Raw genomic sequence first — 53,505 nt, forward strand, 5'->3', positions numbered from 1 at the left:
GTGATCTCATACTCGCCCCGTGCCGAGGGCTTCAGGGCAGCGGCGATGTCGAGGACGTCGTTGTCATAGAAGTACAGGCCCGGCACGGCGTACTGCGATTTCGGCGCGGCGGGCTTCTCCTCGATCGAGATGGCCCGGTGGTTGTCGTCGAACTCGACGACGCCGTACGCCGTCGGGTCAGCTACCAAATAGGCGAAGACGGCTGCTCCGTCGATGGTGGCCAGACCCCGCAGTTGGCGGCCAAGCCCGTAGCCGTGGAAGAGGTTGTCGCCGAGGATGAGGGCAACGGTCTCGTCCCCCACGAACTCCCGCCCGATGACGAACGCCTGCGCCAGACCATTGGGTTCGGGCTGCGCGGCATACGCGAGTTGGACGCCGAAGTCGGACCCATCCCCCAGCAGGCGTTGGAAGAGCGCCTGCTCGTGCGGGGTGGTGATCACCAAGATCTGGCGAATGCCCGCATGAATCAGCGTGGAGAGTGGGTAATAGATCATCGGCTTGTCATAAACCGGCAGCAGTTGTTTGCTGACGCCTAGGGTCAAAGGGTGCAGCCGCGTTCCCGAGCCGCCTGCCAAGATGATTCCGCGCACGGGGCCGATTCTGCCAAGTCTGCTGGCCTGTGGCCACCGGTCACCGGTGGTGCGGGAACTCAGTGCAGTACCCGTAGAGTCGGTCGCATGAGTAGTGCGCTGACCGTGGCTCAGACCGCAATCCCTGGCCTTTTCCTGATTGATCTGCCCCTGCACGGGGATGAGCGGGGATGGTTCAAGGAGAACTGGCAACGAGCGAAGATGACGAGCCTCGGTCTGCCCGATTTTCACCCGGTGCAGCAAAATGTCGCGTTCAACGCCGAGGTCGGAGTCACGCGCGGCGTGCACGCTGAGCCGTGGGACAAGCTGGTGTCGGTTGTCTCAGGCCGCATCTTCGGGGCGTGGGTCGATCTGCGGGAAGGCGACTCGTTCGGGCACGTGGTGACCCTCGAGTTGGGTCCGGAGAAGGCCGTGTTCGTCCCGCGGGGCGTGGGAAATGCGTACCAGACCCTCGAGCCCGGGACGACCTACAGCTATTTGGTCAACGAGCATTGGAGTGAGTCCGCGCGCGATTCCTACACATTCCTCAACGCGGCCGACCCCGCGGTCGGCATCACGTGGCCCATCCCGCTGGAGCGATCCACGCGGTCAGCCGCGGATCTAGGTCACCCGGCGTTGGCGGACGTGACGCCATTCGCTCCGCGGCGGACGGTGATCCTGGGTGGGGAGGGGCAACTCGGCCGGGCGCTGGCACGAACGATCCCCAGCGCAGAGGTCTTCTCGCGGCGAGAGCTGGACCTGACCGCGCCGCAGGACTTTGACTGGTCGGGCGTCGGCACGATCATCAACGCGGCGGCCTACACGGCCGTGGACGCCGCCGAGGCAGAGCGTGCTGCGGCGTGGGCGGTGAACGTCACCGGCGTACGCAAGCTCGTGGGGATCGCCCGCGAGCACCGGGCGACGCTGGTGCACGTGTCGTCGGACTACGTCTTCGACGGAACACAGGAGGTGCACACCGAAGAGGAGCCGCTCAGCCCGCTCAGCTTCTACGGTGTCACCAAAGCCGCAGGGGACGAGCTCGTCGCCACCTGGGACCGGCACTACATCGTCCGGACGTCCTGGGTGATCGGAGACGGGAAGAACTTCATCACCACGATGGCCAGTCTTGCGGAACGGGGAATCGAGCCCTCTGTCGTCGATGACCAGCACGGACGGCTGACCTTCACCGACACTCTCGCCGAGGGTATTGCCCACCTCCTCGCGAGCGGTGCCACATTCGGAACGTACAACCTGACGAACTCCGGTCCGCAAATGACCTGGGCCGAGGTCGCGAAGGCGGTGTTCCGCGAGTGCGGCCGTGCCGACGGTGCCGTCAAGCCTGTCACCACGGCTGAGTATTTCCTCGGTCGCGACATGGCGCCTCGGCCTGATCATTCCACCCTGGACCTGGGCAAGATCAGCGCGGCCGGCTTCGTTCCGCCCCCACCGCCGGCGGGCCTCCGGATCGCTGAGTCCTGACAACTGAAGCAGTTCGCTGGCCATTTACTGAGGAAGGTCGATAGCTGTGGCGCATCTTCTCGTCACCGGAGGGGCCGGCTTTATCGGCTCCAACTTTGTGCATTCGGTGTTGTCCGACACGGACGACCGGGTGACCGTGCTGGACGCGCTGACGTACGCCGGCGACAGGCGCACCTTGGCCGGCCTGCCGGCTGACCGCCTCGAGTTCGTGCACGGCTCGATCGCGGATGGGGACCTGGTCGATGAGCTCGTGTCCGGGGCGGATGTGGTGGTGCATTTCGCGGCCGAGTCGCACAACGACAACTCGCTGCGCGATCCGCGGCCGTTCGTCGACACGAATCTGGTTGGGACGTTCAACCTGTTGGAGTCGGTGCGTCGGCACGAAACCCGGTTCCATCACATTTCGACCGATGAGGTCTATGGCGACCTCGAACTCGACGATCCGGAGCGGTTCACCGAGACAACGCCGTACAACCCGTCGAGCCCGTACTCGGCCACCAAGGCCGGGTCCGACCTGCTCGTCCGGGCGTGGGTGAGATCGTTCGGCATCCGGGCGACGCTCAGCAACTGTTCGAACAACTACGGGCCGCGGCAGCACATCGAGAAGTTCATTCCCCGCCAGGTCACCAACCTGCTGGATGGGCGGCGGCCCAAGCTCTATGGCGACGGCCTCAACGTGCGCGACTGGATCCATGTCGATGATCACAACGCTGCGGTGCTGCGGATCATCCAGGACGGTCAGATCGGTGAAACGTACCTCATCGGCGCCGATGGCGAGCTCGACAACAGGTCTGTCATCGAACTCATCCTGGAGTTGATGGGGCACCCGAGGGATGCGTTCGACCACGTCACCGACCGTGCGGGCCACGACAGGCGGTATGCGATCGACTGGTCCCGGCTCCGGGATGAGTTGGGGTGGCAACCGCGGTACCGCTCGTTCGAGGAGGGGCTCGCGCGCACGATCGACTGGTACCGGGCCAACGAGGCGTGGTGGCGGCCGGTGAAGGAAGCGATCGAGGCACGGTACGCCGCGGCCGGCCAGTGACCAACGACGACCGCCTTGGATTCGATTGGCCGCATCCGCCCGGGTCCACTAGGATGAACCCTCGTTGAGGAGGCGTCGCCTAGTACGGTCTATGGCGCCCGCCTGCTAAGCGGGTTTGGGGCTTCAACCCCATCGCGGGTTCAAATCCCGCCGCCTCCGCGCACGAAACGGGCGCTGTGCAGCACGCACGGCGCCCGTTGTCGTTGCTGGATCGAAGTTGACCCGGCGGTCCACTCGAGTTGTGGCGGGTCCGGCGAGCATGCGGTGCAGGTCAGGCTTGGTGGCGTTCCGGCTGTTCGTCCGGGGCGGTGCTTGGCTTTCGGGTCAGCAGCGCAGATGCACTGGCGCCGCGCTTGGTGTGACCGGTCGTCAAGAGGCGTCCCAGTCGGAAGGAATTGGCAAGTTCATAGGCGATAAGCGAACCAAGGAGCGCCAGCAGAGTGAGGGCGACACTGCTTGCCACCGCGTGCAGGTCCCACGATGCGACGACAGGTCCAAAGGCGTAGATGAGAACGTTATGGACTAGGTAAACGGTCAGTGAGGCATCCACAACCCAACGGACGGTGATGCTAGCCCTATCGAAGCCGGCTCGGAACAGGAGCAAAAGGATGGCCGCCCATGCCATGCCCGTGACGCCGGCAATGGCGAAGTTGGCTGCGCCTGCCACAACACCCGGAAGAACTATCGACGTCGCATCTGTCAGGAGAATGCAAGATCCGATTATGGCGATGACTGCCACGGGCAATCGGGCCCATGTCGACAGGCGGTCAAGTGTTCCCGGAGCGGCGGCAACCAGCACCCCGATGAGGAACTCCGCAAACTGTGACGGAAGCCCGAGCCCTAGCAAGCCGCCCGACCTCTCGTCGATTCGAAGAACAAACCAAGCCGTTGAGATGACTACGGTGCCCACGGACAGTACGGCGATAGTCACAAGATACTGTCCTGGCCCGCGAGTGGCCCACGCGCCGGCCGTTTTGGCCAACGATCTGACTCGGGCGACCCGCCACGCCAGCGCAAGGATGGCGCAATATATCAGCAGGTACAGCAGGAACCAGGCGTGGTAAGTCTTTATGCTTAACGCCTTCCAGTCCCCGTCCTTCAAGATCAAGGTCTGTATCGGGCTCAGCACGGCGACCGCGAAGATCAGTGGGATACCGAGCCGGCGGACTCTTCCTGACCACCAAGTGGTGACACCGCGCCGCTCCAAGAGCAGGACGGCGAAGACTCCCGCGATGAAGAAGAAGGCAGGCATCCGGAAGTGAGTCGAGAACGAGACGACTGCGTCAAGACCCGACGACTCGCCGCGGAAGAAGAGCCCTGCGTGGTAGGGGACACCAAGCAGCATCAGCGACGCTCGAAGAGCGTCTAAGTAGTGCCAGCGAGCAGGAGCAAGGACCTGAGGCATTGGGGAACTTGCTCCAATCAACGGCTTAGCTTCCAGAGTGTCAGGCTAACCGGAAAGCATAGGGGTCGTGGCACAGAGAGCGGCGTTCGGAACCGCCCGTGGACGCCTACAGCTACGTGGCATCAATAACTGCGTTGGCCGGGACCCAAGTAGCTCGGGTCCCGGCCAACGCAGTCAGGGGTGAGATCAGGCGAGGCTCGCCTTGAGCTTCTCGAGTTCCGCCTTGACCTCGGCAGGAACGTTTCCGAGCTTGTCGAACCACTCCTCGATCAGCGGGATCTCCTTCTTCCACTCCTCGGCGTCGAACCGGGTCGCGGCCTCGAGCTTGGCCGGATCGAGGTTGAGACCCTCGACGTTCAGCGAACCCTCGGCCGGGATCGCGCCGACGGGGGTGTCGATGGCCTCGGCGTCGCCCTCCAGGCGGCGGACGACCCACTCGAGCACGCGGCTGTTCTCGCCGAAGCCCGGCCACAGGAACTTGCCCTCGGCCGACTTGCGGAACCAGTTGACGAAGAAGATCTTCGGCAGCTTGTCGCCGCCCTTCTCGCCGATGTTGATCCAGTGCTGCAGATAGTCGTTGGCGTTGTAGCCGATGAACGGCAGCATCGCCATCGGATCACGCCGAACGACACCGACCGCGCCGGTGGCGGCGGCGGTGGTCTCCGACGAGCAGGTGGCACCCATGAAGGTGCCGTGGTTCCAGTCGCGGGACTGGGCAACCAGCGGAATCGTGCTCGCGCGGCGGCCACCGAACAGGATCGCGTCGACCGGGACGCCCTTCGGGTTGTTGAAATCCTCCGACAGGATCGGGCACTGCGAGATCGGGGTGGTGAACCGGCTGTTCGGATGCGCGGCCTTGACCTCGGACTCGGGGGTCCAGGGGTTGCCGTGCCAGTCGGTGAGCTGTTCCGGCTCGAAGTCGGTCATCTCCTCCCACCAGACGTCGCCATAAGGAGTGAGCGCGACGTTGGTGAAGATCGAGTTGCCGGCCTCGACGGTCCGCATGGCGTTCGGGTTGGTGTGATAGCCCGTGCCCGGTGCGACGCCGAAGAACCCGTTCTCGGGGTTGACCGCATAGAGACGGCCGTCCTCGCCCCAGCGCATCCAGGCGATGTCGTCGCCGAGGGTCTTGACGGTCCAGCCCGGGATGGTGGGCTCGAGCATCGCGAGGTTGGTCTTGCCGCAGGCGGACGGGAAGGCGGCGCAAACGACGTACTTCTTCCCCTCCGGCGACGTCAGCTCCAGGATGAGCATGTGCTCGGCGAGCCAGCCCTCGTCGTGCGCCATGGCCGACGCGATGCGGAGCGCATAGCACTTCTTGCCGAGCAGGGCGTTGCCGCCATAGCCGGAGCCGAACGACCAGATCTCGCGGGTCTCGGGGAAGTGCGAGATGTATTTGGTCGTGTTGCACGGCCACGCGACATCCTCTTCGCCCTCGGCGATCGGCTGGCCGACGGAATGGATGCACTTCACGAACGGCTTGTCGTCGCCCATGGCCTCGAGCGCCTGGGTGCCCATGCGGGTCATGATCTTCATGGAGATCACGACATATTCGGAGTCGGTGAGCTCCACGCCGAACTTCGGGTCGTCCGCGTCGATCGGGCCCATGCAGAACGGCACGACGAACATGGTGCGGCCCTTCATGGAGCCGTCATAGAGCTCCGACATGGTCTGCTTCATCTCCGCGGGAGCCGCCCAGTTGTTGGTCGGGCCGGCGCCCGCCTCGGTCTCGGAGCAGATGAAGGTCTGGTCCTCGACGCGCGCGACGTCGGAGGGGTCCGAGCGGAAATAGAAGGAGTTGGGCTTCGCCTCGTCGTTGAGGCGGATGGCGACGCCACGGTCGACGAGATGGTCGGTGAGTTCCTTCCACTCGGCATCCGATCCGTCACACCAACGGATCGCGTCAGGCTTCGTAAGCGCCGCTACCTCTTCCACCCACGCCACAAGATCGGCATGGGTGGTGGGTGCCTTCTGGCCAACGGTGGCAGTCACGTCCAAATACTCCTGCAAGGTAGGGATGTCCAGTCGAGTGCCATAGACCATACCTGACGAGTCTCGTCCCGACCCGCGGAACGGAAATGGCGGAATTTGTGAGGTTCCTCACTCTGCGCCCTCTCGCGCGGGTGGCTTGGCGGTGCCCCCGTCGCTCTGCCAAGGTCGTGAATGACGCACAGGAACTGACGGTTGATCGCTGGAGGCGGGGCGCGCATGACGGAGCGGGTGGTCGTGATCGGCGCCTCGGGTTTCGGGCGGGAGGCGCTCGATGTGCTGGAGGCGATGCAGGGCGGCGGAGACGACCTGACGATCATCGGGGTGGTCGACGATGGGCCCAGCGACCTCAACTTGGCGCGGCTCGCCGACCGCGGTGTCGCGTACCTCGGCACCCTCGACGCCTGGCTCGCCCGCGCCGACCGGGACACGTGCTATGTCCTCGGGATCGGCAGCCCCGGCGTCCGGCGGCGCCTGGTCGCCCGGCTCGACGCCGTTGGACTCGAATCGTTCACGACAGTCCACCCGAGCGCGACCTTCGGCGCCCGCTGCCAACTGGGGGACGGGGTCGTCGTCTGCGCCGGCGCGACGATTTCGACGAACGTACGCCTCGGCGCTCACGTCCACATCAATCCGAACGCGACCATCGGTCACGATGCGGCGCTGGGCGCGTACGTCTCCGTGAACCCCGGCGCGATCATCTCCGGGGAGGTCGTCATCGGCGACGAGACCCTGGTCGGCGCCGGCGCGATCGTTTTGCAGAATCTGACCGTCGGACAGCGGGTCGTCCTCGGCGCAGGGACGGTGGTGACGAAGGACGTGCCAGATGGAGCAGTCGTGACTGGCCTTCCCGGCCGGTGGGTCTAACGGGTGTTCTGGAGCCTCTCCCACGGGCAGTCCCCAAGCGTCCACGGGCAAATGGTCCAGTCGTACGGAAGTTGCGGAAGCGCGCTCCTGAGGAAGGGCAGGTTGGGTGCCCAATGTGGCGATAGGACGCGAGCGACACTGAGAATCGAGACCTGTTCGACACCAGCCTGCTTCAGCGCCACAGCGACCGATTGCGCACTCGCCCCCGAGACCCAGGAATCGTCGATGACGACGACATGCGGGGGAAGGTACGCGGGGTTGATCGGGAGCGCGCACACCTTGCACGACGCCCAATCGTCGGTCGTGACCGAATGGAGGTAACTGCCTGCGACTCTCGCGAGGTGGTTGCCGACGTTCGAGACGGCGTCTGGAAACCTGCGGCTCACCCAGAGACCAGTTCGTCGAGTGCGGTCCTTAGGCGTCCTGGTGCTTGGCGCACGTCAGCCACGGCTTCGGCCAATTCTTCGATGGATCCGGCCACATACACGTTCGGGCGTCCTGCGAGTGCGGCGCCCCACGAGGTGTTTTCCACCACGCGGTCTGTCAGGATGACTGGTCTGCCGTGCTCGCCTGCAACTCGTGCCTGGATCCTTGTGCCGGAGTGCTCTCCCGCTTCGACGACGACCGTAGCGAGCCCATATCCCGACATCGTCGCATTACGCATCGGGAACGACTTTCGGGTTGGCTGGGCATCTGGATAGAACTGCGACAGCACTAGCCCCTTCTGTGCGATCTCGCGCTGCAAGGAATGGTTGGCTGCGGGGTAGGTGCGGGTAACGCCGGTGCCGAGGAAGGCCACGGTTCTGCCGCCTTCGTCGAGGGCGATCCGATGCGCCGCGGTGTCAATGCCAGCAGCCAGCCCGGCGATGACCGTCACGCCTTGCGCCACCAGCAGGCGTGCCGTCTCCTCGGCCACTCTCAGCCCCCAGTCAGACGGTGACCGGGTCCCCACCACGGAGAAGCCGTCGTCGGGTTCTTGGAGAGTGCCCTCATAGAACAGGAACGGAGGAAGCTCGCGAATGCCGAGGAGGCGCGACGGATAGGCGGCATCTAGGACCGTAATCCATTGAAGGCCAGCTTTGGTCCATCGGCGGACGTCGACAGTGGCGTCTTCCAGTTCTGGCGCAAGGCGGGGCGTCACGAAGAGAGCTTCATCGTTCAGATCGTCAAGAAGTGCCGTAGCGCTGCCTGCCGCGAGGACGTCGGCGGCGATCTCGTTCCAGCTAGCGTCATGGGCCCTCAGTCTGAGCAGAGTCAGCAGGGCGACGAACTCATCGATGCGCGACTCCATGGCAACAGCGTATCCGCCATGGCTGACCAAGTTGGTTCGGCAAGCGGGGGCAACCTGCGCAGGAGCGGAACGCCCAGCCGAGCTGGTGCGGCGACCAGCGGCGATTTGTCGTCCCGGCTCTGGTGCGCTAACGTTTCTCCTCGGTCCGTGAAAGCGGTCCGCCCAGCGCTCGTAGCTTAACGGATAGAGCATCTGACTACGGATCAGAAGGTTGGGGGTTCGAATCCCTCCGAGCGCGCCAGCTTTGCCCCAACCTGAGGGAGGAGCGGACCCCATGGAGGCGCACCTTCTGTTCCAGGACGTGTTTCCATACGAGACGCCGCGTTCGCTGGAATCTCTGCGAGGGCCCGCCACTGGGGTGCTGATCTTACCGCGCACCGTGCACTGGGGTCCGGACCCCACCGCCGATCTGGACACACGGAGTGGACTCCATAAGGCGTACCGAAACTTGGTCCGGGAAGGCACCCGCGTCATTCAAGAGGAAATGCTCAACGCTTCCCGGTTGATCGAGGTGTGGCCCGACTTGGCGCTGCCCCAACGATGTCGCGCCCTATGGGAGTCCCGGTTCCCTGAGCTGCGTCAAGTATCGCTGGCCTGATGCCGACCGGTGTAGAAGGACCGACTCCTGAGCTGGGGGCTAGGTTTCCCGGGCAGAGGGATCCAGTAAGGGCGTTACGGCCGAGCTGGGCAAAGCCAGCTCTCCCGCCTGTGTCACGCGCACGCAGCCCCCACTCTGATCCAGCGATCCGCTTCCACACCACGCAGTGTCTCGACAGTTTCGGTACGCGGCCGCCGGATCTCGACATCCACCGTTGATGCCTCACCCAGGCCGAACCGCGCCACGGGCTCGGCGCCTGCGCCATAGCCCGACTGCGCGCTGATCTCCGTACGCCCCAGCAGGTGCGCAGGATCCCCTGCGTGCCCCGCCTCATAGACGGACACCTCCGCGCCCACCCCGGTCGTTCCGGCAGCGCCCACTTCCACGGTCAGCCAATGCCCCCGAGCCCCCGTCGCAGCCAGCAGCAGGCTCGGCTTGTCGGGAAACCACTCAGCCAGCAGCACATCGAGCGCGCCGTCGCGATCCGCGTCCAAGACGGCGCCGGTGACCCAGTACTGATCGCCACCCGGCGCCGCGGACGCCTCGAACCGCAGGTGCCCGGGAGCGTCGGTCACGTTGCGGAAGACCACCGGACCCGTCCCGGATCCCGCAGCGGTCGTGACGAGGTCCGGCCGTCCGTCCGCGTCCAGGTCCGCGACCTCGATATGCGGCGACTTGGTCGGCAGGCCCACCAACCCCGCGCTCTCGGTGACGTCGACAAATCGGACGCCATCGCCCTCCCCACGATTCGCGTACACCCGGATCGGCACACGACGCCCGTCGTCGAGGGTGCTGTTGAAGTGCTGCCCGACAACCAACTCCGGCCGCCCATCACCGTCGAGGTCGCGGGCCACGACCCCAGCCGGGTCGTCCTCCTTGCCATAGGTCTCCCACGCGAAGTCGCTTCCGGTATCCTCGCGGAAACCACCACCCGCGCCCTGGTGCAGGAACAGCCGGTTCGACCCGGCCACGAACAGGTCCGGGAACCCGTCTCCGTTCAGGTCGGTCGTCGACACGCCCAGCCCGTGGACATCGGCCGGCAGGCCGAACTTCGCCGTCGCGTCGGCGAACCGCAGGTCGCCCTCGTTGCGATACAGCACCGATGACCCGCCGGTCCACTTGTCCTCGACGACGAACAGGTCAAGCAGCCCATCGCCGTCGACGTCCGCCACCCCGATCGACCGGAACCCGCGCGCTTCATCCAGCACAAACGCCTCTGTGAAACGGCCGTCATCGTTCCGCAGCACGACCGAGGGGGCGCTCTGTCGCTCACCACCACGCGGATTCCGTGCGAGCACCAAGTCCAGGTCGCCGTCGCCGTCCAAGTCGGCGAACACCGCGCCCGAGGTCCGTCCCCGCATCTCCGGGAACGACTCATCCACCGTGAAACCCTCCGCGGACCCCAGCAGCAGCCGGTCCGGGCTGGGACCGGACGCGCCACGAACCGCGTACTCAGCCGCCGGCCGATCCGCGAACGTCCCCACGAACAGGTCGGCCCAGCCGTCGTTGTTGACGTCGCCGGCGGCGACGGCGTGCGCCATCATGCCCGCCAACGGTTCATTCAAACCGAGGTCACGGGTCCGGTCCTGAAACCCGATGGCTCCACTGCCGCCAGCTTCAGCCGTCCAGCACACCTCATAACCACCCTGGGCAGCAGCGCCCGCCGCCTGAGTTTCGGAAGGGCGCGCTGGTGAATCGGCGCGACCCTCCGGCTGCGGTGCGCCGCATGCTGACACCACCAGGAGCGAGAGAACGCCCGCTGCGACACCGAGCCGAGGCCACCGGGCCTGCACGGCTCCACCACGACGAGCGCGATCTCGGCGGGCCCTTCGGGCTCCGCCGTGACCAAAGCCACCTCGCCCCGCCCTCATGGCTCCACCGTGACGAGCACGACTTCGCCCCATGGCTCATTGCTGGTCGTGCCAGCATTCAGCCCGACGAAGACCCGCCCCGAAGACCCGTCGACCGCGACGTTGTACGACCCGCCAGGCGTCAACCCCAAACCCTTCTCGACAACCGGCGCGAGTTTGACGACCTCACGCTCCCGGCCCGTGGCGACGTCCACCGCCAGCAGGGGAGTGCCCTGCTTCCAGGCGTCGCCGTGGGCACCGGGCACCACGAACAGCTCCGTCTCGTCGGCGGACAGCGCCACCGACGCGATGTAGCCGCTCGCCGCGCCGAGGTCGTCGATCGACCCGTCGGAGCGGATGGCGACATAGCGCTCGGGCTCGCGGGTGACGGCGTACACCGTCCCGTCCGCCGCCGGCGCCGTGCTCGCGCGCAGCCAGCCGGCCGGAAGGCGGTCCTCGTGCGGGGTCAACCCACTGCCCGGCTCATAGCGGAGGAGTCCGCCGTCCTTCATGGCGAGGTACGCCCGCCCGGTCCCGTCCACCGCCATGCTCCGGAATCCAATGTGCCGCGGGTCATCGGCCGAGAAGGTGACGTTGCGGGTCCGGGTGTCGTACGCGAAGAACGTCCCCGTGTCCGCCTTGTCTCCGCCGGGACGGCCCTCGGGGTCGACGGCCTCGCCATACACGAGGTCACCGTGCCCCCCGAGCGACGTGATGCCCCGGCTTGCGACCGGCACTCCGAGGTCGGTCACCTCCAGGGTCTGGGTGTTGACCGAGAGCAGATGGTCGCCCGTGTACCCACCCTCATACGTCAACCCGCGCCGCGTCCCCCAATAGGTGGCCACGACCACCTCGTCACAGTTCGGCTGGACCATCTGGGCATGGACTTTGCCGTACCCGAACTCGCCCGCTCGATGGCCGATCGGTGACGCGACGTCACTGAACCGGGTCAGCTCCTGGGTGTCGGGGTCGAAGACATACAGGTACGAGTTCCCGTCCACCCCCAAGTGATCCCCGATGGCCGACAGGAAGCGACCGTCCGACAGCACGATGCCCTGACCCCACTGGGACCACGGGTTGCCCTCGTGGTCGGGTCGTGGATAGACCACCCCGGTCACCTGCGGAGCCTGGCCGGTCCGTTCACTCAGCACCTTCCCGGTCGCCTTCGGCCCCTGCGGTGGCGCCGCGACATCGGTCACGGGGCAATCCAGCCCACCCTGCGGTGACCGACCCACCGCTGGTGCCGCCGACGTCGCGGGGGCCTCACCCGGACCAGCCGTTGTCGGTGCCGTCGTGGAACAGGCCGTGGCGACGATGGACGTCAGCACGACGCAGAGTGCGAGTTTCGTTCGTGATCCAGTGCGTGGCGTCAAAGATCCTCCCCCGAGTCCCTCAAGACCCTAGCTTCCTGAGCCGTAGGCCGTCTCGAACGCTCCCTGAGGAGGCCGTGGGCCGTCTCGAACGCTCCCTGAGGAGGCCGTAGGCCGTCTTGAACGCTCCCTGAGGAGGCCGTAGGCCGTCTCGAAGGGACACCCGCCAGCCCGATCGGATTAGGCTGTTGCGCGGTTCTCACGCAAGGAGTCGTCCGTTGAGCGCGGTCTTCAGCTTTCTCGCTGACATGCCTCTCATCTATCTGTTCCTCGTCGTCGGGCTCGGTGCCGCGCTGGGGCAGATCCCGTTCGGGAAGGTACGCCTCGGTGCCGCGATGGTCCTGTTCGCTGCGATCGGCATCACCGCGGCCGGGGTGGCGTTCGGCACCGAGATCGCGGTCCCCGCTGTCGTGGGTGACCTCGGCCTGGCCATCTTCGCGTTCGCGATCGGGATCACCTCCGGCCCGAACTTCTTCCATTCCTTAAGAACTTCTTGGCCGTTGATGCTCGGCGTCGCGGCGATGCTCATCGCGGCAGGAGCTGTGGCGGTCCCCGTGGGCCGAGTGCTGGGCCTGGACGCCGGCACCATCGCGGGGGCCTACGCGGGGGCGCTCACCAACACCCCTGCCCTCGCGGCGGCGGGCGGCACCCCCGAAGCCACCGTGGCCTATTCGGTCACCTACATCTTCGGCGTCCTCGGCGTCCTGGTGGCGGTCTCCGCGGCGCTGAGTTACGGCAAGAAGGACTCCGACGTACCCCAAGAGCTCATCGAACTCGCCGTCCGCGTCGAGCGGACCGATCACCCGGTCGCTGACGCCCTCGTGCGGATCCACGACGGGCGCGTGCGGTTCAACCGAATCCGCCGCACGGAGGAAGGGCCGACCGAGATTCTCGACCCGGACACCGAGCTGAGGCCCGGGGACGTGGTCACCGTCGTCGGCCCCGAGCAGGACGTCGCCCAGGTCGCTCGCGAGCTCGGCCACCGGTCCTCCCACCAGTTGTCTGCCGACCGTCGGGAACTCGACTTCCGCCGGATGACGATCTCGAACCCCAAGCTGGCCGGGCGGGCGATCCGTGAGCTGCACCTCGAGAAGCGGTTCGGCGCCACGATCTCCCGGATCCGCCGCGGCGACGTCGACATGGTCGCGATGCCGGACAGTGTCCTGCAGCTGGGGGACCGGATCCGCGTGATCGCCCACCGCGACCAGATGACCGACGTCACGCACTATGTGGGGGATTCGGCCCGGGGGTTGTCGGACATCAACCCGGTCGCCGGCGGTCTAGGTCTCACCCTCGGGTTGACCCTTGGTCATCTTCCGTTGCCGCTGCCGGGCGGCGGGACGTTCATGATCGGAGCGGCTGCCGGAACCCTGATTCTGGGGCTGATCATGGGCCGGATCGGGCGGATCGGGAAGGTCATCACGACCCTGCCGAACACCGCCGCGATGACGCTGATGGAGTTCGGGTTGCTGGTCTTCCTGGCGTACGCCGGGACTCGCGCAGGGGGCCAGATTGCGGTGGCATTCACGTCCGGCGCGTGGTGGCGGATCCTCATCCTCGGGGTGGTGATCACCCTTGTCATGAGCGGTTTGGCGTACTTGGTCGGGCGCTGGGTGTTCCGCTCGGGCGGCACCCGGTTGGGCGGGATGATCGCCGGGATGCAGACGCAGCCGGCGCTGCTGGCGTATGCGAACGGACGAACGAACTTCGACCCGCGGGTGGGCTTGGGGTACGCGCTGGCGTATCCGACCGCGATGGTGACGAAGATCCTGGTCGCGACGGTGCTGTCGGCGCTGTGACGCGCGGCGAGCGCACGCCCATCGGCTATCGACCGGGTCCGCCCGCCAGCCGTTCGTAGAGTTCGACGGTCGCATCGACCACCTTGTCGAGCTCAAAGCGTTCGCGGAATCGGGCGTTGCCCCGGGTCCCCAGAGCTTCGCGCGCTTCACCGTCGTAGAGAATTGCAACCAGCGCCTCAGTGAGTGCCGCATCATCCTGGACGGCGACCAGACGGCCCGCACGACCGTCGTCGAGGACCTCTCGAATCGCCGGAACGTCAGATGCCACGATGGGCAGTCCGAGCGCCAACGCTTCGACGAGCACTGACCCCAAGCCCTCGAAGAGGGACGGGAACGCGAAGACATCGGCCGCAGCCATCAGATCCGCAACGTCCGTGCGATAGCCCAGGAGCCGGACGGCGTCACACAGGCCGAGGGCATCCACCTGCGCGTTGATTTCCTGGGTGGACGTCCCCTCGCGTCCTGCGATGACCAAGACAGCGTTGGGAGTCTGCTCTCGGACTTCTGCAAAGGAACGAACCAGTCCCACTTGATTCTTCTGGAGGTCCTGGCGGCCGACATTCAGCACGACGAGATCCTCGGGGGAGAGCCCCAGATCTGATCGGACGCGGTCCTGCCGCTCTTTCGAGCGTTCACCCATCGCCGTCGACGAGCGGCCGCGGGGAATCACGGTGATCTTGCCGGGCGGAATCCCGAGTGCCTGTTGAGCTTCCTCCACTACAGCCGCCGTGAGAGTGTGAAAGTGATCAGCGCGGCCGGCTGTGAGCCTGTCGACCAGCCGAACGAGTCGGTACTTCGCGGCTATAGCGCGTCCGCTCGCTTCCATGCGCAACGGCACATACGACGTGTTAACGAGGCTGTTCAACAGCGGCACGTTTCGGGGAGTCGCCAATCGGCTCGCCAGGCACGATTCGAAGAGCGTCGCATGCACAAGATGCGGCTCAGTCGCCTTGATCACGCTCCGCAACTGGCGCGCCCGGTCGAGCCTGCTCTTGGCGTCCAGGACAGTGACTGGCGTGCCTTCATTACTCACCCATTCAGCCAGCGGGCCGCCCCGGGATCGAAGGCACACCACATGAGAATCGATACCCCTTCGGGCGAGTTCTGGCAGTTGCAGGCGTAAGGCGTGCTCGGCGCCCCCTCCGCCACCCAAAGTGTCGATTACGTGAAGGACTCTCACATACTTAGTCTCGCAGGCCCGGTCGGCTAAATGATCTAGTCTCATGGTGACTAGGGACGCGCGGACATAGGCATCAGGTCGAAACCGCTAATGCGGAGGGGGATTCGTGGCCGGACGAGTCGGATGGTTGGCGGGGGTTTGGCGGGGCGCGCCAACAGCGTTCCGGGCCAAGTTGGCCAGCGTGGCGACCACCTGGCCAGTGCGGTCGGCCTGGATGGCGTTGACCCCAGGACGTGTTCGAATTCTGGCCTATCACGGTGTAGAGGACCTCGATAAGTTCGAGCGTGCAGTTGATCGCATCTGTGAGCGATTCACGCCAGTGAGTGGGTCGGATATCGCTCGGGCGCTCAACGGCGGCGGAACGCTTCCCAGGCACGCCGTGTGGTTCACGTTTGATGACGGGTTGGCGACGACTCTCGCAGCGGGTGAGATGCTGGCGAACCACGGCATTTCTGCAACTGTGTTTGTGAACCCTGCAACGATGGAGCGTCCCGGGCGGCTCTGGTTCCAAACAGTTGACGAGGCGTCACGAGCAGGTCTCATAAGTACGGAAGAGTCTGAGCGCTTCTCCCACGGCCGACTGAAGCGGATTCCTGATGCCGAGCGCCGATTAGAGACGGCAGTGCTCGAAGCGCGTCTTACGGGACGAGAGGACGTCCGGGAGTCTCTGACCGGAACGCTCGATGACCTGAACCGATGGGTCTCTCTTGGCCATGAGATCGGCAATCACACGTGGGACCATCCCTGCTTGGACCAGTGCTCGCGCGACGAACAAGAAGACCAGATCCGACGCGCCCATGAGTGGTTTGTTAGCCGCGGCCTCAATCCCCAATACTTCGCCTACCCGAATGGGGACTGGATCGACCACTCGGCTGCCGTCGCGCGTGACCTCGATTACGTCGGGTCAGTGCTCTTTGACCATCGACTAGCCAACCTCAGGGCTGACCAACATCGGCTCTCTCGGTTGCGCATCAACAGCGATGCCAGCATCCCGAGGGTGGACGCCATCCTCTCGGGTGCACACTCAGGAGCCTATGCGCTGATGCGTTCCTGACGGAGCTTTCAGATCACATCACGCCCTCTAGGTCCGCGAAATCAAAATGGAGGGGCTCGGTCAGGCGCGCGTCATGGTGCGTGGGTGGTGCCCAGCTGCTGATCGTCGATGCACCAACTTGCCAGCCGTGGGCTCCGGGGCCCGCAACCGACAGCACAACGGGTGCGCCCAGCCGTGTGCAGGCAGCCCTGATCAAAGCACTTCTGGTCGCAGGCCTTCCCCAGCTATACACGACCAAGAGCGTGGGCACCTTCTTGAGGTGGGTTCGACGCAGTAGCAAGCCGTTCGGCTCGTTCGCATCGTGCAAACGTACGCTTCTGTACTTGTGCCCTGACTCCGCTGCGGTGCGCCACTGCAGGGACTCAGATGTCCAAGCGGTTCCTAATGGCGCGTTCGGCGGCACTTCACCCGCCCTGAGGGCGTCGCCCCACACGAGTCGGGCTGCTCCGAACGGGCTGATCCGAACAGGCCGCGCGGTGTGGGCGACATCCGTGATCGCCCACCCGAGTTTACGGTATGCTTCACGGCTGGCCGGAACCGATGTCGAATAGATCAGCGCAGACGACCGTCGCCCTTCGCTAAGAGCATCCATTTCCGCGGTCACGCATCGACTGAACAGACCCTGGCGTTGCGCTGAGGGTGCGACAGCTCCATCGACTGCACGCATGATGGGGATTGTTTCCGCCTCGTTCGACAACGCCCACGGCAGAAAGAGGCGTGCTGCGACGAGCTGGCCGGTCGCGGCTTCTGCCACCCACCCCGAGGAGGGGCCCCACGGTCCACGACGGTGCTTCCAGTCGTACCACTGTGGGGTGAGGCTGCGTTGGAACGCCCGATTAAGAACGTCCAGGACGGCTTGCTCGTCGCCCTCTCGGAGAGCGCGAATTTGGAACTGCTTTGACTGGCCCGTCTCCACCGTCAGCCCTCCTTGTCTTGGAGCGAGGCATGCTCTAGGAGAACCTACCTAGCCGATTGGTCCATCCTCGTCTGCTTCAGCCAGACCGGGGGCCGGGTCTCACCCTCGGGTTGACCCTTGGTCATCTTCCGTTGCCGCTCCCGGGTGGCGGGACGTTCATGATCGGAGCGGCCGCCGGAACCCTGATTCTGGGGCTGATCATGGGTCGGATCGGGCGGATCGGGAAGGTCATCACGACCCTGCCGAACACTGCGGCGATGACGCTGATGGAGTTCGGGTTGCTGGTCTTCCTGGCGTACGCCGGGACACGGGCGGGGGGTCAGATCGCGGTGGCGTTCACGTCCGGCGCGTGGTGGCGGATTCTGCTCCTCGGGGTGGTGATCACCCTTGTCATGAGTGGTTTGGCGTACGTGGTCGGACGGTGGGTGTTCCGGTCGGGCGGCACACGCTTGGGTGGGATGATCGCGGGGATGCAGACACAGCCGGCGCTGTTGGCGTACGCGAACGGGCGGACGAACTTCGACCCGCGGGTGGGCTTGGGGTACGCGCTCGCGTATCCGACCGCGATGGTCACGAAGATCCTGGTCGCGACGGTTCTGTCAGCGCTGTGACGCTGCCGGGGACCGGCGTGCTCGCTGTCCCCGGTGGCGAGACAACGAGTGTCCTTTTCCGCCGGTTGGTTTAGATTGACGTGCGAGTTGTCACTGACTGCTGATTCGGGGGGAAAGGCATGTCGAAAGTACCGGTCTTCTGGAAACGGGCGATAATGCTCGGTTGGGACCTGCTGGCTTGGGTGTTGGCGTTCGCGGGCTTCGTGCTGGTGCGCTACGACTTCCACCTCAAGGACGACCAATGGGCGGCTGCACTTGCGTTCGTCGGCGCGTTGATGATGGCGCAGGTTGTGCTCGGGTTCGTCACCAAGCACTACTTGGGCCGTTCGCGGGTGGGGAGTTTCGCCGAGGTCACCGCGCTCGGGGTCGGGGTCCTCGGGATTTCCGCGGTGCTGGGGATCGCCTTCATGGTCCTCGTGCCGCGCTTCCCCAACGGCATCGCGCTCGTGATGCCCCCCATCGCTCTGCTGCTGATGGCGGCTGGCCGATGGGTGTTCCGGGGCTACTTCGGCCCGAGCCGCCGCCGCGCGGCCAGCAAGGACGCCGTTCCGGTGCTCGTCTATGGCGCGGGCGAGGCAGGGACCGAGGTCGCACGTTTGGTGAGCACCACGCCGAACGCGCCTTATCAGATCGTGGGTTATCTCGATGACGCTCGGCACAAGAAGCATCTGCGTCTCCACACCTATCGCGTGTTGGGAACCGGCGCGGATCTGACGCGCCTCATCCGCGAGACCGGGGCCGAGCAGGTCATCTTGGCCATGGGCCACCCGGAACCGGACCTGCTGCAACGAGTCTCCGAGTCCGCCGCAGCCGGAGGCGCCAAGCTCGTGGTGATTCCTCCGGTTCGGGAGCGGATCGGCGGCCGGGTCAGCCTCGATCAGTTGCGCGAGTTCGATGTCGTCGACTTGCTCGGACGCCGGCAGATCGAGACAGACCTGACCCAGGTCGCAGATCTGGTCACCAACAAGGTCGTCCTGATCACGGGCGCCGGTGGTTCGATCGGTGCAGAACTGAGCCGCCAGGTCCATGCGTTGGGCCCGACGAAGCTCTTCCTGCTCGATCGCGACGAGTCTGAGCTCCACGCGCTCCAGTTGTCGATCCATGGCAATGGCCTGCTCGACGACGACCAGACGGTGTTGTGTGACATCCGTGACCACGCTGCGCTGCAGCGCGTCTTTTCGGACTGCCAACCCGATGTGGTTCTCCACGCGGCCGCGCTGAAGCATCTGCCGATGCTGGAGCGATTCCCGGTCGAAGGCTGGAAGACCAACGTGCTGGGCACGCTCAACGTCCTGCGGTGTGCGCACCGCGCGGGTGTGCGTCGGTTTGTGAACGTCTCCACCGACAAGGCTGCGGACGCCAGCAGTGTCCTGGGGCAGACGAAGCGCCTGGCCGAGCGGGTGACGGCGTGGTATGCCATGAAGTACGACCTCGAGTATGTCTCCGTCCGGTTCGGCAACGTCCTGGGGTCGCGCGGCTCCGTTGTGCACGCGTTCAAGGCGCAGATCGCGCGCGGCGGCCCGGTCACCGTTACGCACCCCGAGGTGACCCGCTTCTTCATGACCATCCCCGAGGCGTGTGAGTTGGTGCTCCAGGCCGGGGCGATCGGCAAGCCCGGTGACGTGCTGGTCTTGGACATGGGGGAGCCGGTCAAGATCATGGACGTCGCGCGACGCCTGATCGACGTGTCGGGGCGCGATGATGTGGAGATCGTGATCTCCGGTCTGCGTTCGGGCGAGAAGATGCACGAGGTCCTGTTGGGCGAGGCAGAGTCCGGGCAGCCGAGCGAGCATCCGCTGATCACGCAGGTGACCGTCCCGGTCATCAATCCCATCGAGGTCATTTTCGACGAGACCGATGAGGCCCGCGTGGGACAGGTGCTGGCTGACCAAGTGGTCGCCGTGAGCCCCAACGCAGTCCTGCCGGGCCTGGAGTCGGGCGAATCCCTGCAGACCGGCTCACAGCGGGACAGCAGGCAGCGGGCGTGATGGATCGCATCTATCTCTCATCTCCGGATGTCACGGAGGCTGAGGAGGCGGCACTGGTGCGTGCCATTCGGTCCGGGTGGGTGGCGCCGCTGGGCCCGGAAGTCGACGCCTTCGAACGAGAGTTGGCTGGGTACACCGGTCGGGCCCACGCTGTCGCTCTGTCCTCGGGGACAGCTGCCCTGCACCTGGGGCTGATTGTCCTTGGCGTTCAGCCTGGCGACCTCGTCGTCACCTCGACGATGACGTTTGCGGCGACCGCCCATGCGATCACGTACGTCGGGGCCGAGCCCGTCTTCGTCGATTGCGATGAGACCGGCAACCTCGATCCGGACCTGCTTCGGAAAGCGGTGGCCGACCTCGGAGGGGACCGTGTGGGCGCGGTCATTCCCGTCGATCTGTTGGGGAAGGTGGCCGACGCGCAATCGATCAATGTGATCGTTGCCGAGGCGGGCGTGCCAGTCCTCTGGGACGCTGCTGAGTCACTGGGCGCAACCAGGGATGGCCGGCCGGCAGGCTCGTTCGGTGCTGCCGCTGCGGTGTCGTTCAACGGCAACAAGGTGATGACGACCTCCGGTGGGGGAGCTCTGCTGACCGACGACGGCGACCTGGCCGCCCGCGTGCGGTATCTGGCGACGCAGGCGCGCCAGCCCGTTGTGCACTACGAGCACACCGAGATCGGCTACAACTACCGGCTGTCAAACCTACTTGCGGCCTTGGGGCGCGCGCAGTTGGGACGCCTGGACTCGATGATCGAACGCCGCTGTGCCCTCCGTGAGCGGTACCGTGCTCTGTTCGCGGACGTCCCAGGCGTAGCCATCTTCGGTGAACCGCTGGCTGAGGAGCCGCGCAGCGGCGTCTCGAAGCCACTGACTGAAACGCTGGCTGAGGAGCCGCGTAGCGGCGTCTCGAAGCCTAAGCCCGCCACACACGACAACTACTGGCTCTCGTCGATCCTGATCGACCCGAATAAGGCCGGCTTCTCAAGCGAAGGCCTGCGTTTGCATCTTGCGGCGCACGACGTTGAGGCCCGCCCGCTCTGGAAGCCCATGCACCTACAGCCGGTGTTCGCCGATGCGCGCAGCTACCTGAACGGCACGAGCGAGCGCTTGTTCGAGACGGGGCTGTCGCTCCCGAGCGGCTCAGTGCTCGGCGAGTCGCAGATCGAGCGGGTCGTTGGCTGCATCGCGGATTTCCTTGCAGGTCGACGTGGCTGACCAGTCCTACGACCGTGTCAAGCGCGGCATCGACATCGTCGGGAGCGCGATCGGTCTCGTGGTCTCGGCACCGATCCAGGCTGTCACCGCGGGGGTGGTGTTAGCTGCGCACGGTCGTCCAGTGCTGTTTCGCCAGGACCGCCCCGGGAAAGACGGGGTGATCTTCGAGCTCGTGAAGTTCCGGACGATGCGTCATCCAGACACGACGCACATCACCGATGCCGAACGTCTCACACCCGTCGGGCGTTTCCTGCGCGCGACCAGCTTAGACGAGTTGCCAACCCTTTGGAACGTGCTGAAGGGTGACATGAGCCTAGTCGGCCCCCGACCCCTTCTGGTCCAGTACCTCGGCCGTTACTCCACCGAGCAGGCGCGTCGTCACGAGGTACGCCCTGGTGTCACGGGGCTTGCCCAAGTCTTGGGGCGGAATGCGCTGGAGTGGGAGACGAAGCTGGCACTGGATGTGGAGTACGTCGATCGGCGCAGTTTGTTCCTCGACCTGAAGATACTCGGGCGCACTGTCACGGCGGTGTTCCGACGGTCAGGGATTTCGCACGCCGGGGAGGCGACGATGAGTGAGTTCATGGGGTTGGAAAAAGCATGACGGGCTCCACGAGGCGGGGTTCGTCCACGGATCCGTTGGCCGCCAGACTCGCTGGCCATCCATCACACGGGAGGCTCCTCGGCCAGCAGAGCCAGACTAACTGTTGTGAGGCCGATCAGGCCGACCGGTAGAATCCGCCTCAGGTAGAGGTTCGCTAGGAGGGTCAACCTTTGAGGCGGCAGGCTGCACAGTCCGAAGCAGTCCATCCCTAACTAACTACACCGAGTTAGTAGGTCATTTTGCTTGACCATAGCAGGCGTGGTGCGAAAAAGAGGAAAGATATGCATGATCTGGAACCAGAGGCGGGGAGAGGTGATCCTATGCGTCGGCCTTCCTTCTCAGTGATTATTCCAACCCACAACCGTGCCGAAATGCTCGCGGAAGCCATCCAGTCAGTGCGTTCCCAGACGGATCCCGACTGGGAACTGATCGTTGTAGATGATGGGAGCCCGACTCTGCAGGCAGTACCGGACGACTACCGCATTCGATTGATGCGGGTGGAAGTAAGTCAGGGTCCCGCCGCGGCCCGAAACCTTGGTCTTGAGACCGCGCGTGGACGATGGGTGGCGTTTTTGGATGACGACGACGCGTGGGCGCCCACACGCCTCGAGCATGCCCGGCAAGCTCACCGGACCGCGCATATCGTTGTATGTGCGGGCACAAGTTTCGACGACCCTCTGCAGAATTCGCCTGGATGGCACCAAGGGAGTGGACCCGTTCACGATTGGATACTGGATGCAACAGCACCACATCTGGGCGCTACGAGCGTCTCGCGCGATCTTTGTCCACCCTTCGCGGAAAATTATCGAGCGGCAGAGGATCTCGAGTGGTGGCTCCGGATGACTCTAGTTTCCGATCGAATTCGTTACCTGGAGTCGAGGGACTGGATCTGGCGTAGGCATGATGGGGTGCGGCATGGTATTGGCACCGTGCGACGTAGAGAGGCACAGAGGAAGCTCCTGGTGGATTATGATTCATACTTTAAGAAGCATAGGCGAGCTAGAGCTTTTCGTTGGCGAAGAATAGGTGTATTATCCCTGGCTCTGGATGAGCCTTTGATGGCGATGACTAGCGCTGTGCGGTCGATAGCTGCCTATCCCACCATGGGAGGAGCGCGACTCCTAGGCAAGATCGCACTTTCATGGAGACAAAATGGCCGCTAGGGATTCTCGATCTGAGCACCGATTTCACGACGCTCGTTCAGGGTTTACCGGTTCATGCTCTGCGTGTTGCCAATCTGGCACCTTAGGGTCGGATGGAATAGGCTCGGTGAGCAAGTATGTCTGGTGATGTCCCCGTCTTGATGAGAGAGGGCGACAGCCGCCCGAACGATCTGAAGGTCCTTATCATGGTGCTGTCCCTCGACCGTGAACCTTGGCGGAGCCTTGAGAAAGCGCAGCGCGAGACCTGGGCCGGCACCCTCCCTCCGTCGGTCGAGTTAGTGCACCTGCAAGGTGTTGCCGGAGGCGCTCCGAGGATGATATTTCTGGCAGCGAGGAAGATCGCCGAAAGGATGCGCCTTCGAAAGAGCTTCGACTCCTTGGCTGGACGGATCAGTATTCGGATGCCTGTGCGGATCAATCAAGGCGTGATCCGCGCAGATATCCCAGAATTCTGGATAGGCACGAGCGCGAAGATGCACAGTGGGCTGCGCTTCGTTGCGAAGCACCTAAAGTTTGATTATCTGGTTAGAACAAACAGTTCGACCTACCTGCATGTACCAAGACTCGTTGAGTTTCTTCACGCAGCTCCTCGCGAGAACTTCTATTCTGGCGCTGACCAAGGTGAGCCTCATGCGCAAGGAACTTGCATCATCCTGAGTCGCGATGCTGTTGAGAAACTTGCTCTGGATGAATGCTGGGAATATTTTAAGGTGGATGACCAGGCAATTGGTGGCGCAGCGCAACGCGCGGAAATCCCGTACAATCCGGTGCCACAAGTGATTGTCGAGAGTGTGGAGGCTGGGCTCCGTTTCGATTATCTTCCTGCGCCATTCATTTATCGCCTTAAGACTCGCAAAAATAGACTGGAGGATGCTAAGGCGATGGAACTCCTGCATGGCCGCCTCGCGACCTGATTGTCCGGCAGCGGCGCCACCGCTTCGAGTTGCCGCCGCTCTAAGGAAGTGGGTGGTAAAGATCTCGCTCGGGGGCTGATTGTGTCGAATTTTGTGGGAGTGCGTTCGGCCGGCGGTCAATTAGAACTATCCTTTTGCGGCGATTGCATCAGATTCCTGAAGGGTGCGGTCGAAGCGGTCCGGAAAGTCGATATAAGAGCGCACGTTCTTGAAAGGTGGAGTTGGACATGAGGGTCTTGATCATTCCAGGGTACTACGGATTCGGTAGAAGGATCGCTACGCCCAGCGGTGCAGGATCAGGAGTCTTCTTCAGGGACCAGGCCATAGCGCTTTCGCGCTCGGGGCACGATGTGAGCCTCGTCTATGTGCATTTCGACGCCGACAGGGGCGTAGAGGTCGAGGTCTCGGATGATGAAGGGGTGAAGCGGATCATCGTTCATGCTCGACCGTTTCCGCGAGGAAACTCGCTGTACCGTTTGCTTCTCACCGTTTGGTCGGTTCGCAAGCACTTTGTTGAAAGCCGTCCAGAGGTTGTGCATGCTCATACCTTTCGTGCGCTCCCCATTGCTCTAGCAGTTTCCGGTTCGCTTGGCATTCCCTACGTCGTCACGGAACACTCGTCGGGCGTCCGCAAGGGTTCTCTTAATGCGGCGTGGCGGACCATCACCCGATTGGGATACAGGAGAGCTGGCGCGGTCATGGCAGTGAGCGAGGGATTGTCGCAGGCAATGTCATTGTACACTGACCGTCCGGTATTGGTAGTTCCTAATATGGTTCGAGAATTGTTTTTCCGCGTCCCGTTACGCCAGCGGGAAGTGGGTGATCCGTTCATCTTTCTATCGGTCGGCTATTGCGGCGCAACTAAGGGTTGGGACATTCTTCTCGATGCCTTTTCGCGTCTTGAAGCGCGCGTGGGAGGGCGGCGTGTTCTATTAGTTCTCTGCGGAACGGATTGCCCAGAGATTCACGAACTTGCGGATGAGTTTGGGTTGCGAGACCGAGTGCAGTTTACAGGCAAAGTCCCGCCCGATGAGGTCGCCGTATGGATGGAGGCCTGCGACGTACACGTGATGCCTAGCCGGGTTGAAACGTTCGGCATTGCTAGTATCGAGGCGCTGGCGTGCGGGAAGCCGATCATAATGTCGGCCACCGATGCTGCAACCACAATTGTTCAATCGGGCGATGGGTTGATTGTTCCGACCGAAGATGCCGTTTCTCTGGCCGAAGCAATGCAGATAATGATGGACTCGGCAGGTCGGCACCCCGCCGAGCAGATTCGGGAGTCTTGTCGGGAGAGATTCTCGGGCGAAGCTGTCACGGCTCAATTGGATGCCGTGTATCGAGACGTCGTCGCTGGTCAGTGAGTGCCACCCAGACAGCTGCGCCGCGAGTCGAAGATGGGCGGCCGCGGTCGTCGGCCCATACCCCAATCCCTCCAGGCCCATACCCCAATCCCTCCAGCTCCGCGGCCAGCCCGTCAGCCAAGGCTGTCTGGAGCGTTCCCGATAAAGTGGATAGCGGGTTTATGCTGCGAGTTCGTGGATATTCGTGAATCCTAGTTCTTTTTCGTGGGGTGTCAAGTAGCCGAGGGTGGAATGTCGGCGCGGTTTGGTTGTAATACTCCTCGATCCAGCGGAACGTGTGCTTCTTCAAGGACGCCAGTTCGGGCCAGGGTCGGGTGTGGATCAGTTCTTTCTTGTAGGTCGCGAAGAATGATTCGGCAACAGCGTTGTCGTAGCATATACCGGTTCGTCCCAGGGATCGACGGATCCGGTTGTTCTTGCAGAACTTGGCAAATTCCTTCGATGTGTACTGGGTGCCTCGGTCGCTGTGAAAGATGACTTTACGGCGGGGTCGACGGTGCGTGATCGCCATCGACAACGCGTCGGTGACCAGGTCGGTGCGCATATGGGTGTCCAGTGCCCAGCCGACCACTTTGCGTGAGTAGAGGTCGATAACGGTCGCGAGATAGGCCCACCCGTCCCACGTCTTGATGTAGGTAATATCGCCGCACCATTTCTCGTTGACCCGGTCGGCGGTGAAGTCCCGGCCGATCAGGTCCGGCGCCGGCACCGGCCGCTCGCCCGGCACGGTGGTCCGCTTCCACGCCCGCGGGTGACGGCCCTGCAGGCCCACAGCCCGCATCAACCGCCACACGCGCTTGCGGCCGACACGGTGGCCGGTCGCGGCCAGCTCGGCATGCATCCGCCGCACGCCGGGGTTGCCGGCCAGGCGATCGAAATGGTGCCGGATCACCGCGCTCAAGGTCGCGTCGGTGGTGGCGCGGTCGCTCGGCGCCTGCGTGCGCCATTTGTAATAGCCCGAGGTCGATACGCCCAACTCGTGGCACATAAACGTGACCGGAAAACTAGCACTCTCGGCCCAGTCCGCGATCGCAGCAAACTTCACTGCTGGTCTTTCGCGAACCAGGTCGCCACTTTTTTTGCGAAACTCACCTGCATCTGCAAGTGGGCGTTCTCGGCTTTGACGTCCTTGTTCTCCTGCCGCAGACGCTGCAACTCGGCCCGCTCCGATTCGGTCAACGGGGCATCCGGTGGGGTCTGCTCGTCCCTGGCTTCGCGTGCTTTTTTCACCCATTTCCCCAGTGTCATCTCGTGCATGTCGATATTCCGTGCGGTCTCGGCAATCGTCTTGCCCTCATCCAGCACCAAGGCGACAGCGTTGGCTTTGTACTCGTCTGTAAAGCGGCGACGGGTGGATCCCATGATCCGGCTCCTGTCCGTTCAGGAACTCACTCAACCTACTGCACTGTCCACCAAACCGGGGACGGTCTACTCCCAGGCCGGTGGCGGCCTCCCACCCCAGGGGGAGATCCCATGGCCGCCACCGTTCAGTTCCCATGGCCACCACCGTTCAGGTTCCAAGACCGCCACTGATCACTTTCAGATGGCCCTTGACAGTCGGCATAAAATGGGTCTATCACGGTGGTGGCCTTTGGGGAGTTCTTCGGTGGTGGCGGTTTTGAAACCCGGTGAATCCATCCATCGCCACCGCCTCTTAGGCGGCGGCGCCAGGCTTGGTCGCGCTCGCTCAGCCAGGTCTTGAAGGCCTGTTTGGAGCGGCCTTTGATCATGTCGAGTAGCCGGGCTGGGCCGGTGCCGTCGCGGACGGGGGTGAGGTCGATGATGACAGGCTGAACCAACCCGGGGCGGTTTATATCAGCGGCTCCGTCTGGCAAGATCGGGCGGCCTCCAGGGATTTAAAATACTCTCAATCAACGGCCGCCTGGAACACCTACGCGGCCTGGCCCTGGTTTTCTGAAATCTCACGCACTACAATCGCACGCGCACTACGCGAGATTGGCGGATTCAGACCCCGACTACACCCTGGATTGTGAAGAGCGAGTTAACCAGTCAGGGGCGTGCAAAAATCAGGAAACTCCAGTCCATGACGCCGCGGCCAACATTAGGGCAGCAGCACGCGCATCTCGTAGCCTCTTTTCAGGCGATTCCGGCGACCGCGAGGGCCTTGCGGTAAAAGGCGCTTCTGCCGCGAAGGCCATTCGGGGTATCCAGCGCGGTCATCTGGCCGGATTCGATCACCATGATCCGGTTACAAATATCAAGGGTCGACATTCGGTGAGCGATGATAACGACTGCGAGCTGACCGTGGAGCTCGGCGAGGGTGGATCGGATAAGGGCTTCGCTTTGGCCGTCCAGGGCAGATGTCGGTTCGTCCAGAATCAGTAGCTCGGGCCGCACCGCTAGTGCTCGGGCGATGGACAAGCGCTGCCTTTGCCCTCCGGAGAGTTGGTTGCCGCGTTCGCCGAGGTGCGTGTCGAATCCATCCGGAAGGTTCTCGATCTCGCTAAGAATGTTTGCCTGTAGTGCGGCCCTGCGCAGGTCGTTGTCGCTGATCCCATCGCGGAAAAAACGAATGTTCTCGGCTACCGTCCCGGTGAAGAGCCGAGCCTCCTGCGGCACAAAGGCCACGCGCCGACTCCACCATTCCCGGTCGACGTCTTGTAGTGGTACACCGCCGGCGCGGATGGTGCCCTTGCTGGGTGGGCGGAGGCCAAGCAGGAGCTGGGCCAGCGTTGACTTGCCTGCACCGGATGGCCCGATGACTCCAATCGCTTCGCCGGGTGCGAGCCGGAATGTGACGTCAGTCAGCGCCGGATGCTCTGCGTACGCAAAGCTCACATCGTCGACTTCCAAAGGAAGCACCGCAGCTGGCTGGGCCGCGCCGCGAACGGCGGAGGCATCGGCATATTGACGCACTGTGTCTTCGACTCCCTCAAGGAAGGGGAGCGACGCTGCGATTGTCGCTGAGGCCGTGGACAACTGCTGACCATAGCTCAAGGACCGGAGCATCAGAAGCATGACGGCACCGACGACCGCGAGGTCGAAGATTGGTGCCAGTGAAAGGGCTGCCACACCAGCGAGTACGGCACCGTAGGCTAGGGTCATGTAGATCTGGGGCATTGCGCCTTGGAGTTCTTGGGTGCGTCGCTGAGTAAGTGTCGAGTCTGCCGTGAGATTGTCGATCCGCTCCTCGAAGTGGCGCTCCGCGCCAAACGTCTGCATCTCGAGACCGAGTGAGCCCAGCTCGGAGACGGAGTTTGCGAATGCCAGGTTGGCCTTTGCGTTGCGACTCGACCGACGGCGAATTGCCCTCCGGATCGGCGTCAGAATCCCGCCCACCACAGTCAAGGCGATCAGCACGGCCGCCGTCGCCAATGGATTGACGACCAGCCCAGTGCCGAGGAAGGCGAGAAGACTCAAACCTGCGGTAATGGCTGTTGCCAGAGTCGATACGGTCTGAGTGATGCGGGTAACGAATGAGGTCAGGAGCTCTTGGAGGCGCCCAGCTGGCTCGGTTTGTTGGACGGCCCAGCTCGTGCGGAGGTAGGCGTGCGACAGCCGTTGACGCTGCGTGGTCGTGACCGCTGCAGCGAGGTAGGCCGACACCTTGACGCTCAACAGACTAAAAGTGACCCGTAGAGCAAGGGTGAGGGCGGCGACGACGAGAGCGCTGGGTACCGACAGGAATCGGCCGAAGGCCGGACCGACTCGATCGTTGCCTCCGGCGAGTGCCATCCCGATCCCGGTCAGAAGAACAATGAAAAGCGCTTCGAGCAGTGCTCCACCCAAAGACACCAACGACAACAGGGCGATCCGACCCTTGTACGGAGAGATCAGCCCTCGCAGGATCGCCCATCCGCCAGGCGGCCGCTCCCCATCCACACCGGTCGACGTCATGCCACCACCGTCAGCTCTCCGTTAATAGTCGCCACCTCACCTTGGGAGGCTGCCAGCTCTTCGGTCAGTTGTCGCCACTGTTGTGCCGTTGCGTCCAGGGAAAACAGATCAATGCAGCGTGCGCGTGCCGCCGCGCCCCACGCCGTTCGTTCGGCGATGTCCTCAATGAGGAACGCCACGCGATCAGCGAGTTCTGTTACGGAATCGCCTGGCACGATGGCTCCGGTGCGTCCATCCGCAAGGACATCAGCGACACCCGCAGCGGTGGTCGACACGACAGGGAGACCGGACAGGCCAGCTTCGATGAGGACGCCGGGCATCCCCTCCGTATCGGCGGCACTCGTCATGACCAAGACGGCCGACCGGCGCAGCAACTCCGGCACATCCGAGCGGGATCCCAACAACTCCACCTGGAGCGCAGCGGCCCGCGGGGCAAGCGCCGCGTGCAAGGGCCCGTCGCCAGCGATCGCGGCGGAAAACCCCAATCCGCGCGATTGAAGGTCCTGGACGACATCAAGGAACAGGTCGGGTCTCTTGCCCGGTTCGAGTCGCCCGACGAACAGCACGCGCGGCGGATCCACGGGACGCTCACCGTTGCCCAAAGGGTGGTAGCGCTGCGGGTCTCGTCCATTCGGAATCAACGTCGTGCGATCACGCGGAACGCCAAACAGACGGGCTACTTGGTCGACAATGGGTCGTGAGACTCCGACGACTCTGGTCACGCGGTTGCTCAGAGCCCGATAGAGGAGGCGATGCTGAGGGCGGGCAATCTCTGCAGACGACAACCCGACTTTGTAATACACAGTTGGCGTCTTGCCGGCGGCGGCCACGACATACTTAAGTGCCTCCCCACCGTGCGCGACGACCAGGTCGGCGTCCTCGTGCTGAAGCGATTGGCGGAGGCGCAGGACAGCGCGCGGATCCATGCCCACTCGTCGCAGCAGACCGCCCGCGATGCCGAGTTTGATGTCCGCGCGGGCCGCGGCATCGGGGGACTGGAAGAGCGTCACCACGAGGTGGCGTTGCCCTGTGTCATCGGCCAGGGCGTCGCGGAGCTGGCCGGCGTACACCTGCGCGCCTCGCTCTTGATCCTGCGGCAGCACATGAAGAACGGTGATGCGATGATTCTCAGCCTTCGCAGGGAGCCCCTTGTTGCGAGTGATCGACGCATATGTGTCCAATGAAATCTGGGCTATCTGGCGCTGGTCGAACTCAGCCTGTGCCCGCACTCGGGCTGTAGCGCCCAGTCGCGCCCGGAACGTGGGGTCCTCCAAGAGGCGGGCGATGGCGGCGGTGAGTGCGTCAGCGTCATGCGCCGGTGCCAGGAGCAGGTGTTCCTCGCTGGTTCCGATCTCCCGGCAGCCGCGGATGTCGGAAAGCACCATGGGCACGCGGCAGGCGGCAGCCTCCATGGAGGCGCGTGAGAATCCCTCCCGATAGGTTGGTAGGGCAAACACATCGAGAGCCGAGTAGACGGCGGGCATGTCCGTGCGTTCCCCAACGAAGTGGACTGCTTCCTGGTGTGGAACGGGCGCGGACCCATCGGTGTCGTCGTCCGGACCCACCCAGATGAAGCGGGCGCGGTGGCCCAAGGCGTGGGCCGCTTCGGCGTACTCGGCCAAGCCTTTCTCGCGCACTCGACGGCCAACCGTCCCGACGAGCAGTTCGTCGTCTGCGATACCGAGCTCTGCTCGGACCCGCCGTCGCCCTTCGGGATCCGGCTTGAAGCGCTCGAGGTCAATGCCGTTGCCCACCACCCGCCAGCGGCCCTTCTTGAGGAACCGGCGGAGGGTCTTTGCATCCTCGGCGTTCTGGAACAACTCGAAGTCCGAAAACCGGATGGCGAGCGCCTCCGCGCCGTAAACCAACACTCGCTTGAGCAAAGGGTCCTCGGGCCGGGCCCAGAGCCCGTGGCAGGTGTTGACCACGACCGGGACCCGGGCGAGACGTCCCGCGATGCGTCCCATCACCCCAGTCTTGGGGTTGTGGGTGTGCAGCACATCCAGCTTGAGGCGGCGGAGCGTGCGAAATAGTTCGACGAACGCGCGTGCGTCGCCGAGGAGGTTCCAGCGGCGGGTAAGCGTGTCGATGGGGACGTGCTGGAGGCCCAAGGCCTCGACGCGTTCGACATATGGTCCCGGCGCGCTGATGCCGAAGACCTCATGGCCAGCTTCAAGGTCTACCTGGAGTTCGGTAGCCAACAGCAGTGCCAGACTCATGTCGACCGTCGTGAGGTGGGCGATCCGCAGGCGTTCCCCCGATTCCTGCGAAGGGCTTTTCACCCGGCTATTGTTGCAGGGTTTTCTTCCCGGGGCGCAGGTTGTCCCACGGGATCCGCCGGAAGGCTCGTTCGGGGTACCGTTGGTCAGCGACGTGGGCATGAGGAGTTCGGGACGGAGCGCAACGTGACAGTGCTGGAGGCTTTGAAGGCACTGCGGCGACTCTGGCCCGTGTCCGTGGCGTGTTCCCTGGTTGCTGGCGCTTTGATGTGGCTGATCACGCCTGTGTCGATCAACACCGAGCGCCAGGTCGCGAACTTCGATGCGATAGCCACCCTGTTGGTCGTGCCGCGCGTGCCACTTGATGGCGATGAGCCAGAAGGGCGGGGCGCGGGGGGCGAGCGCACACCGGTTTCGCCGAGCGCCGCCGCAAATTCAACCGCGAGCCCGCGTGCAACCGCAACGCCGTCGGGGTCGCAGAGCCCCGCGCCAACCCCGAGCCCAACGCAAACTCGTGTCGACAACACCCTCGCGCTCAATCGAATCGCGTTGCTGGTGAGAACGGGCGAGATCCCACACATCGCGGCTCAGAAACTTGGGTACAGCGGAGACCCTGCCGTTCTGGCGGGCCGGATTCATGTGCACGCAGACGCCGAGAGCAACAGTGTCGCCATTTCGATGACGTCGAAGGACAGCCGCCCCGCGGTCGAGACAGTGAACGCGTTTGCTGAGGCTGCAGTGGAGTACTTTGCGGGGCCGGGGCGGAGCATCGGCGTGGACGTCATCCTGCTTGAGGAGGCGACGGCGCTGCCCAATGAGACCACCGAGGCGTACGTGGCGCCCCCGTCGAAATGGGGGCGCACACTGGCCGCTGCGATCGTTGGGCTGGTCCTCGGTGTCGGCTTGGTGTTGTTCGTCGGTCGGCTTGATCCCCGCCTGCAGACGCGCCGTCAGGTGGCGCGGGCGCTTGCGCTGCCGGTATTCGCCGAGATTCCGCGTCCGCGTCGTGCTCGGTCGACCGCTGGGATCGCCGTCCTCGATGATCCGCGCAGCTCAGAAGCCGACGGCTATCGCGTGCTGACCTCAGCGGTGCTGCATGCGAGGGCGGAGAAGGGGCGGGAGTCTGGCGGTGACGCCGGGTACGTGATCGTTGTGACGCCCCTGGCCGGCGGCGCCGATGAGGCGGTCGTCAATCTGGCTGCGGGCCTGGGGGCGGACCTGAGGGTGTTGGTCATGGATGGTGACCTGCGGAGTGCGGGTCTCGCCGAGTTGCTGGACGTGCCCGAGTTGGAGGGCGTCAGCGACTATCTCGCGGCCCCGGGCGGCACGCTCACGAGGTTTACTCACCCGTCCCGCGTGCCTGGCGTCCAGTTGGTGACCGCGGGCACGGACACCGGGCAGCCTGTCCTGGTGACCAGCCGGCTGGGCCAAGCACTCGAAGCGGCCAAGGGAATGGCCGACGTCGTTATCCTGAAGGCGCCGCCGCTGCTGGCTGCGAGCGAAGTTTTTGATTTCCTGCCGCTGGCGGACATGGTGCTGGTCTCGGTGCGGAGTGGGCGCCTGGAACCCGCCGCGGCAACACGAGCGATGGAGCTGCTCCATCGCTACCCGCACGCTGACACCGGGGTGGTCCTGATCGGCGTGGACGCGCAGCCGTTCGCACGGCGTACGGCCAAGGAAGCTGAACAGAAGTAGGTGGCGAGAGGATAGCGGGGTACAGTGCCCGAAGCTATCTCGCTCAAGGAGACTCGGGGGACGGAACGCGTATGACCTTGCACGAGTACTGGAAAGTCTTCCGGGAACGCTGGATTTTGATCGTCGCGTGCGTCTTGGTTGCGGCGGGTGTGGTGTGGTTGATCACGCCAGCGATGACGGACACGAGCCGTCAGGTTGGCTCGTACACCGCGACGTCCACGCTGTTGGTCGGGTCGAGGCCGAGCGACCCTCAGGCGGCTGCAAGCAGTGTGCAGTCCGCCTCGCTAGGGCGGGTGAAGCTGTTCGTCACCACCGGTGAGATCCCGAAGCGTGCTGCCGCAGCTTTGGATTACCAAGGTGATCCCGCTGTCCTCGCGTCGGGTCTTACGGTGGAAGAGGTTCCGGAGGCTCAGGCGCTCACCATCTCCACCACCAGCGCAGATGGGGCGCGTGCTGCCCAGGTTGCCAACACGTTCGCGGCGGAGACCGTGCGCTATTTCGATGAAGGCCACCAAGGCACTGGGGATGCCCAGCTTTCAATCTTGCAAGAAGCCACAGCAATTCCTGCTGAGAGCGCGGTCGCTCTCAGACTGCCCGCGGGACGCATTCCGCGGACGGCGTTGGCCGCACTCTTGGGACTCATCGTGGGCTTCGGTGTGGCGCTCATCCTTGACCGCTTCGACTCCCGCCTCCGGACGCGGCAGGAGGTGCACGAGGCGATCAGTATGCCGGTTGTGGCACAGGTGCCGCGTCTGAAGCGCGCGGATCGGGTGCCCGGTCGGTTGGGGGTGGTCGCCGAGCCGCTGGGTGAGTATGCGAACGGTTATCGTGCTGCGCGCACCGCGCTCATGCACCTGCCCGGTCAGCAGGTGCAGGGCGAGTGGACGCCCCAGGACGCGACAGCGGCTGGCGACGGTGGCGAGTTCCAGCCAGCCCGGGTGATCCTCGTGAGCTCAGCGTTCGAGTCAGAGGGGAAGACCACCAGCGTCGCCAACCTCGCCGCGAGCTTCGCAGAGACCGGCCAGAGTGTGCTCGTGCTGGACTGCGATCTGCGGTCGCCCGATGCGCACAATCAGTTTGATGTCCCGCAAGGTGCTGGGATCTCCGACCATCTGGTGCAAGCTGCGAGTGAGTCGATCCAGCCGCTCATCCGGCCGACGAATGTCTCCGGTGTCTACATTATGACGGCAGGAACCCGGTTGGATCACCCGGCGGCCTTGACCAGCCGGCTCGAGCCCATTCTGGCTGAAGCCCGACAGCTTGCCGATGTCGTCATAGTGGACACGGCACCCTTGCTCGCGGCGAGTGATGTGTTCGATGTGCTGCCGCTCGTCGACACTGTTCTGTTGGTCGTCCGCAGCGGGCGGCTGACCGAACAGGCAGGTCAGCGTGTCGCGGAGTTGCTCGGCCGGTTCCAAGTGCCCGTCACCGGAGCGATCCTCATTGGCGCGCCCGCTCGCCGTGCGGAGGGTTATGGCTCCCGGTACGGCTACGGCTATGGGGACGACCCGCGAAAGAAGCAAAGGAAGGCCGCCCGGGTGAAGGAGAAGCCGGCCGAACTCGCGAGTGCGGAGCCGCCCACGGAGTCGCGTCCTGCGCAGCGGTCCCTTCCCGAAGAGGCCTCGGACGTCGACAACGCGCTGCGTTCGTAGCAGTCGTGAGAGGACTGTCACGGCTCCAATGGGCCGCAATAGTCGCTGGGCTGGGTGCCATTGTCGCGTATGTGCTCGTGATGTCCTGGGCGATGCGCACTCAGTCCTATGCATCGTGGGGCACCATGATCGTGCTGCCTGCGATCATCATCATCAACGCGGTGCTGATTTGGATTGCCCGAAAGGTTGAGCGCGATTCTTTCGTGACGAAAGTGCTGATCGCTGGCTTCATCGCCAAGTGCATCGGCATCTTCTTCCGCTACGTTTCGGTGTTCTTCATTTACAACCGAGCTGGTGACGCGGTTCGCTACAACGACTTTGCCGCGCTCTACTATCAATCGTGGCGTGATGGCGTCATCACGTGGGCGCAGTACGACGGCAAGGCGGGCACCATCGCGATGGAGCTCATCACCACCGGCGTCTATGTGTTCACCGGGCCCTCGCCGCTCGCAGGGTTCTATGTCTTCGGCAGCATGGCGTTCTGGGGGGTGTACCTGATCTTTAGGGCGTTCAGGACAGCGTGCCCCGAGGGGCGCTATCGGCGCTATGCGGTGCTCCTGTTCTTGCTGCCCTCCCTCTTGTATTGGCCGTCCAGCATCGGCAAGGAATCCTGGATCCTGCTGTTCGTGGGGGTGGTCGCCTATGGCGCCGCTCGGTTCTTCACCGGGCGGCTGCTGGGGTTGGTGTGGATCGCTGTGGGGGCTGGTGGAGTCACCTTGATTCGCCCACATATTGCTGTCCTCCTGTTGGCCGCGCTGGCTGTCGCTCAGCTGCTGCGCCCCACGGACAGGAGTCCGGTGTCGGTCGTCGGCAAGGTCGTCGGCGTGGCGATTATGGCGGTGGCCTTGGGGTACTTCATCCAATCCTCGGCTGACTTCTTGGGCGTCCAAGAGGTCACCGTGGACAGCGTCACGGAGAAGGTCGAGTGGGCGGGCGGTCAAACGGAGCAGGGGGGGTCTGTTTTTGAGCCGGTGCCGCTCGGGTCTCCCTTGGGCATTCCCGCAGCCTTTGTGACCGTGCTCTTCCGGCCGTTCCCCTGGGAGGCCAGTTCGCCGTTGGTTCTCTTGCAGAGCCTCGAGGGGCTGGTGCTGATCGTGCTGCTGATCAAGGCCTGGCCCCAACTCAAGACACTGCCGCGGTTGCTGAGGACCAACCCCTATGTGACCTTCGCGCTGGCCTACGTAGTGGGGTTTGTCATCGCCTTCTCGGGCTTCGGCAACTTCGGCATCCTTGCCCGCCAGCGGAGTCTGATGCTCCCGTTCTTCGTGATCCTCCTCGCCCTTCCTGTCGTCACCGATGCCCGTCGACGATCCCGAGCCGCGCCGAAACAGGAGTTGGTGGATGCCTGAGTCCCCTCGTGTGCGCCTCAAGCGAGTGCTGGCGGGCGTCCCAGGCAGCCGACCGGCCGAAGGCGCCACGCTCCTGATCTATCACCGCTTGGGCGGTGGCACTCCCGACGAACTGGATCTTCCGGCGGACGCCTTCGAACGTCAGGTCGATCTGCTGGCCGGTCACGACGTGGTGTCGCTGGATGCCGCGCTCGATCGACTCGACGCCGATGAGCGCCGGGCATCGTTCGTGTTGACCTTCGATGATGGGTTTGAGGACGTCTATCAGCACGCGTGGCCATTGCTGCGTGAGCGTCAACTGCCGTTCACCATCTATGTGGCGACGGCGTACCTCTCGAAGACCATGCGCTGGGAGGGCGCGACCGCCAAGGGGTCGCCGGGGAAGGGACTGTCGTGGGATCAGCTTGCCGAGATGGTCGACTCTGGTCTCTGCACGATCGGCAACCACACCCACAATCACGTTCCTCCCGCCGAGCTGACGGAGGTGGAGCTTGATAGGTGCACCGCTGAGATCGAGCAGCACTTGGGGGTGACGCCACGGCACTTCACGTATCCCTGGGGAGTCCCGGTTCCTGGAATGGAGGACGCTCTCCGTGAGCGTTTCCGGAGCTCGTCGACCGGGGAGCTCGGTCGCAACGCTGGACTGACCGACCGGATGCGGCTCAAGCGCGTGCCAGTCCGGCGCACGGACCCGGACGAGTTCTTCGCGGCGAAGCTCACCGGAAACTTGGCGGCCGAGCGCGCGTATGCCGGGATCGTCCGCGTCGCTAAGGCCGTTGGGATGAGTTCCTAGCGCGCGACGGCGGCGTACGCGTCCTGCTGCGCGGTCACCGCAGTGCGGATGTCGAACCGCGGGGCGCGTGAGCGACCTTCGGCGCCCATGCTGGCGCGGAGGTCTGGGTCGTCGGCGAGCTTCAGGATTGCCGACGCGAGCCGTTCGTGGTCGTGCGGGGGGACGAGGATCCCGCTGACGCCGTCGGCAACTGCTTCCGGAACGCCGCCCACGGTCGTCGCCACAACGGGCAGCCCGGCGTCCATGGCCTCCATGATCGACACGGGCAGTCCCTCGTGCTCGGACGACAACGTGAAGATGTCCGCGGCACTGAGGAGGTCGCTGATGTCGCTGCGGTACCCGAGGAAGCGGAAACGGTCGCCCGCCTCGAGCTCCTTGTGCAGCGCGGTCATCTCGTCCATCAACGGGCCCTGGCCTGCGGCCAGCATGACCAGGTCGGGGTTCTGCGCGAACGCTTTCTTGGCCGCCCGCAGCAGGTTCGGGTAGTCCTTCTGCTTGCGCAGATTGGCCAGCGTGAGTGAGACGACGGCGTCCTCGGTGATCCCCAGTTCGGCTCGGACCCGTTGGCGCGCGTCCGCGGACGGCGGGTTGGCACCCTGCACGATGCCGTGAATCAGCACCTCTGCGCCTTTCGCGCGGGACGGCCACATCGAGCGTACGACCTCCTCCGAGACCGCCCACCGGCGTGCATCGAGCGGAGCGGTCACGCCGTTGAGCCAGCGCGTGGGCCGTTCGAAGCGGCTCCACATGTTGTGCTCGGTCGACAGCAGCACAGGCCGCTGCGATCGCGGGAAGGTCCGGGACAGCACGCGAGCAACGCCAGCGAGCAGGGGAGAGTGGGCGTGGATGACGTCGAATCGGCCCATGAGGCGACGCAGCCGCAATGGCCACAGGCGAGGATTCCCGCCCGCGGTCAGCCGGTGTGCGGTGACGCCGGACTCTTCCAGGGCGGGCACAAGCTGGGTCTTGTCCGCTCGAACGAACGCGACCTCAAAATGGAATCGCTCGTGATCGGCGACGCGTGCCGAGGAGACCAAGAGTTGCTCGGCGCCTCCGGGCCCCAAGCCTTTGATCAACCAGAGGACGTTGATCGGGCGCTGGGATTCGTTGCTAGTCACGGGCTGATTGTGCCCGACCTATACTCAACCGCGCGGCAATTTGTCCGCTGGTCGGGCAGCCGCCCGCCGACTCGGGGCAGGAGATAGAGGGTATGACGGACCTGAAGATTCGCAATGCTCGACGCGAAGACGATGAGCAGGTCCAGCAGCTTTTCCGTGCATCGCTCGGGCGCAAGCCGGAGGACCCGAACGAAGCGCTTTTCGACTGGAAGCATCGGCAGAACGCGTTCGGCGAGTCGCCGGCGTGGGTGGCGCTGGATCGCGACCGGATCGTCGGGTTCCGCACCTTCATGCGGTGGCGGTTCGTGGACGACGAGGGCAAGACCCATTCCGCGGTCCGGGCGGTCGACACCGTCACGTCCCCGGATTATCAGGGGCGGGGGATCTTCCGGCGGCTGACGCTGCAGGCAGTCGCCGAGCTGACGCTCGCGGGCGACCGGATGGTGTTCAACACGCCGAATGAGCAGAGCCGTCCGGGGTACCTCAAAATGGGCTGGACCGTCGCCCGCCACCTGCCGGTCGGCATGCTGCCTGCTGGTGCGCGCGGCGCGAAACGGATGCTCCGCTCGCGCGTCCCCGCGAAGCTGTGGTCCGAGGTCGCTCAGGCCGGCGTACCCGCCCGCGAACTCCTCGCCGACCGTGCCGTGGGGGAGCAGCTGCTGGAGCACGCGCCGTCCCGCGGGTTCCGGACCGACCGGACCCCCGACTATCTCGCCTGGCGGACTTCGCTCGAGCCGCTGCACTATCGGGTGCTGCCGGTGTCCGACAGGGACTGGGCGGAGGGCGGGTTGGTGTTTCGGGTGCGGCAACGCGGTCCGGCGCTTGAGGCCGCGGTGATCGAGCAGTTGGTGCCGGATCGGCTGACCGGCGCGCGGTTGGTAGCCCGGTTGCTGAAGGAGACCGGGGCCGACTATGCGATCGGTTTGCGCACCGGGCCGGCCGCCGGGTTGATTCCGGTGCCAGTGCCCGGATTCGGTCCGATTCTGACCACACGACCGCTGGCGGGGGCGCCGCCCGCGGTCCGGGATTGGACCTTGACGCTGGGGGACATCGAGCTATTTTGATCGGAGGATTGTGCGTACCGAGCCGTTGAACCTGCTGTTCGTCTGCACGGCGAACATCTCGCGTTCGCCGTACGCTGAGCGTCGAGCGAGGATGCTCCTCGGCGATGCACCGATCACGGTCGCGAGTGCCGGCGTACCCGGCTATCCCGGCCGCTCCATGGACCGCGAGATGGCCGCCCAACTGGAGCTGCGCGGCGGCGAGCCCGAGGGGCACGTGAGTCGGTCCCTGGACGGTGACATTCTCGGGTGGGCGGACCTGGCGCTGACGTTCGAGTTCGCGCATGATTTGAAGATCTTCGAGCGCTGGCCCGAGGCCTGGGAGCGAGTGTTCGGGCTGAAGCAGTTCGCCCAGGCGGTGACAGAGTTCGACGCCGCCGCGATGACTGGATCGGCGCTCACCTCGGCTGCACGCAGGGTGGCCGGTGGCAACTCCATGGGGTGGGATGTTGATGACCCCTATCATCGCGGGCAGCGTGCTGCAGAGACGGCGGCGGCTTCCATCGACAAGGCCGTTGAGTCCGTGGTCCGCGGGCTCTTGGGGCTGCCGGCAGCGGGGGACGGTCCGCGTCGCGCCGACCCGTCTCGGCACGGTGGCCGCGGCGATAGTGTCTTGCCATGGTCCAGCCGGAAGTGATGCCAGTGGGTGTGGCGATCCGCTTCGCGCACGCGGTGGCGCAGGCGGTCGCCGACCGACATGGCATTCGGTTGCTGCATATCAAGGGCCCGGCAGTGGATGAATCGCTGCTCGATCTCGGGCCCACCACGGATGATTCGCCCGGCGAGCCAGTGCCTCGCCACAGCACCGACGCCGACGTGTGGGTCGATCCCGAGGCGGTGCAGCGGTTCCTCGCGGCGATGAGCGAGCACGGCTGGCAGCTCAAGGTGGCGTTTGAAGATGGTTCGGCCTTCGAGCACGCCGCGACGCTGGGCCACGCACAACTCGGCTATCTCGATGTGCACCGAGAGTTTCCCGGCATCGGGTTGGATCGCCAAGGCGCGTTCGAACGGTTGTGGACGAATCGAACCTCCATAGAGATTGCCGGGCTGCCCTGCTGGGTGCCAGCGGTATCGGCCCAGAGATTGGTTCTGCTGCTGCATGCCGCTCGAGGCGGGACGCGTCGCGACCACCCGGATATTCGGCGGACTTGGACGGATGCGTCCGAGCCCGAGCGCCTAGCCGTCAGACGGTTGGCGCAGAATCTGCAGGCTGAGGTTCCACTGGCCGGTGCGATCGGGGAACTGGAACGGTTTCGTGGGCGACGGGAGTACTGGTTGTGGAAGGTGCTCTCCGAGTCGAGCGTGCGGCACTCAATGGTCACAATCTGGGCAGCTCGCGTCTGGGCAGAACCCACGCCGGCGCGGGCAGGCCGGACCGCCTTTAGGCTTCTGCTGCCGAAACCGCAACGGCTGGTGCTTCTTGAGGGACGCGCACCCACACGACGGGACGCACTGCGGGCTTACTGGCGCCGGGCCGGACTGGCTTGGCGTGAACTAAGGCGGTTGGTGCGGCAGTGACTGAGGCGTACGCAATCCCCTCCGACGTCGCGCAGGTGGTCCTCGAGCCGTCGGGAGGGAATGACCTGAGGGTCTTTGTGATGCGGGTGCCCGACGGTAACCCGGTCGCGTTGGTGGGAATCAGTGCGGTGATCTGGTTGCTCGCGGCGGAGGGAGACATCGACGTGGTGGTGAGCGTCGCCGAGGCTGTAAACGAGCCCGTCGCGGAGATAGGGCCGATGATCGAGGTGTACCTGAAGGACTTGGCGGACCAAGGATTGCTGCAGCGACTGGAGTGATGGCTAACCGGGATAAGGTGCGGCCTATGTCGTCGCCGCCCGTCGTGGAAATCCTCGGGGAGTTCTGGGAACTGCCAGACCCCGCATTGAGTGATCGGTGGTCCCGTTGTCTCCGTCCGGACGTGACCCAGGGCCGCCAGTTGAAGGGGGGCACCCCCTATCACTGGACGTCGGCGGCCACGGTGCAGTCGATCCAGGCACGAGCGGGCGAATGGCTGATGTTCCATGCCGCAGGCGTGAGCGACGATGCCGGCGCGGTCGTCGCACTGATCGGCCCCAGCGGTACCGGAAAGTCGACGGCGGCTCGGACGCTGTGTCGTGACGACTTCGGCTATGTCACGGATGAGACCGTGGCGGTGCAGCCCGACGGCACGATCGTCCCCTTTCCGAAACCGCTCGCCGTGATTCCCGCTGGCGGCGGAGTCAAGCTGGAACTTGGCCCGGATGAGCTCGGCCTGGGTACCTGCCCCCCAGCGCTGCGGCTGAGTGGACTGGTGCTCTTGGAACGGCAGGAAGGCCTGACGGCACCAGCGGTTGAGCGGTTGGGTCTGCTGGAGGGAATCGTCGCGATGGTGTCGGATATGTCGGCGCTGCCGCACGTGCCCTCGGCCCTAGCTCGCGTCGCGACACTGGCCGATCAGTGCGGGGGACTGCACAGGATTGTCTATGGCGATGCTGGTCAGCTGTCTGTTCTCGTGCGGCAAGTGCTCGAAGTGGGTCCTGTCCGGTCTGCGATTGTTCAGCACCCTTCTTGCACGGTTGCGGATCGGCCTGGGCTGGTTCGTGCTGAGCATCACGATGCGATAGAGCTTGACACCGAGGTGCTCATTCTACAGGGCTCCACGTGCGTACTCACTCGCGGCATCGGGGCCCTCGCCTGGCTGGCGGCAGTCCAGCCGCTCTCTTTCGATGAGGTTGTCGAAGCGGTCGTGGGGGCCGCTGGGGATCATCCGGAGGCGGAGCGCCTCGTGCGAGCCGCGGTGGATGACCTTGTGGCGCAGGGGGTGCTGGTGTCCCGCTGAGGTCCGATGATCACGGCGTGCGCTGGCCGGCCGACAGCAGCCGCGCGGAGGCGTTGAAGCACCGGAACGCCGCATCTACTAGAGAGGACCTCGGGCGTACCTGTGGGTTCGCTTGGTGGGACCCAGTGGGTCCTTCACTGAACGGGGAACGGGGGTTGGGCGGCGAGCGCGGAGTTGATCGTTGGATGCCCCAAGAGCAGCGACGCGTCTGCTGGCATCTGGAGGCTCGTCAGGTCGGGCGGTCCTGCGTGATGGATGCGGTCTCAAAGATGTCGAGAAGTTGCTCGGGCCCCTTGACGCCCTGATATGTTGCCGTTGACTAAAGCGGCTCATCACAAACGGGGGTGTAGTTGGGGCCTGAATCCTCCGGTTTCCAGAAGAGACCGGGCGATGTAGTGGGTGAGATTGCGGAACCCCAGGGCCAGTCCGCGCAGATGCTCCAAGCGACCATTCAGCGCTTCAGTAGGTCCATTCGAGGTGCTGGGCCAATCGAAGTAGGCCAGCACGTCCTCGGCCCGCTGCTTCAGTGTCCGGCCCAGGCTGATGACCTCGGTCAGGGCGCCGGGAACACCCGCACTGATGCTGTCGATCAGGTGCTGCATCCGCATCCGACCTGTCGCTCGATCGAGGTCGCGGTAGGCGGCGATCAGGCGTTGATAGATCCCCCAGGTGGCTTGGACCTCGACGTGCTCATCGCCAGCGAAGAGCGCCTCGAGCCGGGCCTGCTGTCTCTCGGTGAGCAGATCGGTACCGGTGTGGAGGGTGCGGCGGGCCCGGTACAGGGGGTCGTTCTTGCGGCCGCGGCGACCGTGCAGCCGCTGTTGAACCCGGCGGCGGCAACGGTCCAACGCATCCCCCGCGAGGCGGACGACATGGAACGGATCCATCACCGAAGTGGCCTCGGGAAGTTCTTCGGTGGTGGCGGTCTTGAAACGGGCTTGTCAGGGTTGCTGTGTAAGGGCCTGGCCTGGTGATGATGTTAGGCGTTGTCCAGTCGTCCGGGGAACATGATGTCGAATTGGTTCATGGCGGTCTTCCAGTTGTAGCTGGAGCGGCCGCCGCGGCCTGCTCTAGTGGTGCGGCCCATTTCGCGGCAGCCGAGGTAGAGCAGCTTGATCAAGGCGTCGTCGGTGGGGAAGCTGCCGCGGGTCTTGGTGATCTTGCGCAGCTGGTAGTTGATCGACTCGATCATGTTGGTGGTGTAGATGACCTTGCGGACCTCGGGCGGGAACGCGAAGAACGGGATCACCTGCTCCCAGGCGGCCGCCCACTGCCGTTTGATGGCTGGGTACTGGCGCCCGATCTCGGAGTCGGTCCACGCGTCCAGAGCGTCTTTGGCGGCCTGCTCGGTGGGCGCGGCGTAGATCAGCCGCAGCTGCGCCGCGACGCGTTTGCGGTCTTTGTAGTTGACCCACCGCAGCGAGGCTCTGGTCAGATGCACGATGCAGGTCTGCACCACCGCGTCAGGCCACACGGCCTCGATCGCGGTGGGCAGGCCGGTCAGGCCGTCGCAGACCACGATCAGAACGTCTTCGATGCCGCGGGCCTTGAGGTCGTTCATCACCCGTAGCCAGAACTTCGCGCCCTCGGTGTGCTCGACCCAGATCCCCAGGACCTCCTTCTTGCCGTCGACGCCGACGCCCACGGCCAGGTGCGCGGCCTTGTTCTTCACCGTCCCGGCGTCGCGGACCTTGCAGATGATGGCGTCGAGGAAGATCACCGGCCACACCGGATCCAGTGGCCTGGCCTGCCACTCGCGGACCTCCTCGAGCACGGCGTCGGTGATCTTGGAGATCAGGTCGCCAGAGATGTCGATCTCGTAGATGTCGAGCAGATGGGTCTGGATGTCACGCACGCTCATCCCGTGGGCGTAGAGCCCGATCACGATCTTGTCGATTCCGGCCAGGCGTCGCTGGCCCTTGCGCACGATCTTGGGCTCGTGGGTGCCGGCCCGGTCCCGAGGGACCTCCAGGTCCAGGGTGCCGGCCTCGGTGTGCAGTTTCTTGGGGGTGTAGCCGTTGCGGCTGTTTCCCGAGCCGATGCCGGCCGGATCGCCGATCTCGTAGCCAAGGTGATCGGTGAGCTCCTCGGCCAGTGCCCGCTCAAGCACCGCTCTGGTCATCTGTTTGAGCAGGCCACCCTCCCCAAGCAGCTCCACCCCCTGCTCGCGGGCTTGTTCGATCAAGGCCTCGGCCTGCTCAGGATTGAGGAACTGAGGCTCCTTCGGCTCACGTCGAGGTCGTCCCACCTCGACAGTGTCCAACACTTCCTTCATGACGTGACTCCTCTCAAGAACCGCTCCCGCAGCTCAGGTTGCAGGCCACGCCTTACACAACCGATCTGACACGCCCCTTGAAACCGCTAAAACCATCCATAGCCACCACCTCGACCGCATCGCGCCAGGCCTGGTCCCGTTCGGCCAGCCACCTCTTGAACGCCTGTTTCGACCGTCCCTCGATCATGTCCAGCAGCCGCGCGGGCCCGGTGCCGTCACGGACCGGGGTGAGATCGATGATCACGGTGACGAACTTGTCCCCGCGGCGGGTGTGGCGCCAGCAATGCTCATCGACGCCGAGCACGCGGACGCCGTCGAGGCGGTTCGGATCATCGATCAGCACCCGGCGTCCCTCGGCCAGCACGGCGTCGTTCGCGGTATTCCACGACACTGCCAACCCCTCCGCGATCCGCGCCATCGACAGGTGCTGGCACACAATCCCGACCAACGCCCACCTCAACCCGGTCCGGGAGATCTTCGCCCGCGGTTCAGCGGCCTTGGTGGTGTCCTGACGCCACACATGCCCGCAGCCGGTGCACCGGTAGCGACGGATCCTCAGCAGCAACGTCGTGGGGCGCCACCCGAACGGCTCGTGCGCCAACCGCCGGGTCACGGTGTCGCGCGGGACGCCCTGACAGCCGCACCGGCGGCACCACTCATCCGGCTCCACCACCCGACACGACAACACCGCTGCGTCGGGCTCGAGTCGCTGACCTGTGACTTCCAGACCGAGCTCGTCCAGTCCGGCGAAGGTGGTCAGGTCAGGGCGCGTGAAGGTAGCGTCAAGCATGTCGAGGTCTTTCGGATGGCTGGCGTGAGAACCTCCATCTTCGAAAGACCTCGACCCCTACCCACCCATCGACGCGCCGACCACCCTCGCCGAACCTTTACACCTTGGTTTGTGATGAGCCAGATAAAGCCGCAAATTTGCGGCTTTTCCAGTCACGCGCACCCGGGCGAGACCCCGGCCACCATTAACCCGGCAAATTTGCCGGGATCTCGACCCCGCGCACCCGGGCGAGACCGGATCAAGGGGCAAATTTGGCCCCTTGACGGCCCCGCGCACCCGGGCGAGACGAAGGGCGATGGAAAGCCTCGTGCCACGAGAGTTTCCGGCCCCGCGCACCCGGGCGAGACCCATGACGCGCGTAACTGTTCACTGCCGTGAACAGTTGACGACCCCGCGCGCCCGGGCGAGACACGATGTCCAAGATGGTGCAGATCTGCCACATCTTGGTGTGGGAGGCGGTGACGCTGGTGCACGGATAGTGCATGCACTGAGAAGCAAAACCGCCTCTGACTGGTGCGTTCCCTAGTCAGAGGCGGTTTCCATTTGTAGCGGGGACAGGATTTGAACCTGTGACCTCTGGGAGAGATCGGAGGGCCTGAATCCGCTACCTCAAACTTCGGGTCCCGCTGGAAAACCTCGGGCTGGACTGGAGATTCTCCATCGGACGGTCGTCAGTCTATCGGAACCTCTCGGGACCGTGGCGCATCGTTTGTGATGACTTTCTGATGACCTCTCGAATCGGCGCGCGTCGTCACGGGGGGCCGAGGGTCGTGAGCAAGGCGCGCAACTCCGCGTCGGGGAAGGTGTGGGACTTGTAGAGCGGTCCGCAAGGGACGTGAGCGAGCTCCTCCGAGAGCTCGCTCAGGTCGTCAAGGTCGTTGCCCGCCTGCTGACGCCGATGGTCGGCGAGGAAGGCGAAGTCGTTCATGGAGCCCACCACGGACCTGTCCGCCGTGGGGGCGATCCGCACCTCGCTCATGCGCTCGCGCTCAGCATCCACGAAATCCCGCTCTACGCCGAGAGCCAGCAAGGCATCGGCGATGACATCCGGCAGCCGCTTCGCGAGCCCCTTCGCCGGTGCCAACGGAGTGATGACCGGGACCAGCGTTCGCGCGTTCACGGGGATGACGTGCGGTCGCCGCCACGCCAGCAGGTTGGCGTACCAGTCGCCCAGCGCAGCCGTGGACTCGTCCCCTGGCCCGGCGGGGACACCGCCGATCTTGTCCCGCAGCTTCTTGGTCGCCCGAACGATCAGCACGGCACTTTCCTCAGACCAACTCGTAGAGGGTGCCGTGCTTGCTGGTCATGGTCGACTCGCCTTGGCGCGCTGGACATCCGCGGCCTGGCGTTTGGCGAGCTGCTCGATGACCAACTCGTGTCGACGGCTGGCACGGGCCTGCATCGACTCTTCGAGGCGCAGCCGCAGCGGCGCGTCGGGGACGTTCCACAGGTCGCAGAGCTGATCGCGGACGCGATCGTCGGCAACGTTGAGATGTTCGCGGTCGAGTGCCTTGTCGAGGGCAGCTTCTGCCTTCGCCTCCGCCATAGCGCGGCGACCCTTCAATCGCACGCCTGCGAGGAAGACCTCTTCGTGGAGGCGGACACCGCCGCGGCCGACGAGGACCATGCGCGTGACGGCGGCGACGAAGGACTCATCGAGGTCGTCAACGACGACAGCGGTCACCCGACTCAGCGGCGAGTCGACACTCCACAGTGAGCGTCGCAGGAGGCGCTGGGCCTTCTGGACGATCGGGTGTCCGAGGTGGACGTAGACCAAGTCCTCCGGCCCGACCTTGCTGTCCTCATCAAACGCAGTGGGATCAAAGGTGATGGGACGAAGGACGCCTGGCTTGAGCCGGGTGTCGAGCCCGCGGAGGGTGTCGTGCCAACCGGTCGTCAGCGACGGCACAGTGAAGACCTCTGCGTCGGTGTCCTGGGCGAACTCATCGTTGTCGATCAGGGGTGACTGGTGGTTGATGCGCAGTGCCGTGTCCACCACGCGTTCGGAGCGTAATCAACCGTCACGCAGTACGACTGGGCATACGCTGGGGCAGCGGCTGCCACTGCAACGGCGGGGACGCTCCAAGCTGCGCCCTTGGCCAAGGTGCGGCGCGAGACGCCGAACTTCGTGGTGTCTTCAGTCATGGGGGTGGGTCCCCCTAGTAAGGCTTGTTCTCCAAGAGACAACATATCAGCGTTATCTCAGGTTCGTGCAAGCGGGTGGACCCTTGGTCGGGGCCTTCCCCGCTGACGGCGAGTAACGATTCGGCAACGCTCGCAAGCGCTGGTGTGCGTCAGGTCGGGGTCGCCCCACTGTTCCTGGGCTCCGGAGGCCTCCCACTTGAATGGGGCCCCGTAGTCCGGCCGGCTGTCGCCGGCCGGGCCATTCGGTCAGAGGCAGGCGACAGCCGAGTAGGTGTCGGTTGTGTCCTCACCTGACTCTTCTGCCGGCTCCGCCTGCTCGGCGTTTGGCGGCTCCTGGTTGGAAACACTGGGCGACGACGCCTCGCCCTTGGTACTCGTCGACTCTGTCGTCTTGGCTTCCGTGGCGACCGTTGGCTCAGCGGCTGCCGCGCCGGTCTCCGCGGCGGGCGGAGCGTCTGGGGCTGCGCTTGCCGATGCCTCGGTCGGCACCTCCTCGACGGACTCGAGCGGCTCGGGGGTTGTGGTCGGATCGGTCATGGCGTGACTCCTTGTCTGCGGATCAGAGCTGGATGCTGCGCGAGAAGCACACGTTCTGCTGGGGGCGGGGGTAGGACGGGCCGTCGGGATCGACGTTCACGCAGCGCCGGAGGCTGAGGTTGAACACCTCGCGGCAAGACCGTGTCGCCGTGATCTCGAGCCGAAGGCGTCCGTCCGCCCACAGGGAGCCTGCGCCCGGGTCGGTGCCCATCTGGGACTGCCACGTCCAGCCCCCGGTGTACGTGGCGGTGATGACGTTGCCGGAACGGGTCACTGTCCAGTCCTGGTTCCCCGACAGCGTGGTCACGGAGGTCACGGTCCCATTTCCGATGGTGATGGTGAGTACGGCCCCGGACGCGGTTGCCTCCGGCAGCGCGTTCTTGATGTACAGGCCGAAGGGGTCCCCGTCGGTGCCCGTGCCTGAGCCGGGGGCGGAATCGTAGATCAGGGTGTTGGAGTCCCAACCGCAGTTGCGGCTAACTCGGAGCCACCCCTGCAGAGCGTACGGGGGAACCTGTGAGACCGCGTATGCCGGCGCGGCGGCGACGACGGCTGCGGCGGGAACGGTCCACGCGACTCCCTTGGCCAGGGTGCGCCGGGACACGCCAATCTTGGCGGGGTCGGGCATGATGCGGGTCTCCTCAGGATATCGACGTTATGGCCAACCTATCATCACCCGTCGTCGGAGGCGCAACCCCGTCTCGCCGGAGGCTGCTGAAGGTTGCGGGTTCGTTATCTCTCCTTGTCTGTCACCTGTACCAAGGCGTGCCCCAAGGTGGCCCGGTCCACGTCGGGGCCCCGGCTCTTGGCCTGGGTGGGCGTTCTCCCACTCAGCGGTGAAGCGGGCGAGGTTCCGTTCCACCTGCGCGGCGCGCTTGGACATGAGCGCGTTGTACGGCTCCAGCTCAATGACCTCGCCGGTCACCGGGTCGAGGGTGAGTCCGTGCGCGTCGAGCACAGCAGTCAAGTGTGGGTGTGCTGCGATGACTGCCGTGCCGAGGGCGCGGATCGCGCCCTGTTGCTTGAACAGTGCTGCGGTGTCCAACGCCCGCCACCGGCCGGCGGCGCGGACGCGGGTGCCGATCTGGAAGTGGGTGTGGCGGTGCGGATCACCGGCTCGCGACGTGCGGTGCAGGACCGCAACACTGTGCAACCCCTCGACCGGTACCACCTCCTGCAAACCACGCGGACCCACGCGCGTCACCGAGTGCTGCGCGAGCCAACGCCGAATCTCCGTGGCGGCGTCGTGCTGCGCGACATCGAGCGCATCGGAGACCTTCGAGTGGAGCGCGGCAGCGATCGACAGGGACTTCGGCGTGTTGACGACCATCTCCGCGAAACGCGGACTACCGCGCCGTCCGCCGCCCGGCAGGCGCGGCGTGCCCATCGAGGTCCCGGTCAGGGGGTCGATCCAGTCCACCCACGCGGCGTACTTCTCAGTCGACAGCGACCGCTCCGCCACTACCTCGCCCGATGCGTCGGTCATGGTGAACTCCGCCAGGACGGTGCCGCCCTCCAGGTAGTAGTCATCGGCCGTGGAACGGTCGGACTCCAGGTAACGACGCGCGGCCGCACCCGTGCCGCGGAACAGGGTCACACCACCCTTCACCAGCCGCTCCTCTCTCACGTCTTCGTGAGACAGGTGCGCGGCCACTACCGCCGGTAGCATGCGTCCATTCGTTTTGGGGGTCGGCGGAGCCGAGGACGGGCGTAGAGCGCTGCGGCGCAGGCGATAGGCAACGGCGCGAGTGCAAGGCTCAGCGCGATCGGAAGCGGGGAGTTCGCGGAGACGAACAGCGGGGTTGGTCAAGACTTGGCCGCTCCCCGCTAAGGATGTTTCTCGTATCTTGATGTAACCTGACCATAGAGACGTTCCCCGTATCGTCTTGCAGGGAAGGAGGCTGCCATGACCACGATGACTCGCGACCGCGCCACGGCCGCGCAGGAGCGCGACCGCATCATGGGCTCGCGCAATGAGTTCTGGCGACCCGAGGACTTGGCGACATCAGGTTCGACGACTCTGCATCTGCTGGCCGATCTGGTGGAGGCGGGTGAGCTTCGCCGCATCCGTCGTGGCCTCTACTGGCGCGGAAACAAGACTCCGCTGGGGATGAGCTATCCCCGAACGGAGTTGGTGATCGCCGAACTCGCTCCCGGCCCCGGCGTGGGGCCAACGGGCTTGGATGCGTCGAACCTTCTCCGGGTGTCGACCCAGGTGCCCCGCAAGGCGCACATCGCGGTGCCACGCCGTGCGCCGGAGTCAACGCACGACATCGACTTCTATGCGCGGCCGGCTCGCCATGCCCGCGTGGAGGCTGAGCTTGGCTCGGGCGAAGTGGCGTTGCTCGAAGCCCTCGACCAGTGGGAGCGCACAGTCGAGGTGCCTCCGGGTGAGGCGTGGGAGCGGTTCCGTGAGCTGATCCGCAGTGGGCAGTTGCGTGCTGCCCATCTGGCGCGCGGTTCGCGGACCGAGCCGGGCAAGGTGAGGGCACGGTTGCGGGCGCTCTTGGAGTCACTCGGCGAGCACGCTCTTGCCGAGCAGATCCCGATCCCTGACCGTCGCACCACCGACGGCGCCCTGTCGATCCTGAGGAGTGCCGCATGACCACACTGCCGAGTTGGCGAGCTTCGAACCCCGACGGGTTCGCCGACGTTGTCATGACCGCTGCCCAGCAGCTTGGCGTCCGTCCGTTGGCTGTCGAGAAGGACTACTGGGCGTGCGAGGCGCTGCGGGCGATCACGGTTGCCCATCCGGGCGAGGTGGTGTTCAAGGGCGGCACGAGCTTGGAGAAGCTCCGCATCATCCGGCGTTTCTCCGAAGACCTCGACCTTCTGGTCGTCGGCGAGTACGGTTCCAACAGAGTTGCCGAACGCGCATTGAAGTCGATGATCGAGGCGGCCGCCGGCGCAACCGGCGGAGAGGCATCGGGCGGACGCAGCGGCGGCAAGCCCGGCAGTTTCCATCGCAGGGCCTACCTCGCACCTCCCCTCGCGCATTCTGGAGAGCCGGGTGCGATCGCCGACGCAGCCGCGATTCTGGTCGAACTCGGCCAGTCCGGTGGCCCGAACCCACACCGTGACCGGCAGGTCACCTCGCTGCTGACCCGCCAACTCGCCGACGCCGGTTTCGACACCTCGGCCTGGGGCGACCTGGCCGCTTTCGACGTCGCTGTCCTGCATCCGGGACGCACCCTCATCGAGAAACTGCTGCGGGTGAACAACTTCGCCAGCGACCCAGCCGCCCAAGAGGGCGTACACGGCTGGCCACGCATCGGTCGCCAGTTCTACGACCTGTGGGCGCTCCTCGGCAACGACGAGGTGCTGGAGTTCCTCACCGACAAGCCAACGGTCACCGAGGTTCTCACCAGTTGCTTCGAGATCTCCCAAGCTTTCACACCGGACCTACCCGTGCCTGACGGAGGCTTCGCTGCCAGCCCAGCCTTCGATGCGACCGGCCCGCTCGCGGTGCGCCTCCACGCCGAGCATGACGCAGCAATGGAGGGTCTCTACTACGGCACCGACGAACCGCCCACCTTCGACGAGGTTCTGGAGCGGGTCCACACCCACAGCGCCCTGCTGGCCGTCAGCTAAGCAGAACCGCCTTCGCCATCAGCCTGCTCGGCGGCGCGGGGTGCGAGGGCTTCCAGGATCTCGGCTGTCACCGGGTTCACGGTCTCGTCGGGTTCGATGTAGTGCTGCTTGGTGATCTTCGACGACGTGTGACCGAGCATGTCTGCCGCGAGGTCGGCGCCGCTGGCCCGATCCAGGACGGTCGCCACGGTACGCCGGAAGGCGTGGGGCGTGACCCCGGAGATTCCCGCTTCGTCGAGGACCGTCCGCAGACGGCGACGGACGTTGTTCGTGGTCAAGGGCGTGTGGTTGCGGCTGAAGAACAGCAGGTGCTCGTCCGGCTCGTCGGACATCGTCGCAAGCCGGACACGAATCGCCTCGGCAGCGAAGCTCGGCACCGAGACGACACGGGTCGACTTCTCCGTCTTCGGGTGAGCCTGCCGGTAGGTCGGCTTCCCGGCCGGCGAGATGATCGTGCCGCAGATGCGCACCCGTGCCGGTGTCACGGTGACGTCCACGTCACACTTTCGGATCGCCAGCACTTCGCCGATGCGACCGGAGGTGCCGAGCATGACCTCGATGATCTGCTCCAACTGACCATCCGGCTTCGGCCCCGACAACCCCGTACCGCGTCGCCAACCCCGGACAGCCACTCTGATCGCGTCGACCTGGGCGGAGGTCAGTGCCATCGCCTGCGACGGCGGCTTGTGCAGCACCGCGATGCTGCGCACCGGGTTCTCCCGTAAGGCGTCGTACCGGACCGCGAGCCCCAGCGCGAGACTCAACACGGTGCGAGCCTGCTTGGCCATGCTGTAGGACTTGTTCGCCGCCAGCGCCTTGATGAACTCGTCGACCTTGCGCACCGTGATCTCCCGCAACAGCAGATGCTCGAACGCGGGGCATGACGAGCTGCCGCATGTTCCGCTCATACAAACCCCGGGTGCTCGGCGCGAGCCGGCCTGTCAGGTCCAGGTCGGCGAGCCAGACCTCCACGAGGCGCCCGAAGGTGCTGTCGGCCGACAGATCACGGCTCCCAGCCGAGAAGTTGTTCCGGCGGGTCAGCTTCTTCTTCAACGCCCGCTCCGCCGCAGTGCGGGTGTCGCCCGTGGCCTGGACGAGCCGGAGTTGCCCGTCGTCGTCCCGAAACCTCACCCGGGCCTTGACCTTGCCGTTGTGGGCGGTGATGTAGGTGAACTGACCGAAGGTGCCGACATCGGTGCGTGGGCGCGCCATCTCAGATCACCGCCCCTCGCGTGGCCGGCCGGGCCGGACCTCGCGCTGGGCGTCGATCCAGGCCAGCACGTCGGCTTGGGTGAACTTCACATGGCGTCCCACACGGACGCCGCACGGACCCTTGCCGTCCACGCGCCAGTCGTAGATCGTCGCGACGGGCACGCCGAGGAAGTCGGCAAGGTCCTCGATACTCATCAGCGGAACAAGGCCGCTGGCCGGTTGCAGTGTCGTCTTCATGCCAGACAGGTGCGCCGGGCAAACCGGCTCTTCACAATCGAGAGGGGTAACCGGCGGTCGGGACTGGGCGGGTCGAAGCCGCATGAAAGGGCCCTTGGGCGAGGATGAAGGTGTCTAGTCCACATCACTACCCAAGGGCCTGTGTTGAACGCTACCGCACCCTGCCTGGATTCCTTCTGCCGTTTGGACCGGCTCGGTCTGACGGTCCTCAGCCAGCACGTCGAGCCTGACCACAGCGTCTTGGTGTGTGCCCCTACGACCGATCCGAAACCGTGTCCTGGGTGTGCCCGTCCGGGCGTGCGGCATGACACGGTGGTGCGGGACCTGGCGCATGTGCCTTACGGCTGGAAACCAACCATCCTGCGGGTACGTGTGCCGCGGTATCGCTGTCGCGAGTGTCGGCGGACGTGGCGGCACTGCCTCAAGCCTGCCGCTGCCTCGCGGGGCAAGCTGTCGCGGGACGCGATCACGATGGCGGTGAAATCGATCGTGATCGATCGGCTCTCGATCGCCCGGACCGCGGCCAATCTCGGGGTGGGGTGGAACACCGCCAGCGACGCCATCCTGGCCGCGGCCACCGATTGGCTGTTCACCGACCCACAGCGTCTGGACGGGGTCACCACCGTCGGGGTCGATGAGCACGTCGTGCGCCACGAGGCGCTGTTGTTTCGGATGGAGGTGAGAGACCTGCATCGCTTCGCTGTCGTAGCAGCGGGGTGAAGCTGGCGGCAGCCTGCCCTTGGGGAACGCCGGGGTCGGGTGGGAGCAGCCGCGACGAAGTCAGGACGGTCCAGTACTGCCGGATGGGCCGGGTCTGGTGAGCAAGACGGGAAGGTGTACGAGAGGAACCGGTGTCGTAACGCCTCTTGATCGTCGACCAGCTCG

46 protein-coding genes, 2 tRNA genes and 2 pseudogenes (1 of these 50 running past the window's edge) are annotated in these 53,505 nt (G+C 64.9%); 26 read left to right on the forward strand and 24 right to left on the reverse strand.

What is annotated here, in order from left to right:
* Positions 1-590: the 5' portion of a glucose-1-phosphate thymidylyltransferase RfbA gene (rfbA, locus tag ACQ260_RS14100; RefSeq protein ID WP_432560095.1), read on the reverse strand. It extends 283 nt beyond the left edge of the window; only the first 590 of its 873 coding nucleotides appear in the window; the start codon lies at positions 588-590; its stop codon lies beyond the left edge, outside the window.
* Positions 591-677: 87 nt separating this feature from the next.
* On the opposite strand from rfbA, the gene ACQ260_RS14105 reads away from it, so the two are divergent.
* The 3 genes from ACQ260_RS14105 (at position 678) to ACQ260_RS14115 (ending at position 3,252) form a co-directional block, all read left to right on the forward strand.
* Complete coding sequence (locus ACQ260_RS14105) at positions 678-2,048, forward strand: sugar nucleotide-binding protein (RefSeq protein WP_432560096.1); 1,371 nt, start codon at positions 678-680, stop codon at positions 2,046-2,048.
* Positions 2,049-2,094: 46 nt separating this feature from the next.
* Complete coding sequence (gene rfbB, locus ACQ260_RS14110; protein WP_432560097.1) at positions 2,095-3,093, forward strand: dTDP-glucose 4,6-dehydratase; 999 nt, start codon at positions 2,095-2,097, stop codon at positions 3,091-3,093.
* A 68-nt stretch (positions 3,094-3,161) separates the two neighbouring features.
* A tRNA-Ser gene (locus ACQ260_RS14115) sits at positions 3,162-3,252 on the forward strand.
* 112 nt (positions 3,253-3,364) lie between these two features.
* Here ACQ260_RS14115 and ACQ260_RS14120 read toward each other — a convergent pair.
* Positions 3,365-4,498, reverse strand: a complete 1,134-nt coding sequence (locus tag ACQ260_RS14120) for an acyltransferase family protein (RefSeq protein WP_432560098.1) — start codon at positions 4,496-4,498, stop codon at positions 3,365-3,367.
* A gap of 186 nt (positions 4,499-4,684) precedes the next feature.
* Positions 4,685-6,490, reverse strand: a complete 1,806-nt coding sequence (locus ACQ260_RS14125; protein ID WP_432560099.1) for a phosphoenolpyruvate carboxykinase (GTP) — start codon at positions 6,488-6,490, stop codon at positions 4,685-4,687.
* Positions 6,491-6,706: 216 nt separating this feature from the next.
* Between ACQ260_RS14125 and ACQ260_RS14130 the strand changes: the two genes are divergently transcribed.
* Positions 6,707-7,354, forward strand: coding sequence for an acetyltransferase (locus ACQ260_RS14130; RefSeq protein WP_432560100.1), 648 nt, complete (start codon positions 6,707-6,709; stop codon positions 7,352-7,354).
* Positions 7,355-7,736: 382 nt separating this feature from the next.
* Here ACQ260_RS14130 and ACQ260_RS14135 read toward each other — a convergent pair whose 3' ends face one another.
* On the reverse strand, positions 7,737-8,645 hold the full coding sequence (locus tag ACQ260_RS14135) for a DNA-processing protein DprA (RefSeq protein ID WP_432560101.1): 909 nt from the start codon (positions 8,643-8,645) through the stop codon (positions 7,737-7,739).
* Positions 8,646-8,810: 165 nt separating this feature from the next.
* Here ACQ260_RS14135 and ACQ260_RS14140 point away from each other — a divergent pair.
* A tRNA-Arg gene (locus ACQ260_RS14140) sits at positions 8,811-8,886 on the forward strand.
* 470 nt (positions 8,887-9,356) lie between these two features.
* Here the strand turns inward: ACQ260_RS14140 and ACQ260_RS14145 are convergent.
* The gene (locus tag ACQ260_RS14145) at positions 9,357-10,787 is read right to left on the reverse strand and encodes a CRTAC1 family protein (protein WP_432560102.1); all 1,431 of its coding nucleotides are present in this window, start codon (positions 10,785-10,787) and stop codon (positions 9,357-9,359) included.
* Between the two features lie 323 nt (positions 10,788-11,110).
* Complete coding sequence (locus ACQ260_RS14150) at positions 11,111-12,292, reverse strand: SMP-30/gluconolactonase/LRE family protein (RefSeq protein WP_432560103.1); 1,182 nt, start codon at positions 12,290-12,292, stop codon at positions 11,111-11,113.
* A 389-nt stretch (positions 12,293-12,681) separates the two neighbouring features.
* On the opposite strand from ACQ260_RS14150, the gene ACQ260_RS14155 reads away from it, so the two are divergent.
* On the forward strand, positions 12,682-14,262 hold the full coding sequence (locus tag ACQ260_RS14155) for an aspartate:alanine exchanger family transporter (RefSeq protein ID WP_432560104.1): 1,581 nt from the start codon (positions 12,682-12,684) through the stop codon (positions 14,260-14,262).
* A gap of 25 nt (positions 14,263-14,287) precedes the next feature.
* Here the strand turns inward: ACQ260_RS14155 and ACQ260_RS14160 are convergent, their stop codons facing one another.
* Positions 14,288-15,487 (reverse strand): glycosyltransferase family 4 protein, encoded by a 1,200-nt coding sequence (locus ACQ260_RS14160; protein ID WP_432560105.1) that lies wholly within the window; start codon positions 15,485-15,487, stop codon positions 14,288-14,290.
* A 136-nt stretch (positions 15,488-15,623) separates the two neighbouring features.
* Between ACQ260_RS14160 and ACQ260_RS14165 the strand changes: the two genes are divergently transcribed.
* Positions 15,624-16,496 (forward strand): polysaccharide deacetylase family protein, encoded by an 873-nt coding sequence (locus ACQ260_RS14165; RefSeq protein ID WP_432560106.1) that lies wholly within the window; start codon positions 15,624-15,626, stop codon positions 16,494-16,496.
* Between the two features lie 13 nt (positions 16,497-16,509).
* On the opposite strand, the gene ACQ260_RS14170 is transcribed toward ACQ260_RS14165, so the two are convergent.
* A complete protein-coding gene (locus ACQ260_RS14170; RefSeq protein ID WP_432560107.1) occupies positions 16,510-17,412 on the reverse strand; it encodes a GNAT family N-acetyltransferase in 903 nt (300 codons plus the stop codon).
* A gap of 110 nt (positions 17,413-17,522) precedes the next feature.
* Between ACQ260_RS14170 and ACQ260_RS14175 the strand changes: the two genes are divergently transcribed.
* The 7 genes from ACQ260_RS14175 (at position 17,523) to ACQ260_RS14205 (ending at position 25,270) form a co-directional block, all read left to right on the forward strand.
* The gene (locus tag ACQ260_RS14175) at positions 17,523-18,023 is read left to right on the forward strand and encodes an aspartate-alanine antiporter-like transporter (protein WP_432560108.1); all 501 of its coding nucleotides are present in this window, start codon (positions 17,523-17,525) and stop codon (positions 18,021-18,023) included.
* A 119-nt stretch (positions 18,024-18,142) separates the two neighbouring features.
* Positions 18,143-20,011, forward strand: a complete 1,869-nt coding sequence (locus ACQ260_RS14180) for a polysaccharide biosynthesis protein (RefSeq protein ID WP_432560109.1) — start codon at positions 18,143-18,145, stop codon at positions 20,009-20,011.
* The gene (locus ACQ260_RS14185) at positions 20,011-21,225 is read left to right on the forward strand and encodes a DegT/DnrJ/EryC1/StrS family aminotransferase (RefSeq protein ID WP_432560141.1); all 1,215 of its coding nucleotides are present in this window, start codon (positions 20,011-20,013) and stop codon (positions 21,223-21,225) included. The genes ACQ260_RS14180 and ACQ260_RS14185 overlap by 1 nt, the downstream gene beginning before the upstream one ends.
* Entirely contained in the window at positions 21,218-21,829 is a 612-nt protein-coding gene (locus ACQ260_RS14190; RefSeq protein WP_432560110.1) for a sugar transferase, read from the forward strand. Before ACQ260_RS14185 ends, ACQ260_RS14190 begins: the two co-directional genes overlap by 8 nt.
* Positions 21,830-22,149: 320 nt before the next feature.
* Positions 22,150-22,992, forward strand: coding sequence for a glycosyltransferase family 2 protein (locus tag ACQ260_RS14195; RefSeq protein ID WP_432560142.1), 843 nt, complete (start codon positions 22,150-22,152; stop codon positions 22,990-22,992).
* A 185-nt stretch (positions 22,993-23,177) separates the two neighbouring features.
* On the forward strand, positions 23,178-23,906 hold the full coding sequence (locus ACQ260_RS14200; RefSeq protein ID WP_432560111.1) for a hypothetical protein: 729 nt from the start codon (positions 23,178-23,180) through the stop codon (positions 23,904-23,906).
* A 227-nt stretch (positions 23,907-24,133) separates the two neighbouring features.
* Positions 24,134-25,270 (forward strand): glycosyltransferase, encoded by a 1,137-nt coding sequence (locus ACQ260_RS14205; RefSeq protein ID WP_432560112.1) that lies wholly within the window; start codon positions 24,134-24,136, stop codon positions 25,268-25,270.
* Here the strand turns inward: ACQ260_RS14205 and ACQ260_RS14210 are convergent.
* The 5 genes and pseudogenes from ACQ260_RS14210 to ACQ260_RS14230 form a co-directional block, all read right to left on the reverse strand.
* A complete protein-coding gene (locus tag ACQ260_RS14210; protein ID WP_432560113.1) occupies positions 25,221-26,315 on the reverse strand; it encodes an IS3 family transposase in 1,095 nt (364 codons plus the stop codon). The genes ACQ260_RS14205 and ACQ260_RS14210 overlap by 50 nt on opposite strands.
* A complete protein-coding gene (locus ACQ260_RS14215; protein WP_432560114.1) occupies positions 26,312-26,632 on the reverse strand; it encodes a transposase in 321 nt (106 codons plus the stop codon). Before ACQ260_RS14215 ends, ACQ260_RS14210 begins: the two co-directional genes overlap by 4 nt.
* Positions 26,633-26,832: 200 nt before the next feature.
* Positions 26,833-27,057: pseudogene (locus ACQ260_RS14220) on the reverse strand (transposase); the annotation flags it as partial.
* Between the two features lie 310 nt (positions 27,058-27,367).
* The gene (locus tag ACQ260_RS14225) at positions 27,368-29,128 is read right to left on the reverse strand and encodes an ABC transporter ATP-binding protein (RefSeq protein WP_432560115.1); all 1,761 of its coding nucleotides are present in this window, start codon (positions 29,126-29,128) and stop codon (positions 27,368-27,370) included.
* A complete protein-coding gene (locus ACQ260_RS14230) occupies positions 29,125-31,410 on the reverse strand; it encodes a glycosyltransferase (RefSeq protein WP_432560116.1) in 2,286 nt (761 codons plus the stop codon). Before ACQ260_RS14230 ends, ACQ260_RS14225 begins: the two co-directional genes overlap by 4 nt.
* Before the next feature lie 123 nt (positions 31,411-31,533).
* On the opposite strand from ACQ260_RS14230, the gene ACQ260_RS14235 reads away from it, so the two are divergent.
* From ACQ260_RS14235 to ACQ260_RS14250, 4 genes are all read left to right on the forward strand, one after another.
* Complete coding sequence (locus ACQ260_RS14235) at positions 31,534-33,042, forward strand: tyrosine-protein kinase family protein (RefSeq protein WP_432560117.1); 1,509 nt, start codon at positions 31,534-31,536, stop codon at positions 33,040-33,042.
* Between the two features lie 293 nt (positions 33,043-33,335).
* Entirely contained in the window at positions 33,336-34,694 is a 1,359-nt protein-coding gene (locus tag ACQ260_RS14240; RefSeq protein WP_432560118.1) for a tyrosine-protein kinase family protein, read from the forward strand.
* A gap of 71 nt (positions 34,695-34,765) precedes the next feature.
* Positions 34,766-36,043, forward strand: coding sequence for a hypothetical protein (locus tag ACQ260_RS14245; RefSeq protein WP_432560119.1), 1,278 nt, complete (start codon positions 34,766-34,768; stop codon positions 36,041-36,043).
* Complete coding sequence (locus tag ACQ260_RS14250) at positions 36,036-36,836, forward strand: polysaccharide deacetylase family protein (protein ID WP_432560120.1); 801 nt, start codon at positions 36,036-36,038, stop codon at positions 36,834-36,836. The genes ACQ260_RS14245 and ACQ260_RS14250 overlap by 8 nt, the downstream gene beginning before the upstream one ends.
* Here the strand turns inward: ACQ260_RS14250 and ACQ260_RS14255 are convergent.
* Entirely contained in the window at positions 36,833-37,954 is a 1,122-nt protein-coding gene (locus ACQ260_RS14255) for a glycosyltransferase (protein ID WP_432560121.1), read from the reverse strand. The two genes, ACQ260_RS14250 and ACQ260_RS14255, sit on opposite strands and share 4 nt — an antisense overlap.
* A gap of 92 nt (positions 37,955-38,046) precedes the next feature.
* On the opposite strand from ACQ260_RS14255, the gene ACQ260_RS14260 reads away from it, so the two are divergent.
* The 5 genes from ACQ260_RS14260 (at position 38,047) to ACQ260_RS14280 (ending at position 41,833) form a co-directional block, all read left to right on the forward strand.
* Positions 38,047-39,018: a GNAT family N-acetyltransferase gene (locus ACQ260_RS14260; protein ID WP_432560122.1), complete on the forward strand. Its 972-nt coding sequence runs from the start codon at positions 38,047-38,049 to the stop codon at positions 39,016-39,018.
* 10 nt (positions 39,019-39,028) lie between these two features.
* A complete protein-coding gene (locus ACQ260_RS14265) occupies positions 39,029-39,652 on the forward strand; it encodes an arsenate-mycothiol transferase ArsC (RefSeq protein ID WP_432560123.1) in 624 nt (207 codons plus the stop codon).
* Positions 39,634-40,533: a nucleotidyltransferase family protein gene (locus tag ACQ260_RS14270; RefSeq protein ID WP_432560124.1), complete on the forward strand. Its 900-nt coding sequence runs from the start codon at positions 39,634-39,636 to the stop codon at positions 40,531-40,533. Before ACQ260_RS14265 ends, ACQ260_RS14270 begins: the two co-directional genes overlap by 19 nt.
* Positions 40,530-40,811, forward strand: a complete 282-nt coding sequence (locus ACQ260_RS14275) for a hypothetical protein (RefSeq protein ID WP_432560125.1) — start codon at positions 40,530-40,532, stop codon at positions 40,809-40,811. Before ACQ260_RS14270 ends, ACQ260_RS14275 begins: the two co-directional genes overlap by 4 nt.
* A gap of 182 nt (positions 40,812-40,993) precedes the next feature.
* Positions 40,994-41,833: a P-loop NTPase family protein gene (locus ACQ260_RS14280; RefSeq protein WP_432560126.1), complete on the forward strand. Its 840-nt coding sequence runs from the start codon at positions 40,994-40,996 to the stop codon at positions 41,831-41,833.
* 332 nt (positions 41,834-42,165) lie between these two features.
* On the opposite strand, the pseudogene ACQ260_RS14285 reads toward ACQ260_RS14280, so the two are convergent.
* The 8 genes and pseudogenes from ACQ260_RS14285 to mobF form a co-directional block, all read right to left on the reverse strand.
* A pseudogene (locus tag ACQ260_RS14285) lies at positions 42,166-42,765 on the reverse strand (ISL3 family transposase); the annotation flags it as partial.
* 47 nt (positions 42,766-42,812) lie between these two features.
* The gene (locus ACQ260_RS14290; protein WP_432560127.1) at positions 42,813-44,108 is read right to left on the reverse strand and encodes an IS256 family transposase; all 1,296 of its coding nucleotides are present in this window, start codon (positions 44,106-44,108) and stop codon (positions 42,813-42,815) included.
* 52 nt (positions 44,109-44,160) lie between these two features.
* On the reverse strand, positions 44,161-44,898 hold the full coding sequence (locus ACQ260_RS14295; RefSeq protein WP_432560128.1) for a transposase: 738 nt from the start codon (positions 44,896-44,898) through the stop codon (positions 44,161-44,163).
* 751 nt (positions 44,899-45,649) lie between these two features.
* Positions 45,650-46,156, reverse strand: a complete 507-nt coding sequence (locus ACQ260_RS14300; RefSeq protein ID WP_432560129.1) for a DUF6933 domain-containing protein — start codon at positions 46,154-46,156, stop codon at positions 45,650-45,652.
* 45 nt (positions 46,157-46,201) lie between these two features.
* Positions 46,202-46,897, reverse strand: coding sequence for a hypothetical protein (locus tag ACQ260_RS14305; RefSeq protein ID WP_432560130.1), 696 nt, complete (start codon positions 46,895-46,897; stop codon positions 46,202-46,204).
* A gap of 392 nt (positions 46,898-47,289) precedes the next feature.
* Entirely contained in the window at positions 47,290-47,580 is a 291-nt protein-coding gene (locus tag ACQ260_RS14310) for a hypothetical protein (RefSeq protein WP_432560131.1), read from the reverse strand.
* Positions 47,581-47,602: 22 nt separating this feature from the next.
* Positions 47,603-48,208: a hypothetical protein gene (locus ACQ260_RS14315; protein ID WP_432560132.1), complete on the reverse strand. Its 606-nt coding sequence runs from the start codon at positions 48,206-48,208 to the stop codon at positions 47,603-47,605.
* 27 nt (positions 48,209-48,235) lie between these two features.
* Positions 48,236-49,189, reverse strand: coding sequence for a MobF family relaxase (mobF, locus tag ACQ260_RS14320; protein WP_432560133.1), 954 nt, complete (start codon positions 49,187-49,189; stop codon positions 48,236-48,238).
* A 297-nt stretch (positions 49,190-49,486) separates the two neighbouring features.
* On the opposite strand from mobF, the gene ACQ260_RS14325 reads away from it, so the two are divergent.
* Together ACQ260_RS14325 and ACQ260_RS14330 are read left to right on the forward strand one after the other, a co-directional pair.
* A complete protein-coding gene (locus tag ACQ260_RS14325; protein WP_432560134.1) occupies positions 49,487-50,185 on the forward strand; it encodes a hypothetical protein in 699 nt (232 codons plus the stop codon).
* Positions 50,182-51,171 carry a nucleotidyl transferase AbiEii/AbiGii toxin family protein gene (locus ACQ260_RS14330; RefSeq protein WP_432560135.1) on the forward strand — a complete coding sequence of 330 codons (990 nt, stop codon included), beginning with the start codon at positions 50,182-50,184 and terminating at the stop codon, positions 51,169-51,171. The genes ACQ260_RS14325 and ACQ260_RS14330 overlap by 4 nt, the downstream gene beginning before the upstream one ends.
* Here ACQ260_RS14330 and ACQ260_RS14335 read toward each other — a convergent pair.
* Both ACQ260_RS14335 and ACQ260_RS14340 read right to left on the reverse strand, forming a co-directional pair.
* Positions 51,168-52,079, reverse strand: a complete 912-nt coding sequence (locus tag ACQ260_RS14335) for a tyrosine-type recombinase/integrase (protein ID WP_432560136.1) — start codon at positions 52,077-52,079, stop codon at positions 51,168-51,170. The genes ACQ260_RS14330 and ACQ260_RS14335 overlap by 4 nt on opposite strands.
* Positions 52,080-52,389: 310 nt before the next feature.
* Positions 52,390-52,578 (reverse strand): helix-turn-helix transcriptional regulator, encoded by a 189-nt coding sequence (locus ACQ260_RS14340; protein WP_432560137.1) that lies wholly within the window; start codon positions 52,576-52,578, stop codon positions 52,390-52,392.
* A 285-nt stretch (positions 52,579-52,863) separates the two neighbouring features.
* Between ACQ260_RS14340 and ACQ260_RS14345 the strand changes: the two genes are divergently transcribed.
* On the forward strand, positions 52,864-53,340 hold the full coding sequence (locus ACQ260_RS14345) for a transposase family protein (protein WP_432560143.1): 477 nt from the start codon (positions 52,864-52,866) through the stop codon (positions 53,338-53,340).
* The last annotated feature ends 165 nt before the right edge of the window (positions 53,341-53,505 follow it).

Origin of the sequence: Ammonicoccus luteus (assembly GCF_050880385.1) — a bacterium.
Taxonomy (GTDB): Bacteria; Actinomycetota; Actinomycetes; order Propionibacteriales; family Propionibacteriaceae; genus Enemella.

Bases quoted from the DNA above. Each gene is read 5' to 3' on its own strand.
- ACQ260_RS14105 (WP_432560096.1), top strand. From the start codon at position 678: ATGAGTAGTGCGCTGACCGTGGCTCAGACCGCAATCCCTGGCCTTTTC.
- ACQ260_RS14120 (WP_432560098.1), bottom strand. From the start codon at position 4,498: ATGCCTCAGGTCCTTGCTCCTGCTCGCTGGCACTACTTAGACGCTCTT.
- ACQ260_RS14130 (WP_432560100.1), top strand. From the start codon at position 6,707: ATGACGGAGCGGGTGGTCGTGATCGGCGCCTCGGGTTTCGGGCGGGAG.
- ACQ260_RS14135 (WP_432560101.1), bottom strand. From the start codon at position 8,645: ATGGAGTCGCGCATCGATGAGTTCGTCGCCCTGCTGACTCTGCTCAGA.
- ACQ260_RS14145 (WP_432560102.1), bottom strand. From the start codon at position 10,787: ATGATGGCGCACGCCGTCGCCGCCGGCGACGTCAACAACGACGGCTGG.
- ACQ260_RS14160 (WP_432560105.1), bottom strand. From the start codon at position 15,487: ATGAGACTAGATCATTTAGCCGACCGGGCCTGCGAGACTAAGTATGTG.
- ACQ260_RS14180 (WP_432560109.1), top strand. From the start codon at position 18,143: ATGTCGAAAGTACCGGTCTTCTGGAAACGGGCGATAATGCTCGGTTGG.
- ACQ260_RS14185 (WP_432560141.1), top strand. From the start codon at position 20,011: ATGGATCGCATCTATCTCTCATCTCCGGATGTCACGGAGGCTGAGGAG.
- ACQ260_RS14195 (WP_432560142.1), top strand. From the start codon at position 22,150: ATGCGTCGGCCTTCCTTCTCAGTGATTATTCCAACCCACAACCGTGCC.
- ACQ260_RS14200 (WP_432560111.1), top strand. From the start codon at position 23,178: ATGGTGCTGTCCCTCGACCGTGAACCTTGGCGGAGCCTTGAGAAAGCG.
- ACQ260_RS14205 (WP_432560112.1), top strand. From the start codon at position 24,134: ATGAGGGTCTTGATCATTCCAGGGTACTACGGATTCGGTAGAAGGATC.
- ACQ260_RS14215 (WP_432560114.1), bottom strand. From the start codon at position 26,632: ATGGGATCCACCCGTCGCCGCTTTACAGACGAGTACAAAGCCAACGCT.
- ACQ260_RS14225 (WP_432560115.1), bottom strand. From the start codon at position 29,128: ATGACGTCGACCGGTGTGGATGGGGAGCGGCCGCCTGGCGGATGGGCG.
- ACQ260_RS14250 (WP_432560120.1), top strand. From the start codon at position 36,036: ATGCCTGAGTCCCCTCGTGTGCGCCTCAAGCGAGTGCTGGCGGGCGTC.
- ACQ260_RS14260 (WP_432560122.1), top strand. From the start codon at position 38,047: ATGACGGACCTGAAGATTCGCAATGCTCGACGCGAAGACGATGAGCAG.
- ACQ260_RS14270 (WP_432560124.1), top strand. From the start codon at position 39,634: ATGGTCCAGCCGGAAGTGATGCCAGTGGGTGTGGCGATCCGCTTCGCG.
- ACQ260_RS14290 (WP_432560127.1), bottom strand. From the start codon at position 44,108: ATGAAGGAAGTGTTGGACACTGTCGAGGTGGGACGACCTCGACGTGAG.
- ACQ260_RS14295 (WP_432560128.1), bottom strand. From the start codon at position 44,898: ATGCTTGACGCTACCTTCACGCGCCCTGACCTGACCACCTTCGCCGGA.
- ACQ260_RS14310 (WP_432560131.1), bottom strand. From the start codon at position 47,580: ATGACCGATCCGACCACAACCCCCGAGCCGCTCGAGTCCGTCGAGGAG.
- ACQ260_RS14315 (WP_432560132.1), bottom strand. From the start codon at position 48,208: ATGCCCGACCCCGCCAAGATTGGCGTGTCCCGGCGCACCCTGGCCAAG.
- ACQ260_RS14325 (WP_432560134.1), top strand. From the start codon at position 49,487: ATGACCACGATGACTCGCGACCGCGCCACGGCCGCGCAGGAGCGCGAC.
- ACQ260_RS14330 (WP_432560135.1), top strand. From the start codon at position 50,182: ATGACCACACTGCCGAGTTGGCGAGCTTCGAACCCCGACGGGTTCGCC.
- ACQ260_RS14335 (WP_432560136.1), bottom strand. From the start codon at position 52,079: ATGAGCGGAACATGCGGCAGCTCGTCATGCCCCGCGTTCGAGCATCTG.
- ACQ260_RS14340 (WP_432560137.1), bottom strand. From the start codon at position 52,578: ATGAGTATCGAGGACCTTGCCGACTTCCTCGGCGTGCCCGTCGCGACG.